This is a genomic window from Burkholderia sp. Bp9004 (assembly GCF_003858025.1).
Classification (GTDB): domain Bacteria; phylum Pseudomonadota; class Gammaproteobacteria; order Burkholderiales; family Burkholderiaceae; genus Burkholderia; species Burkholderia diffusa.
The window spans coordinates 1-57,671 of record NZ_QTQD01000014.1 but is presented as its reverse complement, the minus strand read 5'-3'; the positions used below and the strand labels follow the sequence as shown (position 1 = coordinate 57,671).

43 protein-coding genes, 1 tRNA gene, 1 pseudogene and 1 riboswitch (1 of these 46 running past the window's edge) are annotated in these 57,671 nt (G+C 62.9%); of the genes and pseudogenes, 27 read left to right on the top strand and 18 right to left on the bottom strand.

All coding sequences use genetic code 11. The features are described from left to right. A protein-coding gene (miaA, locus tag DIE08_RS17125; protein ID WP_124902642.1) for a tRNA (adenosine(37)-N6)-dimethylallyltransferase MiaA crosses the window boundary here: on the bottom strand, positions 1 to 381 show its beginning. Its footprint begins 597 nt before the window's first position; 381 of the gene's 978 nt are visible here — the first part of the coding sequence; the start codon lies at positions 379 to 381; the stop codon falls past the left edge of the window. After that, positions 378 to 2,366, bottom strand: a complete 1,989-nt coding sequence (mutL, locus tag DIE08_RS17120) for a DNA mismatch repair endonuclease MutL (protein WP_124902640.1) — start codon at positions 2,364 to 2,366, stop codon at positions 378 to 380. Before mutL ends, miaA begins: the two co-directional genes overlap by 4 nt. Before the next feature lie 171 nt (positions 2,367 to 2,537). On the opposite strand from mutL, the gene DIE08_RS17115 reads away from it, so the two are divergent. Then, entirely contained in the window at positions 2,538 to 3,221 is a 684-nt protein-coding gene (locus DIE08_RS17115; protein WP_059608350.1) for a DedA family protein, read from the top strand. Between the two features lie 166 nt (positions 3,222 to 3,387). Here DIE08_RS17115 and DIE08_RS17110 read toward each other — a convergent pair whose 3' ends face one another. Continuing rightward, positions 3,388 to 4,200 (bottom strand): mechanosensitive ion channel family protein, encoded by an 813-nt coding sequence (locus tag DIE08_RS17110; RefSeq protein WP_124902638.1) that lies wholly within the window; start codon positions 4,198 to 4,200, stop codon positions 3,388 to 3,390. A gap of 715 nt (positions 4,201 to 4,915) precedes the next feature. Between DIE08_RS17110 and DIE08_RS17105 the strand changes: the two genes are divergently transcribed. The 23 genes from DIE08_RS17105 (at position 4,916) to DIE08_RS16995 (ending at position 44,023) form a co-directional block, all read left to right on the top strand. Continuing rightward, positions 4,916 to 6,082, top strand: a complete 1,167-nt coding sequence (locus DIE08_RS17105; RefSeq protein ID WP_124624992.1) for a polysaccharide biosynthesis/export family protein — start codon at positions 4,916 to 4,918, stop codon at positions 6,080 to 6,082. A gap of 6 nt (positions 6,083 to 6,088) precedes the next feature. Further along, positions 6,089 to 6,904: an ABC transporter permease gene (locus DIE08_RS17100; protein WP_124902636.1), complete on the top strand. Its 816-nt coding sequence runs from the start codon at positions 6,089 to 6,091 to the stop codon at positions 6,902 to 6,904. Then, on the top strand, positions 6,901 to 7,563 hold the full coding sequence (locus DIE08_RS17095; RefSeq protein WP_124902634.1) for an ABC transporter ATP-binding protein: 663 nt from the start codon (positions 6,901 to 6,903) through the stop codon (positions 7,561 to 7,563). Before DIE08_RS17100 ends, DIE08_RS17095 begins: the two co-directional genes overlap by 4 nt. After that, positions 7,560 to 8,732 carry a chain-length determining protein gene (locus DIE08_RS17090; protein WP_260436538.1) on the top strand — a complete coding sequence of 391 codons (1,173 nt, stop codon included), beginning with the start codon at positions 7,560 to 7,562 and terminating at the stop codon, positions 8,730 to 8,732. The genes DIE08_RS17095 and DIE08_RS17090 overlap by 4 nt, the downstream gene beginning before the upstream one ends. Before the next feature lie 14 nt (positions 8,733 to 8,746). Then, the gene (gene wecB, locus DIE08_RS17085) at positions 8,747 to 9,865 is read left to right on the top strand and encodes a non-hydrolyzing UDP-N-acetylglucosamine 2-epimerase (RefSeq protein ID WP_124902632.1); all 1,119 of its coding nucleotides are present in this window, start codon (positions 8,747 to 8,749) and stop codon (positions 9,863 to 9,865) included. Further along, complete coding sequence (wecC, locus tag DIE08_RS17080) at positions 9,862 to 11,130, top strand: UDP-N-acetyl-D-mannosamine dehydrogenase (RefSeq protein WP_124902630.1); 1,269 nt, start codon at positions 9,862 to 9,864, stop codon at positions 11,128 to 11,130. Before wecB ends, wecC begins: the two co-directional genes overlap by 4 nt. Beyond that, positions 11,127 to 13,397, top strand: coding sequence for a hypothetical protein (locus DIE08_RS17075; protein ID WP_124902628.1), 2,271 nt, complete (start codon positions 11,127 to 11,129; stop codon positions 13,395 to 13,397). The genes wecC and DIE08_RS17075 overlap by 4 nt, the downstream gene beginning before the upstream one ends. Beyond that, positions 13,394 to 15,241: a BNR repeat-containing protein gene (locus DIE08_RS17070; protein ID WP_124902626.1), complete on the top strand. Its 1,848-nt coding sequence runs from the start codon at positions 13,394 to 13,396 to the stop codon at positions 15,239 to 15,241. The genes DIE08_RS17075 and DIE08_RS17070 overlap by 4 nt, the downstream gene beginning before the upstream one ends. A 5-nt stretch (positions 15,242 to 15,246) precedes the next feature. Continuing rightward, positions 15,247 to 20,667 carry a glycoside hydrolase family 99-like domain-containing protein gene (locus tag DIE08_RS17065; protein WP_124902624.1) on the top strand — a complete coding sequence of 1,807 codons (5,421 nt, stop codon included), beginning with the start codon at positions 15,247 to 15,249 and terminating at the stop codon, positions 20,665 to 20,667. Positions 20,668 to 20,772: 105 nt separating this feature from the next. Continuing rightward, positions 20,773 to 22,161, top strand: coding sequence for a BNR repeat-containing protein (locus DIE08_RS17060; RefSeq protein ID WP_124902622.1), 1,389 nt, complete (start codon positions 20,773 to 20,775; stop codon positions 22,159 to 22,161). A gap of 160 nt (positions 22,162 to 22,321) precedes the next feature. Continuing rightward, positions 22,322 to 23,491 (top strand): nucleotide sugar dehydrogenase, encoded by a 1,170-nt coding sequence (locus DIE08_RS17055; RefSeq protein ID WP_124902620.1) that lies wholly within the window; start codon positions 22,322 to 22,324, stop codon positions 23,489 to 23,491. Next, positions 23,488 to 24,594: a glycosyltransferase gene (locus DIE08_RS17050; protein ID WP_124902618.1), complete on the top strand. Its 1,107-nt coding sequence runs from the start codon at positions 23,488 to 23,490 to the stop codon at positions 24,592 to 24,594. The genes DIE08_RS17055 and DIE08_RS17050 overlap by 4 nt, the downstream gene beginning before the upstream one ends. Further along, positions 24,591 to 25,142, top strand: coding sequence for a hypothetical protein (locus DIE08_RS17045; RefSeq protein WP_124902616.1), 552 nt, complete (start codon positions 24,591 to 24,593; stop codon positions 25,140 to 25,142). The genes DIE08_RS17050 and DIE08_RS17045 overlap by 4 nt, the downstream gene beginning before the upstream one ends. Before the next feature lie 2 nt (positions 25,143 to 25,144). Beyond that, positions 25,145 to 26,119, top strand: coding sequence for a polysaccharide deacetylase family protein (locus DIE08_RS17040; RefSeq protein WP_124625028.1), 975 nt, complete (start codon positions 25,145 to 25,147; stop codon positions 26,117 to 26,119). Further along, positions 26,116 to 27,456 (top strand): glycosyltransferase, encoded by a 1,341-nt coding sequence (locus DIE08_RS17035; RefSeq protein ID WP_311768947.1) that lies wholly within the window; start codon positions 26,116 to 26,118, stop codon positions 27,454 to 27,456. The genes DIE08_RS17040 and DIE08_RS17035 overlap by 4 nt, the downstream gene beginning before the upstream one ends. After that, positions 27,437 to 28,522 (top strand): glycosyltransferase, encoded by a 1,086-nt coding sequence (locus DIE08_RS17030; RefSeq protein ID WP_124902614.1) that lies wholly within the window; start codon positions 27,437 to 27,439, stop codon positions 28,520 to 28,522. The genes DIE08_RS17035 and DIE08_RS17030 overlap by 20 nt, the downstream gene beginning before the upstream one ends. 16 nt (positions 28,523 to 28,538) lie before the next feature. Beyond that, positions 28,539 to 30,014 (top strand): glycosyltransferase, encoded by a 1,476-nt coding sequence (locus tag DIE08_RS17025; RefSeq protein ID WP_124902612.1) that lies wholly within the window; start codon positions 28,539 to 28,541, stop codon positions 30,012 to 30,014. 1,074 nt (positions 30,015 to 31,088) lie between these two features. Continuing rightward, positions 31,089 to 31,910 carry an SDR family oxidoreductase gene (locus DIE08_RS17020; RefSeq protein WP_239007367.1) on the top strand — a complete coding sequence of 274 codons (822 nt, stop codon included), beginning with the start codon at positions 31,089 to 31,091 and terminating at the stop codon, positions 31,908 to 31,910. 1 nt (position 31,911) lies between these two features. Continuing rightward, positions 31,912 to 33,444 carry an LTA synthase family protein gene (locus tag DIE08_RS17015; protein ID WP_260436537.1) on the top strand — a complete coding sequence of 511 codons (1,533 nt, stop codon included), beginning with the start codon at positions 31,912 to 31,914 and terminating at the stop codon, positions 33,442 to 33,444. Positions 33,445 to 33,446: 2 nt separating this feature from the next. Continuing rightward, on the top strand, positions 33,447 to 41,069 hold the full coding sequence (locus tag DIE08_RS17010) for a type I polyketide synthase (protein ID WP_124902608.1): 7,623 nt from the start codon (positions 33,447 to 33,449) through the stop codon (positions 41,067 to 41,069). After that, entirely contained in the window at positions 41,066 to 41,980 is a 915-nt protein-coding gene (locus tag DIE08_RS17005) for a UDP-3-O-acyl N-acetylglycosamine deacetylase (protein ID WP_124625043.1), read from the top strand. The genes DIE08_RS17010 and DIE08_RS17005 overlap by 4 nt, the downstream gene beginning before the upstream one ends. A 37-nt stretch (positions 41,981 to 42,017) precedes the next feature. Continuing rightward, entirely contained in the window at positions 42,018 to 43,346 is a 1,329-nt protein-coding gene (locus DIE08_RS17000) for an aminotransferase class I/II-fold pyridoxal phosphate-dependent enzyme (RefSeq protein WP_124902606.1), read from the top strand. Next, positions 43,346 to 44,023, top strand: coding sequence for an N-acetyltransferase (locus DIE08_RS16995; protein ID WP_124902722.1), 678 nt, complete (start codon positions 43,346 to 43,348; stop codon positions 44,021 to 44,023). The genes DIE08_RS17000 and DIE08_RS16995 overlap by 1 nt, the downstream gene beginning before the upstream one ends. Before the next feature lie 9 nt (positions 44,024 to 44,032). On the opposite strand, the gene rfbD is transcribed toward DIE08_RS16995, so the two are convergent. The 4 genes from rfbD to rfbB are packed head-to-tail and all read right to left on the bottom strand — an operon-like array spanning position 44,033 to position 47,464. Then, the gene (gene rfbD / locus DIE08_RS16990; protein ID WP_124902604.1) at positions 44,033 to 44,953 is read right to left on the bottom strand and encodes a dTDP-4-dehydrorhamnose reductase; all 921 of its coding nucleotides are present in this window, start codon (positions 44,951 to 44,953) and stop codon (positions 44,033 to 44,035) included. 8 nt (positions 44,954 to 44,961) lie between these two features. Beyond that, entirely contained in the window at positions 44,962 to 45,513 is a 552-nt protein-coding gene (gene rfbC / locus DIE08_RS16985; protein WP_059608325.1) for a dTDP-4-dehydrorhamnose 3,5-epimerase, read from the bottom strand. Beyond that, positions 45,498 to 46,391, bottom strand: coding sequence for a glucose-1-phosphate thymidylyltransferase RfbA (rfbA, locus tag DIE08_RS16980; protein ID WP_059608326.1), 894 nt, complete (start codon positions 46,389 to 46,391; stop codon positions 45,498 to 45,500). Before rfbA ends, rfbC begins: the two co-directional genes overlap by 16 nt. Positions 46,392 to 46,402: 11 nt before the next feature. Next, positions 46,403 to 47,464: a dTDP-glucose 4,6-dehydratase gene (gene rfbB / locus DIE08_RS16975; RefSeq protein WP_124625086.1), complete on the bottom strand. Its 1,062-nt coding sequence runs from the start codon at positions 47,462 to 47,464 to the stop codon at positions 46,403 to 46,405. 386 nt (positions 47,465 to 47,850) lie between these two features. On the opposite strand from rfbB, the gene DIE08_RS35680 reads away from it, so the two are divergent. Continuing rightward, the gene (locus DIE08_RS35680; RefSeq protein WP_185715872.1) at positions 47,851 to 48,027 is read left to right on the top strand and encodes a hypothetical protein; all 177 of its coding nucleotides are present in this window, start codon (positions 47,851 to 47,853) and stop codon (positions 48,025 to 48,027) included. 20 nt (positions 48,028 to 48,047) lie between these two features. Here DIE08_RS35680 and DIE08_RS16970 read toward each other — a convergent pair whose 3' ends face one another. Both DIE08_RS16970 and DIE08_RS16965 read right to left on the bottom strand, forming a co-directional pair. Next, complete coding sequence (locus DIE08_RS16970) at positions 48,048 to 48,881, bottom strand: class II glutamine amidotransferase (protein ID WP_124625056.1); 834 nt, start codon at positions 48,879 to 48,881, stop codon at positions 48,048 to 48,050. Between the two features lie 150 nt (positions 48,882 to 49,031). Next, on the bottom strand, positions 49,032 to 49,361 hold the full coding sequence (locus tag DIE08_RS16965) for a carboxymuconolactone decarboxylase family protein (RefSeq protein ID WP_006484989.1): 330 nt from the start codon (positions 49,359 to 49,361) through the stop codon (positions 49,032 to 49,034). 129 nt (positions 49,362 to 49,490) lie between these two features. Between DIE08_RS16965 and DIE08_RS16960 the strand changes: the two genes are divergently transcribed. Next, positions 49,491 to 50,438: an AraC family transcriptional regulator gene (locus DIE08_RS16960; protein WP_124902603.1), complete on the top strand. Its 948-nt coding sequence runs from the start codon at positions 49,491 to 49,493 to the stop codon at positions 50,436 to 50,438. A gap of 151 nt (positions 50,439 to 50,589) precedes the next feature. Here DIE08_RS16960 and DIE08_RS16955 read toward each other — a convergent pair. The 9 genes from DIE08_RS16955 to DIE08_RS16915 all read right to left on the bottom strand — a co-directional run bounded on the left by DIE08_RS16955 (position 50,590) and on the right by DIE08_RS16915 (position 57,107). Then, a tRNA-Lys gene (locus DIE08_RS16955) sits at positions 50,590 to 50,665 on the bottom strand. A gap of 58 nt (positions 50,666 to 50,723) precedes the next feature. After that, positions 50,724 to 51,473: a tol-pal system protein YbgF gene (ybgF, locus tag DIE08_RS16950; RefSeq protein WP_059608330.1), complete on the bottom strand. Its 750-nt coding sequence runs from the start codon at positions 51,471 to 51,473 to the stop codon at positions 50,724 to 50,726. Positions 51,474 to 51,492: 19 nt separating this feature from the next. Beyond that, positions 51,493 to 52,002 (bottom strand): peptidoglycan-associated lipoprotein Pal, encoded by a 510-nt coding sequence (pal, locus tag DIE08_RS16945; RefSeq protein WP_059465490.1) that lies wholly within the window; start codon positions 52,000 to 52,002, stop codon positions 51,493 to 51,495. A 17-nt stretch (positions 52,003 to 52,019) separates the two neighbouring features. Then, the gene (gene tolB, locus DIE08_RS16940) at positions 52,020 to 53,315 is read right to left on the bottom strand and encodes a Tol-Pal system beta propeller repeat protein TolB (RefSeq protein ID WP_124625062.1); all 1,296 of its coding nucleotides are present in this window, start codon (positions 53,313 to 53,315) and stop codon (positions 52,020 to 52,022) included. 109 nt (positions 53,316 to 53,424) lie between these two features. Continuing rightward, positions 53,425 to 54,492, bottom strand: a complete 1,068-nt coding sequence (gene tolA, locus DIE08_RS16935; RefSeq protein ID WP_124902602.1) for a cell envelope integrity protein TolA — start codon at positions 54,490 to 54,492, stop codon at positions 53,425 to 53,427. Beyond that, complete coding sequence (gene tolR / locus DIE08_RS16930) at positions 54,489 to 54,938, bottom strand: protein TolR (RefSeq protein WP_006484943.1); 450 nt, start codon at positions 54,936 to 54,938, stop codon at positions 54,489 to 54,491. The genes tolA and tolR overlap by 4 nt, the downstream gene beginning before the upstream one ends. Positions 54,939 to 54,948: 10 nt before the next feature. Beyond that, positions 54,949 to 55,626 carry a protein TolQ gene (tolQ, locus tag DIE08_RS16925; RefSeq protein ID WP_059608333.1) on the bottom strand — a complete coding sequence of 226 codons (678 nt, stop codon included), beginning with the start codon at positions 55,624 to 55,626 and terminating at the stop codon, positions 54,949 to 54,951. Positions 55,627 to 55,770: 144 nt separating this feature from the next. Then, positions 55,771 to 56,256, bottom strand: a complete 486-nt coding sequence (ybgC, locus tag DIE08_RS16920) for a tol-pal system-associated acyl-CoA thioesterase (protein WP_059608334.1) — start codon at positions 56,254 to 56,256, stop codon at positions 55,771 to 55,773. A gap of 104 nt (positions 56,257 to 56,360) precedes the next feature. Further along, entirely contained in the window at positions 56,361 to 57,107 is a 747-nt protein-coding gene (locus DIE08_RS16915; RefSeq protein ID WP_124902601.1) for an SDR family NAD(P)-dependent oxidoreductase, read from the bottom strand. A gap of 180 nt (positions 57,108 to 57,287) precedes the next feature. Then, positions 57,288 to 57,388: riboswitch (ZMP/ZTP riboswitch) on the top strand. 137 nt (positions 57,389 to 57,525) lie between these two features. On the opposite strand from DIE08_RS16915, the pseudogene glyA reads away from it, so the two are divergent. After that, positions 57,526 to 57,671: pseudogene (glyA, locus tag DIE08_RS16905) on the top strand (serine hydroxymethyltransferase); the annotation flags it as partial.

Sequence of the window (57,671 nt, the reverse complement as noted above, 5' to 3'; positions counted from 1 at the left end):
CGGATCGGCCGTCGGCAGGTCGTTGAGGCCCTGCGTCAGCGCCTTGTAGTACAGCATCGTGCCGCCCGCGAGCAGCGGCGTGCGGCCGCGCGCGACGATCTCGCCGATCACGCGCAGTGCGTCCGCGCGGAATTCGGCCGCCGAATAGGCGTCGGCCGGGTCGATGATGTCGATCAGGTGGTGCGGCACGCTCGCGCGCTCGTCGCGCGTCGGTTTCGCGGTGCCGATATCCATGTCGCGGTAGACGAGCGCCGAATCGACGCTGACGATCTCGATCGGACGGCGCGCGGCGAGCGCCAGCGCCGCGGCCGTCTTGCCCGAAGCAGTGGGGCCGAGCAGGCAGGCGATCGTCGTTGGGCGAGACTGCGGTGAAGCGCTCATTGGCCGCGCATGAAGAGACGGTCGAGATCGTTCAGCGTGAGCTGATACCACGTCGGCCGGCCGTGATTGCACTGGTCCGCGCGTTCGGTCGCCTCCATCTGGCGCAGCAGCGCGTTCATCTCGTCGAGCGTCAGGCGCCGGTTCGCGCGCACCGCATGGTGACACGCGAGCGTGCCGAGCAGCTCGTGCTGGCGCTCGGTGAGCACGCGTGAACCGCCGAACGCATGCAGGTCGGCGAGCACCGCGCGCGCGAGCGACTGCAAATCAGCGTCCTTCAGCAGCGCGGGCACCGCGCGGACCGCGAGCGTCGTCGGCGACAGCACCGCGAGGTCGAAGCCGAGCGATTCGAGCGTGTCGCGTTCTTCCTCGACCGTGCCGATCTCGACCGGCGTCGCCGTCATCGATATCGGCAGCAGCAGCGACTGCACCGCGACCGTGCGGTCGGCGAGCGCGTTCTTGAACTGTTCGTAGAGAATCCGTTCGTGCGCCGCGTGCATGTCGACGATCACGAGGCCGTGCGCATTCTGCGCGAGCACGTAGATCCCATGAATCTGGCCGAGTGCGAAGCCGAGCGGCTGCTCGCCGTGTACGGTGGCGGCAAGAGGTGACGCGGCGAAGCCCGGCAGCGGCGCGACTGGCGCATCGACCGCATCCGCCGAATCGCGCGCGATGATCGTCGTGCCGTCCGGTGTGCCCGCACCCGTGTCCTTGCGGCCGAACAGCGCGTCGTAGAGCGCGAGCGGTTGCGCGACCGGCAGTGTGCCCTGCGTCATGCGTGCCTGGCGCATCCACGTGTTGCCCGACGACGATGACGGCGACGAGAAGCCGCTGCCGCCCGTGCCGGTGGCCGCGCCCTGGCCGAGTGGCGTATTCAGGAACGACGCGGGGCCGCTCGGCGCCGGAGAGAGTTGCGCGGCATGGCCACCTGCGGTGGTTTCCGGCGACGCGCCCGCGTGGCGCGCGAGTGCGCGCTGCACCGCGTGGAACACGTACTGGTGGATCGAACGCGAATCGCGGAACCGCACCTCGATCTTCGATGGGTGCACGTTCACATCGACCGCTTCCGGCGGCAGGTCGAGGAACAGCACGTACGACGGGTAGCGGTCGCCGTGGAGGACGTCCTCGTACGCCGCGCGCACCGCATGCGTGAGCAGCTTGTCGCGCACGAAGCGGCCGTTGACGAAGAAGTATTGCTGGTCGGCGCGGCCGCGGCTCGCGGTCGGCAGGCCCGCGCAGCCGTAGACGGCGAGCGGCCCGGCCTGCTCGTCGAGCGGCAGGTGCGCGGTGGCGAAGCCGTCGCCGAGAATCTTCGCGACACGCTGCGCGGGCTCGGTCGCGTTCCAGTGCTCGACGGCCTTGCCATTGTGCAGCACCGAGATCGCGACGTCCGGCCGCGCGAGTGCCGCGCGGCGGATCATTTCGAGGCAGTGGCCGAATTCGGTCTGCTCGCTTTTCAGGAACTTGCGGCGCGCGGGCGTGTTGAAGTACAGCTCGCGCACCTCGATCGTCGTGCCGACCGCGCCAGCGGCCGGCGACAGCGCGCCCGTGGTCGCGTCGATCTTCGTCGCATGTGCGACGTCGGCCGTGCGGCTCGTGATCGACATCTCGGCGACCGACGCGATCGACGCGAGGGCTTCGCCGCGAAAACCCAGCGTCGCGACCGCCTCCAGCTCCTCGAGCGAGCGGATCTTGCTCGTCGCGTGACGCATCAGCGCGAGCGGCAGTTCGGCGGGCGGGATTCCGCAGCCGTCGTCGGTGATCGAGATGCGCTTGACGCCGCCTTCCTCGAGCACGATGCGCAGCGTCGTCGCACCGGCGTCCATCGCGTTCTCGAGCAATTCCTTGACGACCGACGCCGGGCGTTCGACGACCTCGCCGGCAGCGATCTGGCTGATCAACTGGTCGGGCAGGGGCTGGATCGCGCGCAGCGGGCGCGGAGCAGGGGCGGGCGCGGCGCCCGCGGCCGTTTCGGTGATTTCGGACATGGCCGAATTATAGCGAGGCGGCGGTGGCGTGCCGGGGTGGTGCCGGTTACGTTTTTTCACGGAGCCTTAAGGTAGTTTCGGTATGATGGTTCCGTTCCGCGCGCCGCCTTGTCCGGCGGGCACTTCCGCTTTTTCGGCCGTTCCGGCCCTTTCGCCTTCGAGGAATCGCATTTGGATACGCTGCTTCATTTCGTCAACCTGGTCCTGCATATCGACGCGTTCCTCGGCGACTTCATCCGGCAGTACGGTGCGTGGGTGTATCTGGTGCTGTTCCTGATCGTGTTCTGCGAGACCGGGCTCGTCGTGCTGCCGTTCCTGCCGGGCGACTCGCTGCTGTTCATCGGCGGCGCGTTCGCGGCGACGGGCGACATGAACGTTGGTGCGCTGATCGTGCTGCTGCTGGTCGCGGCGATTGCCGGCAATACCGTGAACTACCTGATCGGCCGCTGGATCGGGCCGAAGGTGTTCAATACGCATATTCCGGTGCTCGAGCGCTTCCTCGATCGCGCGGCGCTGCAGAAGACCCACACGTTCTACGACAAGCACGGCGGCAAGACGATCGTGCTCGCGCGCTTCATCCCGGTCGTGCGCACGTTCGCGCCGTTCGTCGCCGGCGCGTCGTCGATGAGCGTCACGCGCTTCCAGCTGTTCAACGTGATCGGCGCGCTGGTCTGGGTGCTGCTGCTGGTGCTGCTCGGCTACTTCTTCGGCAATATTCCGTTCATCCGCCAGTATCTGAACGTGATCGTGCTGGCGGGGATCGGTGCGGCGATCGTGCCGGTTGCGCTGGGCGCGCTGTGGAAGCTGGTGCGCGGGCGGCGATCGGGCAGTACGCCGAACACCGGCGGTCACTGAGCCGCACGTGTTCCCTTCGGCGCAATAAAAAAGCGTGGCGGCTGCCACGCTTTTTTTTCGTCCGTGCGGTCCGACCGATTGCCGATTTGCGGTATCGGCCGACCCGGCTGCTCGACGCCGGCTGCTTCAGTCAGAATTCCGCGGACCGACGGGCGACACCGTTACGTCAGGTCGTGCGATGCAAGATCGGTGTTTCGGGCGTCGGGTATTGCGCGTCGCGGAACGTCTCGAGAATCACGCGGTTGGTATCGCAGTACACCTGCCAGTAGTTCTCCGGCTGCGTCGACGGACGCACGAACAGCAGCGGGCCTTCCGGCGTGAACTGCAGCACGCCGACGTCCGGCGCCGGATCGGGCAGCACGTTCGGGATCTGCTGGATCCGTGACTTCAGGCGGTTGATTGCATCGACCGCGTCCACGCTGTTCGCAATCTTGGCGGTCAGGTCGACGCGGCGATGCGGCGTCGCGCTGTAGTTCGCGATGTTGTCCGAGAAGATCTTGTTGTTGCCGACGATCGTCACGATGTTGTCGGCGGTGACGATCGTCGTGCCGAACAGACCGAGTTCCTTCACCGTGCCGGTGACGCCGCCCGCGCTGATCACGTCGCCGATCTTGAACGGACGCAGCACCTGCATGAACACGCCGGCGGCGAAGTGGGCGAGCAGGCCGCCCCAGGCGGTGCCGATCGCGAGGCCGAGGCCGGCGAGCAGCGCGGCGAACGACGTGGTCTGCACGCCGAAGATCTGCAGGATCGCGAGGATCAGCAGGATCGTCAGCAGCACGCCGACCACGGAGGTCAGGTAGTCGGTGAGCGTCGGGTCGACCTTGCCGCTACGGCGCACGACCTTGCCGAGCAGGCGCGTGGCGATGCGGATCGCCCAGCGACCGACGAACCACAACACGATCGCCGCGAGGAGATTCAGGCCAAAGTCGAGGCCGCGGGTCATCAGGAATTGCTGGGCGGATTCCAGGTTCAGCATCAGGGCTCCAAGGCGGGTTTAAAGAATGGCGTGCGGCCGATATTCGTCGCACGGTTATAACCGACCTGTGACGCCGAGACAACCACCGCGCCTGCTTGGACGCCAGTATCGAGCACGTTTCAATCGGCGCGACGCATGCCGTTTGCCGCGACACGAACATTGTTAAATCCGGAGTTCAATCCGAGTCGATTACCGCTTATTACCACGGGATCGCGGATGCGGACTGATCCTGTAGTTTTCGGACTGAATTCGGACGCGTCCGACTTCCATGCGATAATGCCGGCGTTTAGGAGACCTCGCGCTGTAAGTTGAGAGAACCTAAGCAGACAGTGCGATTGATTGAGAAGGATCGATCACCCCGATAACAGGCGCAGACAGCCGGCTGGCAAGGCCGGACGCGTTTTTCAGGCGCGCCGTTGTTTTGGTTATTTCCCGTGGTTTTCTGAAGTTCGTTTGCCATCGAGCCTGTATCCGTGGCGGAAATTGACATGCAGTCACAATTTCGTCTGCTGTCACAGAGAGGGGATTTGTTGCTTTTTCGGTCGCCAATGGCCGAAAGAATGCAAATTTAAGTGAAGAATTTTTGAGAGGTCGATGGCCTGATCGAGCTAATCGACTGATGAAAGAGCGACCGGGTGTTCGGGGGATGCGTTGATTGAGCGCCCGGGAAATGACGCTGGCAAATCAATAGTAAAAAGTCTTGGCCTCAAGATCCATGAAAAAGAGTTTATTGGCAATTTCCGTTCTTGCCGCCTTGGCGCTTTCGGGGTGTGGGACATTCCCGGACTGGATTCCCGCGTCCGGCGCGTCTCGCCAGAAAGTGCAGGAAGTGCCCGAGACAGGCGGGCGGATCGAAGGTATTCAACTGGTGGACGTCAACGATACGTTGGCGAGGAAACTTGCCGACAGCAAGAAGCTCGGCCAATTCGCGGACATCTTTCAGAGTGAGGTTACCAACAATTATCTGATCGGCCCGGGCGACGTCATCGAAGTGACGATCTGGGAGGCACCGCCGGCGATGCTGTTCAGTACGCTGGCGCCCGCGCAGCCGATGACGACGAGCACGTCCAATAGCGTCACGCTGCCCAACCAGATGGTGGCTTCGGATGGCACGATCACCATTCCGTTCGCGGGGCGGATCCTGGTCAAAGGGCGCACGACAGCGCAGATCGAGGCGAGCATCGTCAGCCATCTCAAGGGCAAGGCGAACCTGCCGCAGGTGCTCGTCAGCGTTACCAAGAACAATGCGTCGAACATCACGGTCGTAGGCGAAGTCAACACGAGCGCGCTGATGCCGCTGACCCCGAAGGGCGAGCGTCTGCTCGATGCGCTGGCATTTGCCGGCGGCGTGAAGCAGTCGGTCAACCGCATGGCCGTGCAGCTCTCGCGAGGCAGTGTCACCGCGACGATGCCGCTCGATTCGGTCATTCGCGATCCGCACCAGAACGTCGTGCTCAAGCCGGGCGATGTCGTGACGGCGCTCTTCCAGTCGCAGAGCTTCTCGGTGTTGGGCGCAACGGGCAAGAACGACGAGATTCCGTTCGAAGCACAAGGCATTTCGCTGGCCCAGGCGCTCGCACGTTCGGGCGGGCTCAACGACAGCCGTGCGGATGCGCGCGGCGTGTTCGTGTTCCGGTTCGAAGACGCGAAGCTGGTCGATGCGAAGGACAAGACGGTCAGGGCCATCAATGGCACCGTGCCCGTGGTCTACGAGATCAACCTGCGGGATCCCGCCGCATTCTTCGTGACGCAGAACTTCCCGATTCAGAATCGCGACGTGATTTACGTCTCGAACTCGCCCGAGGTTGAATTCAAGAAGTTCCTTACGCTCGTCGTGATGGTGGCCAGCCCGGCGGCGACGCTCAATCGGGAACTGGAGTAAGGCGCCATGTCGGGAAAGGTGCGTACTCCGTTCGAGGTCACGGTCTCCGTCTGGAGAGCCATGTTCCTGCGCGAGGCACTGGATCGGTTGTTCGAGGCGCGTGCGGCGTGGTTGTGGTTGTTGATGGAGCCCGTGATTTATATCGCGATACACGCGTTCGGATATACGACCTTCCGGATTCACGAGGTCGGCGGGATCGCGATAACCATGTGGATTATCGCGGGATTCATTGGTTTCCTGCTCTGGCGCCGCACGTGGATCCAGGTGTTGCACGGGATCGATTGCAACTACGCGTTCTTTGTTTACCGGCAGGTAAAGCCTTTTGATGCGGCGATCGTGAGGGCGGTGCTGGAGCTGTTTCTGATGGTTCCGATCTCGATCATCATCATCGCGGCGGCACTTGCTGCGGGGCGCGTGATAACGCCTGATCTGCTTAATCCGGTCTTGCTTCCGGCGGATCCACTATTGGCAATCGCGAGCCTTCTGGGGCTGTGGCTGTTTGGTCTGGGACTTGGATTGGTCACGTCGGTGGCGATGAATTTCGTTCCCGAGGTGGATCACGTCTTCAAGTTGTTTTATTTGCCGCTTTATTACATCTCCGGTGCCTTGTTTCCGATTATGTCGATACCCAATCCATATCGGGACATTCTATTGGTCAACCCGGTCGTGCATGGCCTTGAGTTGGTACGGACTGGCTTTTTACCTTCGTATCACACGGCACCCAGCGTCAGTCTGACTTATCTCTACGGGTGGGCTCTTGGCTCCATGTTGCTGGGTCTGGCGCTGTACCGTCGCTTTTCTAATAAATTGGTGACGCGATGATCTGTATTGAGGACGTCCATAAGCGTTACATGACCGAACACGGTGTCGGGAAGTGGGTGCTGCGCGGGATCGACATGACGATACCGCCAAAGCAAAGCGTCGCGCTGATCGGAGTGAATGGCGCCGGGAAGTCGACGTTGTTGCGCATCATCGGTGGCGTCGACCATCCCACCAAGGGGCGTGTCGAGCGGTTGTGCCGTGTGTCGTGGCCGATGGGAGCGGGAGGGCTCGAGGGAACGCTGACCGGACGCCAGAACGCAAAATTTGTCTGCCGAATTCACGGTCGGCAGGACGAACTCAGGGATCGGCTCGCCTTTATTCAGGATTTCGCCGAGTTGGGCGAGGCTTTCGACAGACCGGTTCAAACCTATTCGTCGGGGATGAGGTCGCGTCTGCAATTTGCATTGTCGCTCGCATTCGACTTCGACGTATATATATCCGACGAGGTCACGGCCGCGGGCGATGCGAAATTCAGAAAGAAAGCTGCTGATGCATTCAAGGGAAAAACAAGCCAGGCGAGTGTGATCATGGTTTCTCATGACGAAAGCACGCTTCGGCAGTTCTGTCAGTCGGGAATCTGGATTAATGATGGTCGCGCTTCCTGGTTCGATGATCTCGACGAGGCATTGCGGGCATACAAGGAAAATATTTTTGCATGAACAAGCAGCTATCCATCGGGAAAGGGGGCGTCATCGCTCGGCTGGTGGCCATTTTTAGAAAGGCCAAGGATGTCGTGTGCTCTGTCCGGATCTTTCGCCTGATTATCAAGGTGATTTTTATTTACGCAGTGCTATCCATTCCGTACTGGTTGCTGATCGCGTCTGATCGTTACGTGTCGGAGGCCAACGTCATCATCCAGACAACCGATCAAATCAGCAATCCGGGGGTGGATGTATCGTCAATCGTACCGGGTGCCGGCGGACCGAACCGTGCCGATCAGTTGCTGCTGCGCGAATATCTGTTGTCGCTCGACATGCTCAAGAAGCTTGATGCTTCTCTGGATTTGCGCTCGCATTTCAGCAATTGGCGCCGTGATCCCATTTCGCGGATGTGGCTCAAAAACGCGCCGACCGAATGGTTCTATCAGTATTGGCTGTCGCGCGTTGATGTTCAATACGATGACTATAGCGGGGTATTGCATATTCGAGCGCAGGCATACGATCCCGACATGGCACAGGCGATTGTCAAGCTGATGGTTCATGAGGGCGAGGCTCACATGAACCAGATCGGGCATAAGCTGGCGCAATCGCAAGTCGATTTCCTGGCGACGCAAGTGAGAGCGGCGCACGACCGGCTTCTGGATGCAACGCATACCGTAATCGACTTTCAGAATCGCAAAGGCCTCGTCGCTCCGCAGGCAACGGTGGAGAGTCTGAACGCGATCATCGACAAGCTCGAAGCGCAAAAAACCGATGTTCAGACCCAACTGTCGGCCCTGCCTGCGTCCCTGAGTCCGAATCAGCCTACGGTCGTGATGCTCAGGAACACGCTCAATGCACTCGAGCAACAGATTGTCCAGAAGCGCGCCGAACTCGCCTCGCCGTCGCGGAATACGCTCAACTACACCGTCGAGGAGTTCCAGCGTCTGCAAATGCAGGTTGGATTCGCTCAGGATCTGTACAAGACAGCCCTGGCGGCCTTGGAGAAGGGGCGGATGGATGCTGCGCGGACCTTGAAAATGGTCTCGATCATTCAGACGCCAACCAAGCCCGGCTATCCGACGGAGCCGGGACGGCTCTACAACGCATTTGTCACGTTGCTGGTTGCGGCTGCGCTGGCCGGCGTGGTGAAGCTGCTGGAAAGCATCATCATGGATCACGTGGATTGAGATCGGGGATGGCAATGAGAACCCTGATCGTGCTCGGAACGCGACCGGAAGCCATCAAGATGGCGCCGTTGGTCAACGTGCTGAAGAAGGATCCGGAGATCGACACGAAAGTCTGCGTGACTGCGCAACATCGGCAGATGCTCGACTCGATGCTCGGGTTCTTCCGTGTTCGTCCCGACTACGATCTGGACGTCATGGCCCCGGATCAATCCCTTCTGGGCATGACGAGCAGGGCATTGGCAGGCCTTGATTCCGTGTTGAGCGATGCTCGTCCGGATCTGGTGCTGGTACAGGGCGACACGTCGACAACGCTCGCCGCGGCGCTATCGGCACACTATCGGCAAATCAGTGTGGGTCACGTGGAGGCAGGCCTTCGCACCGGGAATATGTCGGCTCCGTGGCCTGAAGAAGCGAATCGCCGCCTGACGAGCGTGCTGGCGACGTATCACTTCGCTCCGACATCGCATGCGCGTGACAATCTCCTGCGAGAAGGTGTTTCGGAAGATCGCATCCACATTACGGGCAATACGGTCGTCGATGCCCTGTTGGAAACCGTGGCCGGCATGCACGAGGATGCTGTGCAGCGCAAGGCACTGGATACCCGATTCGCTTTCCTCAATTCGGAAAAGCGTTTGATTCTTGTTACCGGCCATCGCCGGGAAAATCTGGGCGAAGGGCACGAGGCCGTCTGTCTCGCGCTGCTGGAAATCGCGCAGCGGGGTGACGTCGAAATCGTTTTCCCGGTGCATCTCAATCCCGGGGTCAAGCGGCCGGTTCATCGTCTTCTCGCAAATATTCCTGGCGTGTTCCTGATCGAACCGCAGGATTACTTGCCATTCGTCTACTTGATGAATCGGGCCGCACTAATCATCACGGATTCCGGTGGCATTCAAGAAGAGGCGCCAGCCCTGGGCAAGCCCGTGCTTGTGACACGCGAGACGACGGAGCGACCGGAAGCTGTTGCGGCCGGTACGGCAAAGGTTGTTGGAACCGATCAGGCCGTGATCGTTGCGGAGGCAACCAGGCTGCTTGACGATCCGGCGAGCTATGCCGCGATGGCGCGAGCGGCGAATCCGTACGGCGATGGCAAGGCTGCGCAACGCATCCGCGATATTCTAGTGAGCACACGTTGAATACCATTTCAATCATCGGTCTTGGCTACATCGGCTTGCCGACCGCAACGCTATTTGCTTCCCGCAAGCGGCGGGTCATTGGTATCGATGTATCGCCGTATGTCGTCGATACGATCAACCGTGGTGATATCCACATTGTCGAGCCTGAACTGGACATCCTGGTCCAGGCGGCGGTGGGCGCCGGCTATCTGAGAGCGGCGACGCAGGCCGAGCCGGCGGATGCATTCGTCATTGCCGTACCGACACCTCTGACGCCGGATCACCGGCCCGATTTGAGCTGCATCGAATCGGCTGCCAAGTCGATCGCTCCCGTGCTTTCCAAAGGCAACCTCGTCATTCTCGAATCGACGTCACCGGTAGGCACGACGGAAATGCTGGCAAATTGGCTGGCCGAGATGCGTCCCGACCTCAGTTTTCCGCAGCAGGCGGGCGACGTGTCGGATATTCGTATCGCCTACTGTCCCGAGCGGGTTCTCCCCGGGCGCATCGTTCACGAGTTGGTTGTCAATGATCGTGTGATCGGCGGCATGACGCGCGCGTGTTCCGACGCAGCCGTCGCACTCTACAAGTCATTTGTGCAAGGTGATTGCATTGTCACGGACGTGCGCACTGCGGAGATGTGCAAGCTGACCGAGAACAGTTTTCGTGATGTCAACATCGCCTTTGCCAACGAGCTTTCGATGATCTGCGACAAGCAGGGCATCGATGTCTGGGAACTCATCAAGCTGGCAAATCGGCATCCGCGCGTGAATATCCTGCAGCCCAGTTGCGGCGTGGGCGGGCACTGCATCGCCGTCGATCCCTGGTTCATCGTGGACAGCGCGCCGGACGAGTCGACGTTGATCCGGGCCGCTCGTCATGTCAATGATGCCAAGCCGCAGTGGGTTATTCGCAAGGTGAGCGAGGCCATTGTCGAGATGACGAGGTCTGGCGCTACGCGCGGCGATGTCCGCATCGCGTGCCTTGGCATTACATACAAGGCGGATATCGACGATTTGCGTGAAAGTCCGGCGCTGCAAATTGCCGAAATTCTGGCCCGAAACCATCCCGGCAAGGTCATGGTAGTAGAGCCGAATCTCGCAGAGATGCCGGAACGCTTGGCGAGTTCGGGATTGGTTCTGGCAACGCTAGACGACGCAATCTCGCGAGCCGACATATTGGTCTTGCTGGTTGATCACGCTGAGTTCAAAAGCGTGAAACCTGGCTGGAGCGACCGAAAGGTGCTCATCGATACTCGCGGTATTTGGAAGGGCATAAAACAATGATCGAACAAGAAAATTCGACCACCGGGGTCAATGTTGAATCTCGCCTCAAGGAAATGAAAGAGGAAAACGAGATTCTGCTACTGCAACTTCACCAGGTTCAGGAAGAGCTCGAACACCACTATCAGCAGAAGAGAGCTGCGGAAGAAGGTTGGTCGAGCGGGGCGTTGGGAAATGTCGTGCCGGTCGCGGGCAGGATCGATGACGAGTTGCACAATGCCTTGGCCGAAAATCAGCGCTTGCGTGCGCTGGTGAACGCGCAGCGAAAGGTTCACCGGCTTGAAAGGGAAAACGCCCTGAATATCAAGCTCGGGAATCTCTTGATTCAAAGCGTCGATTCGCCGAAGACGTTGTTCTCCGTACCCGGCGCGCTCGGGAAGATCTGGCGCAGCTATCGTCGCCAATCGCCTCCCGAAGTGCTGGGCGGGAAGGCGTTTACGAAGGTCATTGCCGCATACGGCGAGGGTGGCTTCGAGGCGGTGGAAAAGCTGATGGCCGGCAACTCCATTTCACCGGTCGCGCGCGCGAATGGCTATACGACGCTCGGGCGTCATTTGATGAATAGCGATCGCGCTGGCGCGGCAGAGGCAGCGCGACGCGCATACTCGCTGGAGCCGAAGCCGTTTCGACTGAAGTGGCTCGCCTTCCGGCTTCATGAGGCTGGCAGCCTTGCCGAAGCGGAGGCATTGCTGGACATCCTGCCGTCGGATACGAAATTCAGCGATTCGGAGGCTCGCCAAGCGAGCGAGTTGCGCTATGAGGCCAAGCACGCTCGTCAACGCGAAGCGAAGCAGCGTGCCAGATTCGCTGAACACTGGGACGAGATCGAGAAGCAACTGGACGGCCTTGCTCGAGCGCGTGACGAGAGCGCGCAATTGCTTGCCGAACGTAACCGAGAAGTTGAGGCGCTGACGCGGATCAATGCTCAGTTGACGCAGGAAAAGTCAGCATTGGCAACGCACCCGGAAAAGGCGTTGGAGCATTCCAGCGTCCGAGACCAGGAAGTCGATGCGCTTAAACAGGCCAACGCGCGCCTTGAACGAGAAAAATCTAATCTGGAACGAGAAAGAGCAGACCTCGAACAACAAAAATCTGGCCTCGAGCGAGAAAAGTCCGAGCTTATTGCTCGCCACGAAAATGCTGTCAGACAGATGACCGAGCGTACGCAGGAAGTTGAAGCCCTGAGGCAGGTCGAAGTGCGATTCGGGCTGGAGCGCTCCAGGCTCATCGAACAGCATGAGAGAAACGTCGAGCATGTCGGCGAACTCTGTCAGGACGTTAGCGACCTGACGGAGGCTAAAACGCAACTGGAAGAAGAACTGCTTGCCTCGATTGCCATGCATGAGGAAGTGATCGAGCAACTGATGGCGTGTAGCCTGGAAGTCGAGACCATGAAGCAGGCCTGGGCTCAGCTGGAACAGGAAAAACTGTCTGCATTGGCGCAACACGACGAGATCAGCGCGCAGGTGGTTGCGCGAACAAGGCAGGTCGAAGCGCTGGAACGGGTCGCGATGCGGCTCGAACAGGAGAAGACGGCGCTGGAGAGGCGGCACCAGGCGACGCTCCGGCAGACGACCGAGCAGGCGCGGCACGTCGCGAATCTCGAGCAGATGGCTACGCGACTGGAGCAGGAAATAAGTGCGCTGACTGCACAGCATCAGGCGGAGATTGCGGCGCAGGTGGCCGAACGGGCGCGAGAAGTCGATGTCCTTGCACAGGATCGGGCCCGTCTCGAACGCGAAAATCTGGCGTTGGCCGCGCGGTACGAAGACGTCTTCAAACACATGGGCGAGCGCGATCGTGAAATTGAACTGCTGACGCAGGTCAAAGCAGCTCTGGAACAACAAACCTCGTCACTGACGACCCAGCTCCAAGATGCCAGCGAGCGTGCGGCCGAGCGTTCGCGCGAACTCGAGGCGCTCAAGCAAGCCAATATCGTGTCCGAGCGTGAGCGGCAGACGTTGGCGGAGCGGCATGAACATACCGTCAAGCAGGAGGTCGAGCGCAATCGGGAGATCGAACTTCTGCAGGTGGCCAAGAACCAGCTGGAAGATGAAAAATCGACCTTGATGAGTCAGCACGGCGAGTCCTCTCGACTGGTGGCGGAGCACGTCGAGCGAATCAACGCGTTACAACAGCAACTCGACAATCAGCAGGAGAGCGATGCGGAGTTGAAGGCGCGTCAGAGGCTGGTGCAGGAAGAGATGATTCGAGCGGAAGCGCAGCTTGAGCTGATCAAGGACATCCTGCTTCGAGAGCCAGAGCTATGAGAAAGAAGTCGGTGAACGTGCGCTACAAGGCACTGGCACAGCAACGTGCGCGGCCGGCCGAAATTGTCGAGGTTCGGCCCGAGCAAACCGTCATGCCTTACGACGAGAACTTGCTAGAACGAGCCCGTACCCAGTGGCAGTTTGGCGATTGGCAAAGCCTCGCCAGGCTGGAGCGCGCCACCCTGCAACACCATCCCGAGCGAGCCAAGCTGGCGTTGCTCGCGGCATCGGGGCGTCTGCAACTCGGGAGGTTCGCCGAGGCCAAGCTGTATGTTCGGCTGGCTCGGGACTGGGGCGTCAGCGAGCGTCATCTTTGTCAGATTCTCGTCGCGGGTGTCCATAACAGCCTGGGGCGTGCCGCTGTCGTCGCAGGGAGTTTCCCCCGGGCATTGAAACATTTCGAATCGTCTATCAGGGTCGGTGCGCCTGGGTCGGACAAGGTGCTGCTGACTAAAGCGCGAGTCAGTCAACAATGCCAGGAGCTTGGCATGAGTTCCGCCTATCTCGACGGTGACGCAAGCGGTGCACTGCGCGGACTTCCTCATGCGAATTCCGCGTTCGAGGTCGTCACGCTGTCCAAGCGCCATCTCGGTGAGGCGTGGGCGGGTAACACCATCAATACCGTCATTTTCCGGCATCACGGAATCCTGACCCATCTGGACTGGCAGATTACTGCGTTCTATGTCGATTCACGCACGCTGCGCATTGTTCAGCGCAATCTGAAGACGGAAGCGATCGAGAGCCATGATGTCGAAGGTGCGTACGACCTGAATGACGCACACAACAGTATTAGCCTTGGCGTCGACCGGAGTGGTCATATCCACCTGTGTTACGGGCATCACGCTACGCGATTGCGCTATCGCCGAAGCATCCGGGCCAACGATATCAGCGGATGGACGGACGAGCTTCCGATGACGGGGACGTCCGAGGAACGGGTGACATATCCGACCTTCGTTGAGCCGCATCACGGGTTTCCGCTCGTCTTGCTTTATCGTGACGGCGTGCACGATAGCGGAGACGCTCGCCTCAAGGTCTATGACGAAGAGACCGAGAGTTGGTCGGATCGCCCCTTGCCGATTCTGAGCGGCAGGGAGTCGAAGCCATGGACGAGCAACGCTTACTGGAACCATCCTGCCATCGGCAGCGACGGAAGCCTGCATCTCAGCTTCGTATGGCGCACGCATACGCTCGGTGAGGAAAACCTCATCAACAACGTGAATATCGGATACGCATGTTCATTCGATAACGGCGTCACCTGGCAGACTTCAAAGGGGCGAGTCTATGAACTTCCGATCACTCAGGTAAATGCTGAAATCATTTATCCGATCTCGCCTGGAAGTAATCTGATCAACCAGTGCAGCATGGCACTGGACAGCCGAAATCGTCCGCACATTGTTTTCTACGCGGACGATTCGGGCGGAATTCCGCAGTATCAGCATTTGTACTTCGATGGTGCGCAATGGCGACATCAGATCATATCCGCGCGCACTCAGCCTTTTGCATTGCGAGGGAAGGGGACGCTGCAAATTCCGATAAGTCGCCCAGAAGTCGTTGTCGATCGATTCGACAACGTATACGTCATCACTCGCGGAGATCATAGTCGCGGTCGAATGGCGGTGACTTTTCTAGCGGCACCCGACTACCTTTGGTCGGAAAAAAACACACGATTCATTCTGAATGAGGATCTCGGCTTTGCCGAGCCAATCATCGATCGAACTCGCTGGGAAAATGAGAGTGTTCTCAGCCTGTTGTTGCAGCGTAACGAGCAGCCGGCACACGACCTTGACTGTCAGGTTGTGAACTCTGCAGTCACGTTGTTGGACATCAAATTCACGAATAACTAAATGCGATGAACAAGAATATGAAGACGCCGCTCGCACTTGGCAATGAATACATGCGCTCGGGGAAGTACGAAGAAGCCATTCGGAAATATACCGAGGTGTTGATCACCACGCCGGGGCTTGCCCGGATTGCGTCGGCGAACCTCGGGCTTGCGAAGCAAAGATATCGAACGAGTCGCGATGAGGCCGACAGACCGCGAGTGGGTGTCTGCAGCTGGGAGCTTGCACATAATTCGGCTGGGCGAGCCTATACATTGGCGATGCTGTATGAGCGATTCGCCGACGTCGAGATCATCGGCAGCCTCTATCCGAAGTTCGGGCGAGAGATCTGGGGGCCGATACAAGAAACCGAAATCGCGAAGCACGCCATCCTGGTCGAGGACGAGGCGCGATTTGTCGAGCAAGCCATCGAACTGGTCGTTGCGCATCCCTACGATATCGTGCATCTCTCGAAGCCGCGCGGCCCCAATGTCCTGTTTGGCGCGCTCTACAAGCTGATCTGGGGTGCGAAGGTACTGATGGACGTAGACGACGAGGAGTTGGCGTTTGTCCAGGCTGAGTCGCCTATCAGCATCGCTGAGTATCTGGCCAAGCATCAGCAGCTTCCCAAGGTGAACCTGACCGGACAGGACTGGACGCGAATTGCCGTCGGCATGGTGAATCTGTTCGACGGGGTTACCGTTTCAAACCCTGCATTGCAGAATCGATACGGAGGCCAGATCGTTCGTCACGCTCGCGACGAAAATGCCTTTGTTCCTTCGCCTGAGTTGAAGGCCAGGAGCCGGAAAAAATACGGGCTCCCCGCGGACAAGAAAATCGTCCTGTTCTTCGGCACGCCTCGGCCGCACAAGGGGCTGGTTGAGACCGCCGAAGCAATTGCTGCGCTCGGGCGGAATGATGTCCTGTTCGCAATCGTCGGAGACTTCCCGGATCAGTCACTGAAGGAGACGCTCAAGCAGGTCCGTGGTTGCCAGACAGCATTCATCGCCAACAAGTCTTTCGCCGAAATTCCCGCAGTCGTCTCGATGGCTGACGTTTGCGTCTTTCTGCACGACGGTGGGTTGGCCGCGCAGTTTCAGGTTCCGGCGAAGCTCACCGATGCCGTTGGGATGGGCGTCCCCGTCCTTGCGTGCGACTCGCCGGCAATGGCCGATCTGTTCGAGTATGACGACGTTTCGAAGGTTTCGATCGACAAGCTGACGCAGGCGCTGGGAGCGGTGTTGAGTGCCGCCGACGGAAACCGGCCGCAGGACAGCCGCCGGAGCGCGCTGTTTCATGACGTCCTGTCGGTGGGGGCGAACGCTGTCGAGCTCCGCAATTGGGTGACGGATCTTCGCTGTTCGGACGATGCTGAAATCGTTCGGCTCTTCGGCCATTTGATCAATCAAGGGCGCGAGCGAGAAACAACCGTCGATACGATTCGGCCGGACCGAGGGGGCAACGACGTCGTTACGAAGTCGAACGTTACCCATCGGAACAATCAGCCGCAGTTCAGGTTGGGAAAGGACGCGTTCATGTTGCGCGGACTGCGTCCCATGGCCTCGATCGCCGTCGTGGCAAATGCGATGAACGACGAAGCATGGGAGCGTGTGAGACGGACGCTTCCGGCCATCGGCCAGCGACACGATTTGTTTGTGCTCGGGTTCTCCGACGTTGAGCACGTCAATTTCGGCAACCTGACGGCATCCGTGACGATCGTGGGTGACGGCGATGGTGACGGGAACGCCCAGCAATTTCTTCGACTGGCCGGATCGAACGTATTCGACGACTACGCGGCCGTTCTGTGGCTGGCGCCCGGCGAGGGCGACGACGAACTTTCGGACGTCGCGAGCCGGGCGGCCGAATTTATCGCGGATTCAGACTGGGGCATGCGCGCGAAGCGGTTCGTCTCGCTTTCCAAGGAGGGCGGCAATCAACGCGTGATCGACGGCGTGAAGATCGCGCTGTCGCGCATCGGGCTGAGCCTTTCCGATGAGACGATCACGGTGCCGGTTGGAGCCGAAGTATGGCTCAAACCTTTGCTGCTGAGAGGGCTGGCTTCCGCACTCTGGCCGAGTGAACTGGTTGGCGACAAGAACGCTGCCAACGGGTTTCCCGGACGTCCGACGGTTCTCGGTGTGTTGTCCGTGCTGGCAAGACTCGGGAATCTGGTTGTCCAGCCCGAAGCGGGCAGAGGCGTCCAGCCCGTTCAACCCGCTCGTCCTCGGACGTTGAAGACGATCGCGTTCTATCTCCCGCAGTTTCACCCGATCCCGGAAAATGATTTGTGGTGGGGGAAAGGGTTCACGGAGTGGACTAACGTCACACGCGCTCGGCAGTTGTTCAGAGGCCATTATCAGCCACGCGTGCCGACCGAACTCGGATACTACGATCTGCGTCTCGAGGAGACACAGGTTGCGCAGGCCAAACTGGCCAGCGAATTCGGCATTCACGGGTTCTGCTATTACTACTACTGGTTCGATGGCAAGAAGCTGCTGAATCATCCGATCGAGCAGATGGCCCGATCCAAGAATATCGACACGGGTTTCTGCGTTTGCTGGGCCAACGAGAACTGGTCACGGAACTGGGACGGCCAGAACCGCCACGTGCTGATGGAGCAGACCTATACGCTCGAGAGCAATGTCGCGTTGATTCGGGAATTGATCCCGATGATGAAGGATCCACGCTGGATTCGTTACGACGGCAAGCCGGTCATGATGGTGTATCGAATTTCGATTATCCCGAACTGGCTGGAAACCGCCGCCGCGTGGCGAGAGGAGTGCCGCAAGGCGGGTCTGGGCGAGATTCACCTGTGCGCCGTTCGATTCGGGCTGGAAACGTTGCAAGGTTCTCCTGAGGATTACCGGCTCGATAGCTATGTGCTGTTTCCGCCTCACGAAGCGGAACGCGTGGACCTGCGCGACAAGGTACTCGACCTGCACAAGAATTTTGGCGGTCAGATCTTCGATTACTCGGCAGTGGTCGAGGGCGATGTCGCGAAATTTGGCGACGGTTATTCGTGGCCGGTGCACCGAGGAACCATGCTGGGCTGGGACAATACCGCTCGCCGACTGACCGATGCGCGCGTGTTCCACGGAGCGACGCCATATGGCTTCCGTCGCTGGATGAAGAGCATTCTTGAGCAGGAGCAGCGTTTCAATCAAGGCAACGAGTCGCTCGTCTTCGTCAACGCGTGGAACGAGTGGGCGGAGGGCACGTATCTTGAACCCGACCAGCGTTGGGGACGCGCCTATCTGAAGGCCTTTGCTTCGGCCGCCGAATCCGTCGCGGGCATTACGCCCCAGGTATTGCCTGCAGGGATCGCTGCTTATCCGAGAGAAACGGATGTACCGGTGCTGCCGGGAAATGCGCTTTCGGATTCCAAGGACGCCATCACGGATGGGAAGCCGCTGCCTTCGGTTGTCTGGCATGAAGGGCAGCGGCGACCGAATCCTGATTGGCCGACCGTGATGCTCTGCGCGCACATCTCGGGCCATCATCTGTTCGGCGGCGAGCGGAGTCTCCTGGATGTGCTGAGCGCGTTCGCCGAGCAATCCGTCAATGTCGTGATGACGCTGCCGTCTGGCGGAAACAAGGTTTATATCCGCGAAATATGCGAGCGCAGCCTCGGCGTATATTGCTTCCCCTATCCGCAGTGGAAGAACAACCGGGACAGCAAGGCTTGGTTGACGGTGACCTTTGCAGACATCATCGCGCGTCACGCGGTCGACGTCGTGCATGCGAACACCATCGTGCTACTTGAGCCGCTGGAGGCCGCGACGCGCATGGGCAGGACGCGGGTCGTTCATTCGCGCGAGCTGATTTCGCTTGACGATCCGTTGCGTGAACAACTTGGCCTGACGATCAGCGAGATCATCGGGCGTGTATTCGAACGTTCGGACTGGGTGATTGGAAATAGTCGTGCCACGAGTCAATTGTTTTCGCGTCCGGAAAAGACGCTTTACGTACCCAATGCGGTGACGCTGAGCGATTTCGAACTCGGGAACAAGTTCGGCAACACGATCAAGTTTGGCATCGTCAGTTCGAATATCCCGAAGAAGGGCGTGGAGGATTTCGTCGAGGTGGCGCGGCGAGCCGCGGCACGGACGCCGCGAGCACGCTTTGTGGTGGTCGGGCCGGTGAATGCCCAGGTCAAAAAGTGGCAGGAAGAGGTCGAGTCTGGTGCGCGTCCCGATAACCTGATCATTGCCGGCTATGCCGAACATCCGCGCAAGGCGATGTCGGAACTGAACGTTCTTCTCAATCTTTCGCACTTTGCCGAGAGCTTCGGTCGTACAGTCGCCGAGGGAATGGCTGCTCGCCGCCCGGTTATCGCCTACGACTGGGGTGCGTTGGGCGAACTGGTGCAGCACGGAAAAACGGGCTTTCTCGTGCCTTACCGCGATATCGACGGCGTCGTGGACGCTGTGGTGCGTTTCTGCGAAAACGACACGCTCGTTTCCGAAATGGGGCAGGCTGGTCGATTGTTTGTCGAGCAGCATTTCACTCAAGACAATTTGAAGGCCGCGCTTTCGGACGGCTATGCAAAGATCTTCGGTCGGGAAGGGTTGCTTCCGAGTGACAACAAGACCCCTGCCGTTGTCGCGGCACGAGCGATCGGTTATGCGCGACCGACGACCGTGGTCGTACCCGTCTATAACGCAGTCACCGCAGTTCGCGACTGCCTGCAATCGGTGCTGAAGCATACCGATCTGACCCGGGATCGGCTGATCGTGATCGACGACGGCAGCCCTGATCCGGGCATCACACCGATGCTGGAAGAGTTCGAGGGTGTGCCGGGTGTCCTCATCCTCAAGAATGACGTGAATATCGGTTATACCAAGACGGTAAATCGCGGGATTCGCGAGGCGGGCGACAATGACGTCGTGTTGCTGAACTCGGATACGGTTGTAACGCCGCGCTGGCTCGAGGGGTTGCGAGCTGCCGCCTATAGTCGCGAGAAGGTGGCAACCGTTACCGCGATGAGTGATAACGCAGGAGCGTTTTCATTCCCGAAGTTCAACGAATACTGTCCGCGTCCGGCGCATCTGAGTCATGACGAATATGCGCTCATCGTGACACAGGCAACACAGGCATGTGTTCCGCCGGAGGTGCCGACCGGGTCGGGATTCTGCATGTACATTCGCCGAGCGCTGATTGACGAGTGCGGGGCGTTTGACGAAGAGGGTTTCCCGCGGGGCTACGGAGAGGAAAACGACTTCTGCATGCGTGCCTACAAGGCTGGGTGGCGCAACCTGATTTCTCCCTGGTCGTTCGTCTATCACATTCGAACGGCCAGCTTCAAGGGAGAAAAGACGGCCTTGGTCAAGGCGGGTGTGGATGTCGTGACCCGGCGATATCCCGAATACGCCGGACTCGTGAAAGCAGCCTTTGCGGGCGCCGAGATGGGACGCGTTCGCGAAGCGGCCGGATCGGTGGTGAACGGCTGAGTCTGCGGCGGCGACCGCCGGCGAAACCAGTGGTGAGGTGTGGTCGCCGCCTTGGGTGAGTTCCGGGTACGGCGCGATTTGGGATGATTCGGAGAGGAGGTACCCTTGGAAACGAAGAACGTTGCTGTTCGATTGCTGGTCTTGCTGAGTGTCGCGGCATCTTCGGTATCGTGGGCGGCTGATGCAACGGATGCGAAGTGCGCGGGGATTTCCCCGGATCTGAAGATCGATCGAGTGTGGGGCGCTTCGCGTGTCAAATTCGATGCGCTGGAAGATAAGAAATTTGTTTATGTTTCGTACTACGACGCGGATCGATGGCTGTCGGTTGCACAGATAAACAAGTGCACTGGTGAGGTTGAGAAGACGCGGGTGGCATCGCGCTTTGTCGGGTGGGATGCCCACAACTCGATCGTTCTTGCGCTCGACAGGTCGAATCGACTTCATGTTTCCGGGAATATGCACGCCTCTCCGCTCGTATATGCACGAATGGACGCTCCGGACAAACTGGCGGGACTGGAAGCCGTGCGTCCGATGATCGGATCGGACGAAGCCCAGGCGACGTATCCTTATTTCTTCCGGTTCATGGATGGTGCGCTCGGGTTTTCGTACCGTTCCGGACATAGCGGCGACGGCGAGGAATTCGTCAACCGTCTCGAAAACTCCGGGTGGGTCCGCTGGACAAATCGTCCGATTTTCGCCCCCACATCCGAGAAGAAACCCGTGAATGCGTACCACACGAATTACGTTCGCGGGCCGGACGGGTTCTTCCATGTTGCGTGGGTCTGGCGGGAAAACTACTTCGTCGAGACGAACTTCAACGTGAATTACGCGAAGAGTCGTGACCTTAAGACGTGGCAAAACAGTGCGGGTGACGTCATTCCTTTGCCGATTACACCCAAGTCGGCTGAAGTCGTGGATGAGATCCCGGAAAGGAGCGGCCTGCTGAACAATATCCGGCTGGGGTTCGATGAAGCCGGGCGACCGGTTATTTCTTACTTGAAATTCGATTCAAAGGGGGCTACGCAGCTGTTTCATGCTCGCCTTGAAAACGGAATCTGGAAAACGGCGCCGGCAACGCAATGGACCTATCGTTGGGACCCGAGAGGTGGCGGCACCATAAAGGGCGAAATCAATTTCTCGGGTGTGAAGGCGAGTGGCGGCCACCTGATCGAGCAGGTGAGTCAGCCGGAAATCGGTGCGAAGACACTCGTCTACGACGACAAGTCGATGAAGGTGGCGGAGGCGCTCTCTCCCGGTGTATGGAGTCCGTCACCGGCCATAAGGAAGGTTCAGGCACCTAAAGGTGCGGTGCCTAACGTCCAGATGGTGAGATTCGAGAATATGGCGGCCAATGAGTCGAAGCAGCGGCATGCCGTTACGTGGTTTAGCTTGCCTGCGGATAACAGGGACAAGCCGCGCAACTGCGACAACTCGGCTGTTCCATGTGATTTCACTTCAGATTTGATCTTGCATACGGACCGCGAGTCGCCCTGATGCTGGAACCTTGACCTGTCACGGGTTTCGCAGCGGTGGGCGTTCGCTCGGTCCGGGGTTCGGGATCAGATATTTTTAGTTGCTTCACCGTAAGCAGTCGATGAAAGTAAAGGTAGATATAAGAGATGAATGTTCCTGTGTTTGCCTGTGAGAAATACGCATGAAAATCGCTATCGCCGGCACAGGCTACGTCGGCCTGTCCAACGCCGTCCTGCTGTCGCAGCACAATGAAGTCGTGGCGCTCGACATCGTCCCCGAGAAGGTGGCGATGCTCAATCGCAAGGAGTCGCCGATCGAGGATGCCGAGATCGAGGACTACCTGCGCCACAAGCGCCTGAACTTCCGCGCGACGCTGGACAAGGAAGACGCGTACGCCGGCGCCGACTACGTGGTGATCGCCACGCCGACCGACTACGATCCGGACACGAACTACTTCAACACCCGCTCGATCGAGGTCGTCATCCGCGACGTGATGGCGGTCAACCCGCGGGCGGTGATGGTGATCAAGTCGACCATTCCGGTCGGCTACACCGAGCGTACGCGCGCGGCACTCGGCACCGACAACCTGATCTTCTCGCCCGAATTCCTTCGCGAAGGCCGGGCGCTGTACGACAACCTGCACCCTTCGCGGATCGTGATCGGCGAACGTTCCGAGCGAGCCGAAGCGTTTGCCGGCCTGCTGAAGCAGGGGGCGATCAAGCAGGATATTCCGACGCTGTTCACGGGCAGCACGGAAGCCGAGGCGATCAAGCTCTTCGCGAATACGTACCTTGCGATGCGTGTGGCCTATTTCAACGAACTGGACACTTACGCTGCGCAGCACGGTCTCGATACGCATCAGATCGTCGACGGCGTCTGCCTCGATCCACGCATCGGCGCGCACTACAACAACCCGAGCTTTGGCTACGGCGGCTACTGTCTGCCCAAGGACACGAAGCAACTGCTCGCCAACTATCGCGACGTGCCGCAGAACCTGATCCGCGCGATCGTCGAGTCGAACAGCACGCGCAAGGACTTCATCGCCGAGAGCATTCTCAAGCGCAAGCCGAAGGTCGTCGGCATTTACCGCCTCGTGATGAAGGCGGGGTCCGACAATTTCCGCGCGTCGAGCATCCAGGGCGTCATGAAACGCATCAAGGCCAAGGGCGTCGAGGTCATCGTGTACGAGCCGGCATTGCACGAATCGACGTTCTTCAACTCGTCGGTCGTTCACGATCTGGCCGAGTTCAAGCGCTCCGCCGACGTGATCGTTGCAAACCGCCTGACCGACGATCTGACCGACGTCGCAGGCAAAGTTTACACGCGCGACTTGTTCGGCGGCGACGCATGATCGACCCGAAGTCCGGTCACGCGGCGCGCGCGGCGAGCGCATTGCCGCGCATCCTGTTCTTCAACGTGAACGGCTCGGGCATGGGTCATCTGAACCGTTGCCTCGCGTACGCGCGTCGCCTGAGGGGCCGCGCGCGCCCGTTTTTCTTTTCGCTGGCGTCGGCGATCGAGATCATCGAGGAGATGGGATTCGAAGCGGACTACTTCGTTTCGCATTACTGGTCGTCGAGTTCGACGTTCGGCTGGAACAGCGAACTGGCCGTGCGGCTGGGCTTGATGCTGGAGCGGGTTCGCCCGGATGCGGTCGTATTCGACGGAACGTGGCCGTTCAAGGGTTTGCTGACGGCCTGCGAGATGTATGGATCGCCCGTCCTCGTGTGGTCCAATCGCGGGCTGCTCAAGGCCGATACCAAGACGGTGCCGGTGGACGAAGCATTGTTCGATCTCGTGATCCAGCCTGGTGAACTGGGTGCGACCGAGGCGCGCGGGTCCCTGACGAACGGCGGCACGCGGCTGACGGTTCCGCCGGTCTGCCTGCTGGAGGACGACGAGTTGCTCGACCGTGCAGCGGCGAGAGACGCGCTTGGCCTGCCGCAGGCCGGTCGCTTCGTCCTCTTTTCGCTTGGCCCGGGCAACCTGAAGGATGTCGCCGGCATCGGGCACGGACTGATCGCCGCGTTCGAGGCGGCCGGATTTCAGGTGGTGTGGGCGCGGGCGCCCATCTCGGTGCGTGACGTCGAATTGCCGGCCGGCGTGTTGCCGGTCTCGGTCTATCCGTTGGCGCGCTATCTGCGCGCGTTCGATGCATTTGTCGGCGCAGCGGGCTACAACACCTGCTGCGAACTGGTGCAGTCGGGTGTTCCTGCGTTGCTGGTGCCCAACGCGCAACTGGTGGACGATCAGGTTCGCCGCGCGCGGATGGTCGCCGACGTGATGCCGGCCGTCGTTTCGGCGTGCGAGACCGAACCGGAGCGCAAGGCCGCCGTCGACGCGCTGCTGGGCATGTTGCCCGTTGCGGCGCGGCGCGCGGTGCCGATGAACGGTGCGTCGCTCGCGGCGGACGAGATCCTCGCCAGGATTGCTGACAAGAGGCGAACGCATTGAGCATCATCGACCAAACCCGGACCTTGAGGCGCGAGTTGCGCGCGCTGGCGGCGAAGCCCGACTGGACGTTGCTGACGCGCCATGACCTGCTCGCCGGAAAGCCGCCGGCCACGCTGAAGGATCGCGCGTGGCGCGGTGCCAAGCGCGTGCTGGCCACGTTGCGCGTGATTCCGCCTCACGTGACGAAATATCCGTGGCTGCCGACCCTGAAGCATGCACCGGTTTCGGCCGAAGCGAACACGCTGCTGATCTGGGCGCCGGGTACGGAGCGCGATGCACTGCGCCGTGCGTGCGAAGGCTTTTCCGCGCGGCTGAAAGGCAACGATACGCTGGCGCCGGTACTGGTGACCGACGTAGCCGATTTCGCCTTCTATTCACGGCTGGGCTGGCTGGTGGAATACCTGCCGGAATTGAGTGGCGACGATCGTTCGTATCACGAAAGAAAGCGCGCGTATCTCGCGTGGCGCTATCGCGGGGCGCGGATCGTGCCGCCGGCCGCGGCGCAGGCCAGCGACGCAGACTGGAAGGCATTGGTGGAAGTGAACTGAACATGATGGATAGAAATCGCTATGCCATATTGACGGTGGATACCGAGGCGCTGCCCAAGCGCGCCACGGAAGATCACGTCAAGCGGCTGATGTGGGGTGTGCACGAGAAGGGGCGGGCCGGGGTCGCGGAAATGGCTTCCATCGGCGACGAGTTCGGCGTCAAGCACGTGTTCTTCGTGGACCAGTGCGGCGCGTATGCGTACCTCGACGAAACGAAGGAGGTCGTGCGTCGGCTGGATGCGGCGGGGCAGGACGTTCAATTGCATACGCATCCGGAATACCTGCCGGACTCGTTCTGGGCCGAGCACGGCCTTGCGCGGCGGCCGCAATACATGAATCAATACACGGACGATGCGCGTGCGGAGTTCGTGATTCGCCACTTCGGCGAGCTGATTGCGGCGGAAACGGGCAAGCCGGTGCTGGCGCATCGTGCCGGTTCATTTCGCTGGAATGCGTCGACGATCCGGGCGCTGAAGTCCACCGGCGTACGACTGTCGTTCAATAATTCCCTGTGCGCGGTCCATGCCGGGCAGTGCAACTACAGCGAGCCCACGAATCTGCCGTTCCAGTGGTCGAACGGCGTGATCGAGGTGCCGATGACGGAGAAGAAGATCCTGCCGAAGGTCGGCAAGGACGAATGGTGGGCGCGCCTGACTTACCCTGAATCGCCGTATTTCCGGTTTCGTCCGTGGTGGGGCAAGCTGCTGCTCGACGCGTTCAGCGGCAGTCCGACGTTCTCGATTTTTCTGCTCCATTCGTGGTCGCTGCTGTATTGGGACGAGAACGGGCACGCGACGTACCGGGACGACCAGCGCGTCGAAGGCTACCGGAAACTCCTGTCGCGTCTCACGAAGGACTACGACGTGATCACGACGTCGGAATTCCTGGACCTGCAGTCCCGCGGCAAGATCCGGACTACGCATACGACCGATCTCTCCCTTGCCGAACTGAAGGCGGCCGGGGCGGCAAAAGCATGAGCACGATGCTCGATTCGTTGCAGACGGCATTGACCGAGCCCCTGCTCGCGATGAGCCGTCGACTGACGGCGCATGTGCTCGAGCGCAAATTGAAGCAGCGTTCGCGCGGCGTGCCGTTCGTCGGCGATCCGGACAGCATGCTGTACGTGGCGGCGAGCGCATTGCCGTATCACACGAGCGGCTATACGACGCGCACGCACGAAGTCGTTCGCGCATTGGCAGCTGCGGGCGGTCGCGTGCATCCGCTGACGCGGCCCGGCTATCCCGGCGATCGCGTGGATCGCCTGGCGGATGTCGCCGGAAGCGAGACGCTGGTGAGCGAGGTCCGGTATCTGCATGCGAGCGCGCCGTTCAACAACCGGCCGGTGCTGATGTATGCGTTGCAGGCGGCGCCCGTCATCGCGCGCGTGGCCATGCAGCATCGCGCGGCGGTGATTCATGCCGCGTCGAATCACGTGAACGCGCTGCCGGCTCTGCTGGCGGCGCGGCAACTGGGCATTCCGTTCCAATACGAGATGCGCGGGTTGTGGGAGCTGACGCGCATCTCGCGCATGCCCGAATACGAAGGGCGGCAGGGGTTCGTGCAGGGGCTGCAGCTGGAGGGTCTGGTGGCCCGGCATGCGGACAAGCTGTTCGTGATCTCGGCGCAACTGGGGCGGTTTGCGCGCGACCGATGGGGGATTGCCGGCGAGCGGATGCATCTGCTGCCGAATTGCGTGGACCCCGAACGGTTTGCGCCCTCGGCGCCAGAGGAGATCGACGCCGACACGATCGGATATGCGGGCTCGTTGATCGGCTATGAAGGACTCGATACGTTGATCGATGCGGTCGGCCGGTTGAACGGGCAAGGGCGCGCGGTGCGGGTCGAGATCGTCGGAGAGGGCGAGGCGCGGCCGGCGCTGGAAGCGCAGGTCCACCGCCTCGGATTGTCGGAGCAGATTCGTTTTCTGGGCCGGACCTCGCCCGAGCAGGCGCGCAGGACGCTCGGCCGTTGCGCACTGGTGTGCATCCCGCGCAAGCCGTTCAAGGTTTGCGAGATCGTGCCGCCGATCAAGCTCGTGGAAGCGCTCGCGATGGGCAAGCCAGTGATCGTGCCGGATCTGCCGGTGTTTCGCGACGAAATGGGTCCGAGTCCGGCCGGCTGGTTTTTCAAGGCCGGCGATGCGGTCGACCTGGCACGGGTGATCGATGCGGCGCTGTCCGATCGCGGTACGCTCGCGGCGTTCGGTGACCAGGCGAGAGAATACGCGGCCACACAGCGCCGCTGGCGCGAATTTGTCATGAATGCACTGCCAATGTCGCAGGGTGAGGGGTTAAATGGTCGGCAGGGTCATTAGAAAACTGGGTTCGTTGGTCTACGACTATCCGACGGTTGCAGAGGATGTGGAGCAGGCCGGACGCTTCGGGCGTCTGAAGATTGCGCTCGTTACCGATTACTTCACGGCGGACTGCCTGTCGGCGGAGTGTCGCGTGCGCACCATGACGCCTGCCAACTACGCGGACGTGATCGGCAACTGGAAACCCGATCTCGTGCTCGTCGAATCGGCGTTTCACGGCGTGGACGGGAGCTGGCGCTACGAGCTGGCGCGGCAATCGCCGCTGATGCGGCTGAGCAAGCCGACGGCGATCTTTCGCCTGGTCGACTTCGCGAGGCGCGCGGGTGTTCCGACCGTATTCTGGAACAAGGACGACGGTGCTTTTTTCGACACGTTCATCGATGTGGCGAAGGTGTTCGACTACGTGTTCACGACCGACGAGGAGTGTCTCGACCGATATCGGCAGCAGGTGCCCGCGCACGTGCCGGTGAACACGCTGGTGATGCCGTATCAACCAGCGTCGCATAATTTCTCGGGCTTCAATTTCGTCCGCAACGAGGCGTGCTTCACGGGCAGCTACTACCGGCGCATCCTGAACGAACGCCGCCGCTTTCTCGACATGGTGTTCGACACCTGCGAGCAGAGCAATTTGCAGCTCAACGTGTTCGATCGCAATCACGATCGCCTGTCGCGCTTCTTCGAGTTCCGCTATCCGAAGAGGAACGGGCTGCGCGTGCACGGCAAGGTGCCGCATCGGGAAACCGCGCACGTGTACAAGTCTCATGCGATCTCGATCAATGTGAATTCGGTGACGGGCTCCGAGACGATGTTCTCGCGGCGCCTGCTCGAGATTCTCGCGTGCGGCGGCATCGCGGTGACCAACGCGAGCCGCGCGGTCGATCGGTATTTCCGCGAGTTCTGCCATGTGATCGATACGCATGACGAGGCGCGGGAGTTGTTTTCGCGGCTTCGGCATGGCCCGTCGCAGGATGATCTGGACCGAGCCGAGGCAGGCGCGCGCTACGTAAGGCGGAACCATACGTGGGCGCACCGGCTGGAAGAAATCTGCGCCGTCGTGAAGATCTGAGGGGGAAGCGGTCACGATGCTCGCGCTGCTTTCCTACGCTGCCCAGTTGGTTTTCCTGCTGGTGGTGCTCTATTTCGCGCTGTACGTGCTGCTCGAATTGCGCGTGCTGCTGATTTCCCGCAAGGTCGAACGGCGCAAGCTGACCGATCTGGCGCAGCCCGTCGGGATCTCCGAAGACGGGTTTCATCCCCGGGTCAGCGTGCTGCTGCCGATCCGCAACGAGTCCGAGATGGTCGAGCGGCTGATCGACGCGGCCTGCCGCCTGACCTATCCGCCCGACGAGATCGAGATCCTGGTGCTCGACGATTCGTCGGATGCGACGACGAAGCTCGCGCGGGCGAAAGTCGATCGCTACGCCGCCGACGGAATCGACATCCGGCTCATCAAGCGTGAGTCGCGAACGGGCTACAAGGCCGGCAACCTGGTAAACGGCATCCAGCAGTCGTCCGGCGAGTTCTTTGCGATCTTCGATGCGGACTTCGTGCCGCCCGCCGACTTCCTGCTGAAGACCATCCCGTGCTTCACCGATCCGAAGCTCGGCTTCCTTCAGACCGGCATCGGCTACGAGAATCGCGACGCGTCGTTCCTGACACGCTTCCAGGCCATGGAAATGGGCCACCAGCAGTACGTGACGGTGGGGCTGAGCGAGGACGGCGACATGGCTTCGCTGAGCGGCAGCTCGTGTGTGTGGCGCAAGGAGTGCGTCGATGCGCTGGGCGGCTGGAATGCGTCGACCGTCACCGAAGACGTGGACCTGGGCTATCGCGCGCAGTTCGGCGAATGGAAATACGCGTATATGCGAGAAGTCGTTTCCATGTCGGTGCTGCCGGAGACCATCAGCGCGTTTCGCATTCAACGGGAACGCTGGGGGCGCGGCCTGATCCACAGCGGGTTCAAGCATGTCGGACAGATGCTGTCGCAAAGCATGCCGCTGATGAAGCGGATGCACGCGATCTCGGTGATGTTCTCGTCCGTGCTGCTGGCTTCGATCTACGTGCTGATTCTGCTCAGCATGCCGTTGACTTGCCTGGTGCATTTCGACGGCGAGGGGATTCATCTCGGCGCATTCGTCTTTTTCGTTCTGGTGGCGGTCTGGGCGCTTGCGAATGCGTTCGGTTCGCGCAAGGGCGCGAGATTCGACGACAAGCCGAGTGTTCTGAAAGCGGTATGGGAGACCTACCTTTATATCGCGATGTTTTTGCCGATGGCCTGGTATTACTTCGCGGGGGGCGTGCGAGCGGTTTTCGGCGTGTATAGCGGTTTTCATCGCACGCCAAAAGGCAGGGAAGCCTATCGCTCGACGATGCCGCGCATCAATGCAGTTCTGCTGGCCGGGGAAATCGCCACGTTCGCCTATTCACTCATGACGGTTTTGCTGGCGATTCAGAAAAAGAACTATATTCTGATTCCGCTCAACGTAACGGTTTGCGTCGGCTTCGGAATGGTTCTCTATTGGTCGTGGCAAGAGCATCGTGTCCGTGTGCAATCGTGATTTCAGCGTGAGCGCCGTCCAATCGACCCGAATGACGGGCACGGAATGCCGATTCGTTGAGGGCGCCTCCCTTTCTCGCATACGATCCGCGTAAAGCGATTGTCAGCATCGAAAGAAACACGGATGTTTGCACGATGAGGGAGCGCAAACTAACGAACGATTTCGTACGACGAATGCCGCAGGCCCTCGAGCATTACCCGGCTGGGTTCGCTCGATCGAATCGGGGCAGTGCGTTCATTTTTTGCCGATGGCGTGGCCGCCTGGCTTCGCTCGCTTCCCCGGTCTGGTACCGATCTGGAGGCGCCCCTGACGATCTGCATACATGACTCGGCGAATCAAGCGAGTCGAAGGATCATCAAGATTTGCAAAGAACATTCGAGGAATTCTGTACGTCCCAATTGGACGGGGCAGAATGCCACCAGACAGTCTCTCATCGAACCCGCCAAGTCGGAGATTCATGTCTGACAAGTAACCGGGAAACTTTAACAACGGCTTGCAGGGTTGCCGCATGAAGTCGGTCAGGCGGTGATGCAAGCATCGGTAATCGATGCGACTGAAACGTCGTGTGTATGGACCGGTGCCGGACAGCCGCGTGCATGATCCGGCAGTTTTTCCCGATTCTCGCACTTCGCGGATCGGCGTGAGACCGGCATCTGACGATTGCAAACAATGCGAGTTTCGTCTTTTGCATGGTCCCGATCGCCGAGAGTATGTGTTGTGTAAGCGATCGTAACGTGCAAGGTATTACGCGGATATTAATATTGATGTATGATCCCGTCGGCGTGTTGTAAGTTTGTGGCCAGCAACCTTTCGCGCCGCGCAAATTTCCATGCGGTGTCGTTCCGCTGCATGGCCCGCACACTTTTTCGCAACCCTGATTCGGGTGGTCGTACATCGTTACGTCGATGTGCCATGCCAATGCGTCGCGTGTTGCGGGCGTGGTCAAATCATACGAAATAATCGAACGCAATAAATCGAAAATGTTGCCTGCTGCTTGATCGAAATATCAGGCAGCGCTTGGCGCTTGAAGATCGATAACCAGACATCGCTGAAAAACAAAGTCTGTTTAAAACGATGGCAAGCAGCAATATTCGCAACCGGGGAGGGCAGGTGAGCGCAAGCGGGCCGCGAGCAATCGTGATAACCGGCAGCAGTGCCGGGCTTGGACGTGCGCTGGCATTGAGTTATGCCGCGCCCGATACCACGCTGGGGTTGATCGGCAGAAATTCGGCGCGGCTGGAATCCGTCGCCGCGGAATGCCGTGCGCGCGGCGCCCGCGTCGTGATCGGCTGCATGGACGTGCGCGACTCGGCCGCCGTCCAGGACTGGATGATCGATTTCGATACGCGGTATCCAATCGAATTGATGATTGCGAATGCGGGCGTGGCCAGCACGCTGCAGTCCGCCGACGACTGGGAGCATATGGCGCGCACCGCCGACGTCGTCGATACCAACTTGTACGGCGCGTTGCATGCGGTGCTGCCGGCCATCGACCGGATGCGCATGCGCCGGTGCGGGCAGATCGCGGTCGTCAGTTCGCTCGCCGCATTGCGGGGCATGGCCATCTCGCCCGCCTACTGCGCGAGCAAGGCGGCGCTGGTCGCCTACTGCGATTCCGTGCGCCCGATCCTCGCACGCGAGGGCATCGGCCTGTCGGTCGTGATGCCGGGCTTTGTCCGCACGGCGATGAGCGACGTCTTCCCGGGCAGCAAACCGTTCATGTGGAGTGCGGACAAGGCTGCCGGGTACATCAAGAAGCGCCTCGCGCGACGCCGCGTGGAAATTGCCTTTCCGTTCAGTCTTGCCCTCGGCATCAAGTTGCTGCGCCTGCTGCCGGCCACGCTGGCGGATGCCATTCTCGGTCGTCTGTCCTATCTCCCGCGCGGGAAGGCGTGACGTGCTGCCCGGATTCGCGTTCGCGGCTGCCGCAGCCGCACTCTCGTTTCTCGTAGAGGTCATCGCGTATCCGCGCGCGTCGCTCACCCGTTCGCCGGCGGCGATCGCACTGCATGTCTGCGCGTTCGCGATCGTGGCGAGCGCGACTTTCGCCGTGACGGCCCGGCCGCTTTTCTCGGCATCCGTCGCCCTCGTGCTGATCGCGTTGCTGGCCGTCATCAGCAACGCAAAATACGAATCCCTGCGCGAGCCCTTCGTCTTTACGGACTTGAGCCTGTTCAGCCAGGTTTTCGCCCATCCGCGTCTTTATCTGCCGTTTCTGAGTGCGGGCAAGGTGCTAGGCATCGTTGCCGCCGTGGCGGTCGCGACGATCGGTTTTCTGCTCGAACAACCAGCCGGCATGCTGGCGCGTGGCGCCGCCGCATTGGCCGCGGTCGCTTGCGTGCCGGTCTGTGTCGCGCTGTCGCGTCGCATGCCGCTGACGCTCGACCCGATGGCGGACCAGCGTCGGACGGGTTTCTTCGCGGCATTCGTCGCTTATCTCGTCAACGGGCTGCGGCGTGCGGAGCGCAGTGCGTTCTTTCGCGCGGTCGACGCCGGGCCATTCTCCCGCGGCCGTCCGGACAGCACGCCGGACGTGATCGTCATCCAGAGCGAATCCTATTTCGACGCGCGTCGTCTTGGCGCATGCGTTTCGTCGGAGCCGTACGCAAATCTCGACCGCGCCCGCCGCGAGGCATTCACGCAGGGCAGCCTGGACGTTCCCGCCTGGGGCGCCAACACGATGCGCAGCGAATTCGCAATGCTGACGGGATTGCCGTCGGCATCGCTCGGCTATTCGCGCTTTTACCCGTACATGTATGTGCGCCGCGCATGCGCGTCGCTGGCGGGCTGGTTCAAGCGAGGCGGATATCGCACGCTCGCGATTCATCCTTACCACGCCGATTTCTTCGGGCGCAACCGGGCATTCCGGTTCATGCATTTCGACCGCTTTCTCGACATTCGGGACTTCGGCGGTGCGGCGCGAATCGGGCCGTATGTCGGAGACGGCCCGGTGGCCGATGCGATCATCGCGGCCCTCCAGGAGCACGGCGACGCGCCGGTGTTCGCGTTTGCGATCACGATGGAAAACCACGGTCCGCTGCATCTCGAACCGGTCGGACCGGGCGAATCCGAATCGCGGCATACGCTCGGCGACGACGCGCGCTGGCGCGACCTGACCGCCTATCTTCGACACGTCGAGAATGCCGACCGCATGATCGGCAAGCTGACTGATTATCTCCGCAAGCGGGAGCGGCCGACCGTGCTGTGCTTTTACGGCGACCATGTTCCTGCTCTGACTTCGGTGTTCGACGCGCTCGAAACCGAACCGACCAATAGCGATTACTTTATTTGGCGCAACTTCGCGAACGATTTCGGCGAGCACCGAAACGTTCGCGTCGAGAGTCTCGGTGCCGCGATACAGCGCGCGATGGTGCACGTCGATTGCACACGCGCCGCTTCGCCGACCGGGATGCTGCAGACGCCGGCGTGATGATGGAAAAGAAAATTGCAATAGTTGGGATGGCTTGCCGCTTTCCCGGTGGGGTTGAGGGACCCGACGACTTCTGGAACCTGCTGCGTGACGAACGCGATGCCGTGACCGCCATTCCGCCGGATCGATTCGGCACGGCGTTCTACCAGCACCCGTCGAAACGGGAGCCGGGAAAGAGCTACACGTTCGCCGCGGGCGTCGTCGACAACGTCGCGGGCTTCGACGCCGAATTCTTCGGCATCTCGCCGCGCGAGGCGGCGCAAATGGATCCGCAGCAGCGGCTGCTGCTCGAACTCGCGTGGGAGGCGTTCGAAGACGCCGGCGTGCGTCCGGCCGCGATGCGCGGCCGCGACTGCGGCGTGTTTGTCGGCGTGGCGGGCATGGATTACGGCAACCGCAATATGGACGACATGAACACGATCGATCCGTATTCGGCAACCGGCAACACGCTCAGCATCGCGTCGAACCGCGTGTCCTACCTGTTCGACCTGCGCGGCCCGAGCATGTCGGTCGACACCGCATGCTCGTCCTCGCTCGTCGCGCTTCATCAGGCGATCCGCGCGCTGCAGTCCGGCGAGACGGCGATGGCGCTTGCCGGCGGGGTCAACCTGCTGCTGCATCCGTTCGGATTCGTCAGTTTCTCGAAGGCATCGATGCTGTCGCCGCGCGGCCGCTGCCGCGCGTTCGACGCGACCGGCGACGGCTACGTGCGCGCCGAAGGCGGTGCGTTCGTGCTGCTCAAGACGCTCGACCAGGCGTTGGCCGACGGCGATACGATCCACGCGGTCATCGCAGGATCGGGCGTGAATTCGGATGGTCATTCGCACGGCGGCATCAACGTGCCGGCAGCAGCGACGCAAGCGGACCTGCTGCGCGCCGTGTACCGGCGCGCAGGCATCGATCCGCGCACGCTCGCGTATCTCGAGGCGCACGGCACGGGCACGGCGGTCGGCGATCCGATCGAGGCGCGTGCGTTGATCGATGCAGTGTCGGGCGGCCGGCCGGAATCCGATCCGCTGCTGATCGGTTCGGTCAAGACCAATATCGGACACCTCGAAACGGCATCGGGCATGGCCGGTCTGCTGAAGGCCGTGCTGTGCCTGAAGCACCGCGCGGTGCCGCGTTCGCTGCATTTCGACACGCCCAACCCCAATATCGATTTCGAAGGCGGCCGCTTGCGGGTGGTCGATCGGTTCACGCCGCTCGAGCGCGGCGATGCACCGCTGACCATCGGCATCAATTCGTTCGGCTTTGGCGGCACGAATGCACACGTCGTCGTCACCGAAGCGGCGGCGCCGGCGCCGGCGCCAGTCGCGCAGTCGGCGGCAAGGATCGATGCTGCGTTACCGCCGCTCGTCCTCACCGCACGGTCGCCGGCCGCGCTGGCAGCCGTTGCCGCACGCCATCTCGCGCGCCTGCAGTCGGGTGCCGACTGGGCCGCACTCGCGGCCGCCGCCGCACGGCGTCGTCAATGGCTCGAGCATCGCGCGGTCGTCGCGCCGGCGGATCACGAAGAAGGCTTGGCTGCGCTGGCCGCACTCGCGGAGCCGTCGGAGCGCGGGCTGCCGGCATGCGCCGTGCAGGGGCAGGCCATCGAAGGCGATGCGCCCGTCGCGTTCGTCTACGCGGGCAACGGCTGTCAATGGGCCGGGATGGGCAAGCGGCTCTATGCCGAGGATGCGGTGTTTCGCGCGGCGCTCGACGAAGTCGATGCGCTGTGGCGCGCGGACGGCAACGCGTCGCTCGTCGAAGTCATGTGCGAGGGTGTCGACGCCGAATGGCTCGCCGCGACCGAGAACGCGCAGCCGCTGCTGTTCGCGATGCAGGTCGGCATCACGCGTGTGCTGACCGCGCGCGGCATCCGCTTCGACGCGGCGGTCGGCCACAGTGTCGGCGAGATCGCGGCGGCCTGGGTGTCGGGCGCGCTGACGCTCGCCGAGGCCGTGCGCGTGATCAGGATTCGCAGCGGTGCCCAGGGCCTGACGCGCGGCGCGGGCAGGATGGCGGCGGCCGGCATCGGCGAAGCCGCGGCGCGCGACTGGATCGCGCGTCTCGATCTCGCTGCGGCCATTGAAATCGCGGGCACCAACAGCCCCGACTCGGTGACGCTCGCAGGTTCGCAAGCCGCGCTCGAAACAATCGGTGCGGCGCTCGCGGACGCAGGCCATTTCTATCAGATGCTCGGCCTCGACTATGCGTTCCACAGCAGCCGCATGGATGTAATCGAGCCGGTCGTGCGCGACGGGCTGGCCGATCTCGCGCCGCGCGATACGCATACGCGATTCGTGTCGACGGTCACCGGCGACACGTTGCCGGGTACCGCGCTCGACGCGGATTACTGGTGGCGCAACATTCGCGAGCCGGTCCGTTTCGGCGATGCAATTGCTCGCCTGGCCGACGATCGCGTGCGCGTGTTCGTCGAGATCGCCCCGCATTCGATCCTGCGCACTTACGTGAAGCAGACGCTTGCCGCACGCGTCGCGCCGGGCGTCGTCGTGCCGACGCTCAAGCGTCAGCACGATAGTGCGGAAATGCTCGCCCATTCGTTCCTGTCGGCGGTCGCGCAGGGGGCGCGTGTCGATCTCGACCGTCTCGTTCCCGATGTCCCGCACGCCGCGCTGCCGACTTATCCGTGGCAGCGCGAGCGTTACTGGCTCGTGCCGAGTGTCGAGGGCTACGGGCTCGTGAATCGTCGCGTCGATCATCCGCTGCTCGGCTATCGTCTGCACGAGCATGCGTTCGCCTGGGAGAATCAGCTCGATCCGCAGCGCGTGCCGATGCTCGCCGATCACGTGGTCGACGGTGGCATCGCGTTTCCGGGCGCCGGTTACGTCGAGATGGCACTCGCGGCGGCGCGCACGTTCTTCGGCACACCGGATGTGGCCATCGAGAACGTCGAGATCCGCATGCCGGTCGTGTTCCAGCCGCAGCATGCGAAGCTGTTCCGGTTCGCGATCGACGTGCGCACCGCGTCGTTCACGATCGAAACTCGCGACCGGATGTCGGACGGCCCATGGAACCTGAACGTGACGGGGCGCCTGCTCGAAAGCGGCAATACGCTCGATGCGTACAGCACGCCGGATGCGTCCGTCGTCACCCGTCTGCAGTCGCGTCCGGCGCTGTCCGGCGATGCACTGTATGCGGGCACGATGGCAATCGGCCTGAGCTACGGGCCGGCGTTCCGGTGGGTGCGGTCGCTGCGCGTGTCGGGCGACGACGCGCTTGCCGAGCTCGATGTGCCGTCGGTCCTTGCCGATGCGCGTGCGCGGTCGGACTATCTGCTGCATCCCGCCCTGATGGACAGCGGCTTCCATCCGCTGTTCGCGGTGCTGGCGCAGGCCGGTGCCACGCCGAACGATGCGCAGTCGGCGTTTGTCCCCGTGCAGATCGGTCGTGTCGATTTCCTGAGCGGCGAAGCGATTCGTCGCGTGCTGGCGCGCATTCATCGCCGCAGCCCGCATTCCATCCTCGCGTCGTTCGAATTCATCGATGCAAACGGCAAGATCGTCGCGCGCCTTTCCGCGTGCCGCTTCCGCCGCGTCGATCTCGCCGGGCGCTGTCACGGCGCGCCCGCGCGCTTTGCCTACGTGCTCGAAGCGCGGCCGCTGCCGGCCGGTTACACGGCCGACGCGTTGCCGCCGCCGGGCGTGCTCGTCGAGCGTGCGAATGCGCACGTCGCGGCGCGTGAGGACCTCGAGCGCCGCACGAAGCATCTGACCGAAATGCTGCCGCTGCTCGACGTGCTTGCCGGTCTGCATGCGCTCGGTGCGCTGGATGCGCTCGGCGCGTTCGCCCAGCCGGCGCTGCTGACGAACACGCATCCGCAACAGGTCGCGCGACTGGCGGAAATCGTCGTCGAGGACGGGCTGGCGCGCTTCGAAGGCGATCGTCTGGTTCGCGATGACGAAGCCTGCGCGGCGATGCCCGCGCGTGACGCGCTGTGGCGCGACGTGCTGGCGGCATCGCCGGCCCATGTCGCCGAACTGACGTTGCTGGCACACGTCGGCGCGGCGCTGCCGCGCGTGCTGCGCGATGCGTCGCCCGGGGGCGCGCTGCTGTCGTCGACCGGGCGCAGTCTGGTCGAACAGTTCTTCGATGCATCGCCGACCTGGGCGCATGCGCGCGCGCTGCTCGCCGCCTGCGTGACGCAGTCCGTCGCGGCGTGGCCGGACGCACGCCGCTTGCGTGTACTGGAGTTCGGTGCCGCGAGCGGCGACGTGCTGCAACCGCTCGACGTGGACGTGCCGGCCGATCGCTGCGAATACCTGCTGGCGGGTACGCCGCAGCAGCTCGCCGGATTCGATGCGCAAGCGCACGCGCACGTGCGGACGCTGGCGTTCGCGACCGACGCGCCGCTGTTCTCGCAATGCCGCGATACGACGCCGTTCGACGTCGTGATCGTCAACCGGATGCTGGGCGATCATCCGGATCCGCTCGCCGCGCTGACGGCGATCGCCGGACGGCTCGCGCCCGGCGGGCTCGTCGTCATTGCCGATGCGCGCCGCAGTCGATTCTCCGACATCGTGTTCGGCACGGCCAGTGGCGCGGGCGCCGCCGGCGCGTGCGGTGCGCTGGCGCCAGCCGCGATCGAGTCGATGTGCGAACGCGCCGGGCTGGTCGACGTGGTGCGTGATACCGAACAAGGCCTCGATCTCGAGGGCACGCCGACGTTCGTCGTCGCGCGCAAGCCCGCTGCCCGCGAGCAAGCGGCCGGCGCATCGCGGGACGAGGATCGAGCGCGTCGCATGGCGCAGAGTGACGGCGCGCACTGGCTGATCGTGCAGGACGATGTCGACGCGTTCGGCATCGCCCTGTCGGGCGAGCTCGAGCGGCTGGGTTGCCGTGTCGAGTCGGCAGCGGTGCGTGACGCCGCGGCATGGTCGGCGTGTCAGCCGGCCGGGCATCCGGCGCATGTCGTGTTCGTGGCGCCGCTTGCATCGCTCGACACCGCCGACGGTGCGGCCATGATGCGCGCGCAGCGCGGTGGCGCGCTCGCGCTGGCATCGATCGTGCGCGATCTCGATGCAGCCGGCGCGACGGAGCGCGGGCGACTGTGTGCCGTGACGCGTGGTGGTGCGCCGTTTGCCGCAGGCACGTCGTCACACCCCGAGCATGGAACGTTGTGGGGTCTCGGCCGCGTGATCGCGAACGAGTATCCGACGCTGCCGCTCCGGTTGATCGACGTCGATCGCACCGTCGAACAACCGGCATCGCAGCTTGCGATGGCGCTGCTTGGTGACGATGGCGAGGAGGAAGTGCTGCTGGCGCCGCAGGGCCGCTACGTGTCGCGCATGTTGCCGGCCACGCAGGCGGCCGAGCGTGACGGCGCGCTGTCAAGCGCATCGGGCCGGTCGGGCGCGCGGCTCGCATTCGACATGCCGGGTTCGTTGCGCAACCTCGAATGGTTCGCGATGCCGGCACGCGATCTCGCCGCCGGCGAGGTCGAGATCGAGCCGATGGCGACGGGGCTCAATTTCCGCGACGTGATGTACGCGATGGGGCTGCTGTCCGACGAAGCCGTCGAGACGGGCTTCGCGGGCGCGACGATCGGCATGGAAATGTCGGGACGTGTCGCGCGGGTCGGCGCCGACGTCGAAGGGTTTGCACCGGGCGACGCGGTGCTGGGTTTCGCGCCGGCATCGTTCGCGACACGCGTCGTCACGCGCGCGACCGCGATCGCACACAAGCCCGACACGATGTCGTTCGAGGAGGCCGCCACGGTTCCGACGACGTTCTTCACCGCGTACTACGCGTTGTGCGAACTGGCGCGACTGCGACGCGGAGAGCGCGTGCTCGTGCACGGTGGCGCGGGTGGGGTCGGCATCGCGGCGATCCAGATCGCGCGCCATCTCGGCGCGGAAGTCTTCGCCACTGCCGGCAGCGACGAGAAGCGCGAATTCATTCGCCTGCTCGGCGTCGACCGCGTGTTCGATTCGCGCAGCCTCGCGTTCGCCGACGAGATCCGTGCGCGCACGCACGGCGAAGGCGTCGACATCGTGCTCAACTCGCTCGCGGGCGAAGCGATGGTGCGTAGCATCGATACGCTGCGTCCGTTCGGCCGCTTCCTCGAACTCGGCAAGCGCGACTTCTACGAGAATAGCCAGATCGGCCTGCGGCCGTTCCGCAACAACATCAGCTATTTCGGCATCGACGCGGATCAACTGATGGGCGTGCTGCCGTCGCTGACGGCACGACTGTTTGAGGATGTGATGAACCTGTTCTCCGCGGGCGTGCTGCATCCGTTGCCATACCGCGCATTCCCGGCCGCACGTGCGGAGGAAGCATTCCGCTACATGCAGCAGGCACGCCAGATCGGCAAGGTGCTGGTCACCTATCCGTCAGGCACTCCGGCGCCGACGCGTGGTGTTGCGGTGCCGGCGCTGCGATTCGACCCGCACGCGGCGTACCTGATCGTCGGTGGCACCGGCGGGCTCGGCTTCGCGACCGCGCGCTGGATGATCGAGCGCGGCGCGCGGCACTTGACGCTCGCGAGTCGCGGCGGCGCGCTGGGCGCGGCAATGCAGGCGGAAGCCGACCGCTGGCGGGACATGCTCGGCGCTGACGTGTCGGTCGCGCGATGCGACGTGACCGACGCCACGGCGCTCGACGGCCTCGTCGACAAGATCGAGCGTCGCGGAACGCCGCTCAAGGGCGTGCTGCATTCGGCGATGCAGATCGACGACGGGCTGCTGCGCAACGTCGACGACGCGCGCTTCGCGGCCGTGCTCGAACCGAAGGTGGCGGGCGCATGGAACCTGCATCGCGCGACGCAGCGGTGCACGCTCGATTTCTTCGTCGTGTATTCGTCGGCGACGACCTTTCTCGGCAACCCGGGGCAGGGTGCGTACGTCGCCGCCAACGGCTTCCTCGAGGCGCTGGTCGCGCATCGTCGCGCGGCCGGCCAGCCGGCCATGTTCATGGCGTGGGGGCCGATCGAGGACGTCGGCTTCCTGGCGCGCAACGCCGGCACGCGCGAGGCGTTGCAGTCGCGGATCGGCGGTGCGTCGATCACGTCGGACGAAGCGATGGCCGCGCTCGAACGCGCGCTTGCCCAAGGGACCGCCGGCGAAGCCGTCGTGCGCCTCGACTGGGGTGCCATTTCGCGCGGCATGCCGGCCGCGCACGCTCAGCGTTACACGGCGTTGCACACGGGTGGCACGGCCGAAACGTCGAGCGACGATCGCGTGCTGCTGGAGCAATTGCGTACGTTGCCGCCGGCCGAGGCAGTCGCGCTCGTCGAGACCGTGCTGCGCGGCCAGATCGCGCGGATTCTGCATATGTCGCCGGAGCGCGTCGATGCAGGCCGGTCGGTCCTCGATCTCGGGATGGACTCGCTGATGGGCATGGAGCTCGGCATGGCCGTCGAGGAGACCTTCGGCGTCAAGCTGTCGATCATGGCGATCGCGGAAGGCGCGACGGTGCATACGCTGGCCAAGCGCATCGTCGAGTTGCTCGGTGAGCGTAGCGGCGACCAGAAGGCCGCGGCCGTGGACGAACTGGCGCAAGTGCTGGTCGCGCGGCATGCATTGGGCGATGAGGCGCGGGCGACGCTCGCACGTCGTCAGGATCACGAAAAAAACCAGGGGGCAGCAACATGCAAGTCGACGCCGGTTCATGCCGGGTGAAAGCACCGCAGGGATGGCAGGCCAACGAAGGCACGGTCGCCCGGCCGGTGACGATGACCGGACATGGTCTGCACACCGGACGCCGGGTCCAGGTGCGGATCCTGCCCGCGACGCCGTCGGACGAACGGCACGGGATCGTGTTTCGCCGCATGCGCGGCGATCATCAACTGGGGATGCTTGCCGCCGGTCCGGCGGTGCGTCGCGCGCAGCCGCTCTGCACGATGCTGCGTGCCGACGACGGCATGGGCGTGCGTACGGTCGAGCACCTGCTTGCATCGCTGCTGACCTGCGAGATCGATCACGCGATCGTCGAACTCGATGCGGAAGAAGTGCCGATTCTCGATGGTAGTGCGCGGCCGTGGATCGACGCGATCACGGCCGGCGGCCGTGCCGAATTGCAGCGTTCGAAGCGCTTTCTCCGGGTGCTGAAGCCGGTGAGCGTGGCCGACGGCGAGGGCGCGTCACGGCGCGAATTGCGCGTCGAGCCCGCCGAGCGATACGAATTCAGCGTGCGCGACGATCTCAAGGGGTTCGGCGACATGCAGTGGGACGGCGAGCTCACGCCGGGGACGTTCGCCAGCGAGATTTCGTCGTCGCGTTCGTACGGGCGGATCAAGTGGGCCGTGCCGGCGATCGCGGTCGGCTACCTGACGGGCACGCCGATCCTGCGCGGCGCGAGGCCGTCCTGCACGGCGTCGATCATCGGCAATCACGTGATCGGCGGACTGCGCGCGCCCGACGAATTCGTGCGTCACCGCGTGCTCGATCTCGTCGGCGATCTGGCGCTCGCGGGCTCACCGCTGCTCGGGCGCGTCATCGCGCATCGCCCTACCCACGAAATGAACTACCGACTTCTCAGCGCGTTGCTCGGTACGCCCGACGCGTACGAATGGGTCGACGTATCCGCGTAACGCGGACACAACGGACGGACTGCCCGGAACCAAAGACATGGCACTCGGAGAACACCTTCGCCAGCAACTGGCGGCGAAAGCGCTGAAGCGGCAACTTGAGCGCGCAACGGAAGCTGCCGCGGCGCCCGGCGTGCCCGGTACGCCGGCGGCGCAGGCCGCGTCGGCGCGCAGCCGTTTCGAATCGATGCCGCAGTATCAGCAAGTCAGGATCATGCGCGAGATGGGCGAGAAGCTGCGCGTCGACTCGCCGTTCTTCCGCGTGCACGATGGCGTTGCCGGCGCGACCACCCAGATCGGCGGTCGCGAGTACGTGAACTTCGCGAACTACAACTACCTCGGTCTCGCCGGCGATCCGACCGTATCCGAACGTGCGAAGGCCGCGATTGACCGCTACGGCACGTCGGCGTCCGCGAGCCGCATGGTCGCGGGTGAGCGTCCCGTGCAGCGCGACCTCGAGCGGGCGCTGGCCGCGTTCTGCGAGACCGACGATTGCGTCGCGTTCGTGAGCGGCCACGCGACCAATGTGACCGTGATCGGCGCACTGTTCGGCCCAGGCGACCTGATCGTCCACGACGCGCTCGCGCACAACAGCATCGTGCAGGGTGCGCAGCTGAGCGGCGCGAAACGGCTGAGCTTCGCGCACAACGACTGGCAGGCGCTCGACGAACTGCTGTCGCGCGTGCGTCGCGAATACCGGCACGTGCTGATCGCGATCGAGGGGCTGTACAGCATGGATGGCGATTTCCCGGACCTGCAGCGTTTCGTCGACGTGAAGACGCGCCACGGTGCGTTCCTTATGGTCGACGAAGCGCATTCGCTCGGCGTGCTCGGCGCGACGGGCAAGGGCATCCGTGAACATTGCGCGGTCGCGCCCGACCAGGTCGACGTGTGGATGGGCACGATGAGCAAGACGCTGGCCGGTTGCGGCGGCTTCATCGCCGGCTGTCAGCCGCTCGTGGACATGCTGCGCCATCTGGCGCCGGGCTTTCTCTATAGCGTCGGACTCGCGCCGACGCTCGCCGAAGCGTCGCTGGCCGCGCTCGAACGCCTGCAGGCCGAACCGGAGCGGGTTGCGCAACTGCAGGCGCGCGGGCAGCAATTCCTGACCGAGGCACGCGCGGCGGGGCTGAACACCGGCACGAGCGCCGGGTATGCGGTCGTGCCGGTGATCACCGGAAGTTCGCTGAAAGCCGCGCAGTGGGCCAACGCGATGTTCGACGAAGGGATCAACGTGCAGCCGATCTTCTATCCGGCCGTCGAGGAGAAGGCCGCGCGCCTGCGGTTCTTCATCTGCTCGACGCACGAGCCGGGGCAGATCAGCCGGACGGTCGATGTGCTGGCCCGCCTGGCGGGGCGGGCGGCATGATGCCCGCCGCGGTGCTTGCGCCGTCGTTCGACGTGCCGCAAGCCGGCGCGTCGACGCCGTTTCGCGCCGCATGCGCGGACGATGCGGCGGCATGCGCACCGCTCGTGTTCGCCTCCGGCGTCGGCGAATTCGGTTTCTTCCTCGGTGAGAGCGACGCGCGCTGCATCGCGTTCCTGCAACAGGCGTTCCGGTCACGTCACGGCCGGTTCTCGTGGCGCAGGCATCGGGTCGCGCTCGGCGCCGACGGCACCGTGCATGCCGTGATGGCCATTCATGACGGGCGCCGGACGTTGTTCGACGACGTTCACGTCGTGTGGGCCCTGGCGCGCTTTTTCGGCGTGCGCCGCACGATCGGCCAGCTGCTGCGCGGGCTGGTGCTCGAAACGGAGATTCCGGCGCCCAAGCGTGGGCAGATCCTCATCGCGCATTGCGCGACGGACGAGCGGCGGCGCGGCACGGGCATCTTCACCGCACTGCTGCGCGACGCGCTCGAGACCGGTGCGTTGCCGGACGACGACAGCCGCGACATCGTGCTCGACGTGCTGACCCGCAATGAGCGCGCCCGCGCACTGTACGAGCGGCTCGGCTTTGTCGCGCTGACGCGGTCGCGTCAGCGCTCGCGACGGCTACCCGCCGAGCTTGATTCGGTACGCATGCGGCTCACGCGTCGCGGCTGACGGCGCGCATCAAATCTCTTTCATGCACAGTTCGAGCGCGGCTTCCCAATGCGGCGCGCACAAGCCGAAGTGCTCCGCCAGTTTTGCATTCGACATGCGGGAATTGGCCGGGCGCGATGCGGGTGTCGGATAAGCGCTGGCGGGAATGGGCGACAACGACGGCTTCTTCGACAGATTCGAGAGACGAAAGATCGCTTCGGCGAATCCATGCCACGAAGTCGAACCGGCCGCACACAGGTGATAGATACCCGAATGCGTGTTCCACCATTCGTGCTGTCCGTCCCGTTCGTTCAAGGAGGCGCCGATGGCCTGCGCAGCGACGTTCGCGCTAAGCGCAGCGATCGTTTTCGACCAGGTCGGAGCACCGATCTGGTCCGCGACGATCTTCAGTTCGTCACGCTCGGCGCCGAGGCGCAGCATGGTCAACAGGAAGTTCTTGCCGCGCGTTCCGTACACCCAGCTGGTACGGAAAATCAGGTGCGCGCATCCGGATGCCGCGATCGCCTGCTCGCCCTCGAGTTTGGTCGTGCCATACACGTTTTGCGGATCGACCGGATCGTCCTCGATGTACGGGCCGTTCTTCGTCCCGGCGAACACGTAATCCGTCGAGTAATGGATCAGCGCCGCGCCGATGCGCTTCGCTTCTTCGGCGAGCACGGCTGGCGCTTCCGCATTCAGGCGCGTGGCCAACGCGACGTCGTTTTGCGCCTGGTCCACGGCCGTATAGGCGGCCGGGTTGACGATGAGGTCCGGCCTGACGTGGCGCACGACGTCGCGCACCTGATCGAGGCGCGACAAGTCGAGCGCGCCGCGATCGAGTGCGACCACTTTGCCGAGACCCTGCAGGCTGCGCGCCAGCTCGAATCCCACCTGGCCATTGATGCCGGTGAGCAGGATGGTCCGTTGCTCGGGCCGTTTTTTCTGTTCCACGGCGCCGCTCACTTGTAGTACTCGGCTTCGGCGAGCCGCTTGCCAGCCGCATCCTTGGCCGCGAGCACGGGCTCGCCTTCGAGCGGCCAATCGATGCCGATCTCCGGATCGTTCCACAGCAAGCTGCGCTCGTGCTCAGGGAACCAGTAGTCGGTGGTCTTGTAGAGGAATTGCGCCGACTCCGACAGCACCACGAAACCGTGCGCGAAGCCGGGCGGCACCCAGAGCTGGCGATGGTTGTCGGCCGACAGTGTCACGCCGGCCCATTTGCCGAAATTCGGCGAACTGCGCCGGATGTCGACCGCGACGTCGAATACCTCGCCTTCGACCACGCGCACGAGCTTGCCCTGCGCGTGCTCGATCTGGTAGTGGAGCCCGCGCAGCACGCCCTTTACCGAACGCGAGTGGTTGTCCTGGACGAACTCGACGTCGGCCTCGACGAGCGCCGCGAATTCGCGTCCGTTGAAGCTCTCGTAGAAATAGCCGCGCGCGTCGCCGAATACCTTCGGCTCGACGATCTTGACTTCGGGGAGCGCCGTAGCAGTTACCGTGATGGCCATGCAACCTGATCCGTGAGAATGTTCAGCAAATATTTGCCGTAGCCGTTTTTCGACAGCGGCTGCGCGAGCTTCTGCACCTGCTCGGCATCGATCCACTGCCGGCGGTACGCGATCTCCTCGGGGCAGGCGACGACCAAGCCTTGCCGCTTCTGCAGCGTAGCGATGAAGCTCGCGGCCTCGATCAGCGAATCGTGGGTACCGGTGTCAAGCCATGCATAGCCGCGGCCCATGATCTCGACGTTCAACGCGCCGTCCGCGAGATAGCGGGAATTGACGTCGGTGATTTCGAGCTCGCCGCGCGGCGACGGCTCGATGTCGGCGGCGATGTCGCACACGCGGTTGTCGTAGAAGTAGAGACCGGTCACGGCGTAGTTCGAACGCGGCTTGGCTGGCTTCTCTTCGATCGATACGGCACGGAAGTCTTGATCGAATTCGACGACGCCGTAACGTTCCGGATCGTGCACGTGATAGGCGAACACCGTCGCGCCCGCGTCTTGCGCGTCTGCGTGCTCGAGCTGTTTCGCCAGGTCGTGACCATAGAAAATGTTGTCGCCGAGAATGAGCGCCGACGGATCGTTGCCCACGAATTCGCGACCGATGATGAACGCCTGCGCGAGGCCGTCGGGCGACGGCTGCACCGCATACTGGATGTTCATCCCCCACTGGCTGCCGTCGCCGAGCATGGCTTCGAAGCGTGGGGTGTCCTGCGGCGTGGAGATGATCAATACGTCGCGAATGCCCGCGACCATCAGCGTCGAGAGCGGGTAATAGATCATCGGCTTGTCGTAGACCGGAAGCAACTGCTTCGAGACCGCATGCGTGATCGGATAGAGCCGTGTGCCGGAACCGCCGGCGAGAATGATGCCCTTGCGCGCCATGTCCGTTCCCCTTACGCGCGGTGCGCGTAGTTCGTTGCGACCCACTTCCGGTAGTCGCCCGAAGCGACTTCGTCGACCCATTCCTGATGGTCCAGATACCAGCGCACCGTTTTCGCGAGACCGGTTTCGAACGTTTCGGCGGGCTTCCAGCCGAGCGCTCGCTCGAGCTTGCGTGCGTCGATCGCGTAGCGTCGATCATGGCCCGGCCGGTCGGTCACATAAGTGATCTGGTCGCGATACGAACCCGCCGATTTCGGTCGCAGTTCGTCCAGCAGGTCGCACAGCGTGTGCACGACCTCGAGATTCGTTTTCTCGTTCCAGCCGCCCACGTTGTACGTCTCGCCGGTCTGGCCGCGCGCGAGCACCTCGCGGATCGCACTGCAGTGGTCGCCGACGTACAGCCAGTCCCGTACGTTCTGGCCGTCGCCGTACACGGGCAACGGCTTGCCGGCGAGCGCGTTGGCGATCATCAGCGGAATGAGTTTCTCGGGGAACTGGTATGGGCCGTAGTTGTTCGAGCAGTTCGTGGTGAGCGTAGGCAGGCCGTACGTATGCTGGTAGGCGCGCACGAGATGATCGGAGCCGGCCTTCGTTGCCGAATAGGGGCTGTTCGGTGCGTACGGAGTCGTTTCGGAAAATTGCGGATCGGCAGGCGACAGCGAACCGAATACTTCGTCCGTGGAAACGTGCAGAAAGCGGAATGCGGCCTTGTCTGCCGCAGGCAGCGTATTCCAGTACTGGCGTGCAGCTTCAAGCAGCGTGAATGTTCCGACGACATTGGTCTGAACAAAATCCGCCGGCCCGTGAATCGAGCGATCGACGTGGCTTTCCGCGGCGAAATGCAGGACTGCGCGAGGCTTGTATTCTGCGAACAGCGCATCGAGCGCCGCACGGTCGCAAATATCGGCTTGCGCGAACACGTGCTTCGGGTTTCCGTGCACCGATTTTAATGTTCCGAGATTGCCCGCATAGGTCAATTTGTCGACGTTCAGAACCGATTCGTCGGATTGACGCAGCCAATCCAGCACAAAGTTGGCACCGATAAAGCCGGCGCCACCTGTAACCAATATCATGTAGCCTCTTTTTATGTTAACGGCAGTGAGTCCTGCCTTGCTCTCGTTCGTGCGCGTAGCCCTCGATTGACGCAGGACGAAGAATATCAAGAAACCGTGCTGCCCCGACGGATCTGGGGGTGCTGCGTTGCACGCATATTCTAGGGTATTCCTTCGAGGCGACGCATGTATCAACCGCACAGTCTGCGTTGAAAGACTATTAATTCTCTATACCGCGGGACTCGGATGATGCCGGTCGTGTGCGGTGTATCGCGATTCTCCGTACGCTTGCGCGGGATTCATCAGACGTGCTATCGCACGCAAACATTTGCGCAAAGCCGCGACAAGGAGAGTGCAAGCGGAAGTCGACGCCGAATGCGGTGATGGTTTTTCGATACTAAAAACCGATGAACTATATCATGCTCGATTTGGTCGGCGCGAATCAGCCGTTTTATATCGAGATTTGGAATCGCAATATTTTTACTTTACCGACATGGCGGGTGGCGTCGTGGCTGGTGACGTGCCTGTCGTATTTCTCGTTAAATCCGGTCCGATTCGGACTCATTTCACTTGGTGTGGCGTGAACGTTAAACGCCGCTTCAACCTATTTGTGCCGCGGATTGAACGGCCGCTGCTGCACATCCGCCCCATGCGCGACGATCACCGTGCTTTCGGGCACTTCCTCCCATGCGTCGCGCAGGTCGATGAGCGGCTCCGACACGACCATGAACGCGTCGTCACCCGCTTCGACGATGCGCGGATTGTGCGGGTAAAGTTCGTGCAGATGCCTGAACGACGTGCTGTGGAACAGCGAGCGCGATTGCCGTTCGCTCGAGTAGCGCACCGCGATGATCCGGTCGCCGTCCGTCGCGCAGATCGTCATGTTGAGCGGCTCGGCGACGCGGTATCGCGCGGCGGTTTCCTCGATCACGCCGACCATGCGTTCGAGCGCCGGCAGCGGCATCTGCTCGAGGCCGTAGGTCAACGCGAGACGGAACATCAGCTCGGAATCGGTCGAGCCTTCGAGCGTAGCGAACAGCGCCGGGTCGACCTTCATCGTCAGGTCGCGGCGCAGCTTGTGGAAATCGCGGATCAGCCCGTTGTGCGCGAACAGCCAGCGGCCGTGGCGGAACGGGTGACAGTTGGTTTCCTGCACGGGCGTATCGGTTGCCGCACGGATGTGCGCGATGAACATCCGCGAGCGGATCGCGCGCGCGGCTTCGCGCAGGTTGCGATCGTTCCACGCGGGATGCACCGAGCGGTAGCGGAACGGCAGTTCGTCGGGGTTGCCGTACCAGCCGATGCCGAACCCGTCGCCGTTGGTGGTCGTGGCGCCCAGTTCCGAATGCAGGCTCTGGTCGATCAGCGAATGCTTCGCGCGGAACAGTACGGTCTCGAGATGGATCGGATTACCCGTATAGGCGAGCCAGCGGCACATGGAGCGCTCCTTCGCGATGAATCCTCTCGCGCATGGTAGCCGACTTCGCGGCGCCGTTATACGCGGCTGCCGCACGCTCGCCGGTTGGCAGACTGCGCCGGTCGATCGTCGATGAAGGATGCGGCGGGTGCCGCATCCTTCGTGCACGCGTCAGTCGCCGAGCGCGTCCATCACGCGGGCGGAGTAGACGAGCGCCGCGCCCGCATTCAGCGCGATCGCGACGCCGAGCGCTTCCGCCACTTCCTCCTTGGTCGCGCCATGCTTCGCGGCTTCCGCCGTGTGCACGGCGATACAGCCGTCGCAGCGCGTGGTGACGGCCACCGCGAGCGCGATCAGCTCGCGCGTCTTTGCGTCGAGATGACCCGTCTTGGCGCCGGCGCCGGACAGCGCCTTGTAGCCGGCCAGCGTATCGGGCGACAGCTTGGCGATGTCGCCGATGCGCGTCGAGAGTTCCTTCCGGTATTCGTTCCAGTTCAGCATGATGCGTCCTTTCGAGAAGAGGTGAGGAGGGCGGCGGGCGCCGCGATCTCGGGCGATGCAGACCTATTCTGATCGTTCGCGCTGAGGGTTTCGATACGCTAGAGTGTTAATTTTTAGCGAGATCGTCTCATGGATGCCCTCAGTCAACTACTATCGCTGGGCCGCAGCCATGTCGAACTCGACGTGCGCTGCCTGCTCGATGGCCCGTTCGCGATGCCGCACGACCCGCTGCCGCCCGGCGAGGCCGCGTTTCACCTCGTGCTGGCCGGAACGTGCCGGATGCGTACCGCGGACGGGCGCACGCTGCAGCTCGCCGACGGCGATTTCGTACTGCTGCCCGCGGGTGGCGCGCACGACCTGCTCGACGCAGGGGCCGGCCGGTTGGGGCCGGTTGCAGCGCTGCGCGATCTGGGGACGGGCGGTGGCACGGTGCTGCCGGTCAAGTCGAATCTCGATCCGGCCGAACCGGGCGGCGCGAGCGTGGACCTGCTGTGTGGACGGTTCGTCTATGCGCGCGGTGCGGGTGAACTGCTGATGCGCACGCTGCCGCATGTACTGCATGTCGGGTTGCGCGAGGCGTCGGGGTTCGCGCCGCTGCAACTGCTGACGAGCGTGCTGCGCACCGAGGCGTCGAATGGCCAGCCGGGCGCTGGCGCGATCGTGAACGCGCTCGGCCAGGCGCTGCTCGCGTATGCGTTGCGCGCATACGGTCGTGGTTCGCGCGTGCCGTCCGGCTGGCTCGCGCTTGCGGCCGACGCGCGGCTCGGCCCGTCGGTTCAGGCCGTGCTGCAGGCGCCGGAGAAGCCGTGGACGGTCGAGTCGCTCGGCGATGCATCCGCGATGTCGCGCGCGACATATGCACGGCATTTCCGCGAGCGGGCCGGGATGAGTGTCGGCGCGTTCATCGCGCAGATCCGGATGATGCATGCGTGCGCGCTGCTGCAGGACACGCAGCGCGGGCAGGCGGACATCGGGCAGGCAGTCGGCTATCTGTCGGAGGCGGCGTTCGGCAAGGCGTTTCGCGCGGTGCTCGGCACGACGCCGGGGCGCTGGCGGCGCGCGCAGCGCGACACGTGAGGTTGCTGGAGGGGGCGTCGTGCTCGACGACGAACCGTTGGCGAAATCGAAGAGGGGAGAAGTGTCTGCGTGCAGCGGCGCACACCTGCACGCGAGGCAACAACAATGAAAAAGGGGCTTCCGGTTTCCCGGAAGCCCCTTCTTGACATCTTGGTAGGCCGTGCGTGACTCGAACACGCGACCAACGGATTAAAAGTCCGCTGCTCTACCAACTGAGCTAACGACCCAAAGAGCAAAAAATTATAGCGGCGGATCGCTGGTCTGTCAACAACCCGTCACCATAATTTATTTGATGCTTTCGATCTTGCCCTGTGCCGTCTGCGCAGCGTTCGATCCAGCGTATTGCGACACGACCTGCTCGAACGTCTTCTTTGCAGCCGCCTTCTGGCCCTGCTCGAGTTGGTTCGTGCCGATTGCCACGAGTGCGTCGGCCGCGCGCGGGTGCTGCGGGAACTTGCTCACAATCCCTTGCCACGTTGCAGTCGAACCGCGGTAGTCGCGCAGCGCGTATTGCGCATTGCCGTACCAGTACTGCGCGGTCGGCTGGTAGGGGCTCTGCGGATACTTCGCGATGAACGCGCGGAACGAAGCCGCCGCCGCCTTGAAGTTGCCGTTGCGGAACTGCTGTTGCGCCGCGTTGAGCGCATCCGTTTCACCCGGCTGCACGGTGCCTTCCACGCCGTCGATCGTCGCCTGTTGCGGCTCGAACTTCTTCAGCCGCGTGTCGAGATCCTGGTAGTACTCTTTCTGCTGCCGCTCGAGCGTCGTCAGCCGGTTCGTCAGGTCTTCGTTCTCGCCGCGCAGCGTCGCGACCTGCTGGTTCAGCTGGTCGATACGGCCGGATTGATCGAGGATCGTACGCTGGGCGGCCGACAACTGACTGGACAGGTTGTCGCTCTTGCTGCGCAGATCAAGCACGGCGCGGCGCGCCTCGTTGTCGTCGAACATGCCGGCGTGCGCCGGCGCGGCCGACCACGCCGCGCCGACGACGCAGAATGCTGCGGCCATCCGCAGCCAGGATACACGGTGCGTCATACGGCAACTCTTCCGTTACTTACTGTTGGTAGACGAGGTCGGCGCGGCGGTTCTGCGCCCACGATGCTTCGTCGTGACCCGATGCTTGCGGCTTTTCCTTGCCGAGGCTCACGGCTTCCATCTGCGAGTCGTTCACGCCGAGCAGTGCCATCGCGCGGCGGACAGCCTCCGCACGCTTCTGGCCCAGCGCAAGGTTGTACTCGCTCGTGCCGCGTTCGTCGGTGTTGCCCTGGATCAGCACATGGCGCTGCGGGTGGCTCTTCAGGTACTGAGCGTGCTGCTGCAGCAGCGGCTGGTATTCGTCCTTCACCGAATAGCTGTCGAAGTCGAAGTAAATGCTGCGCTTCGCAAGCGGGCTGTTCGGGTCATTCAGCGGATCGACGTTCACCTGCGCGACGTTGTCGGCGCTCGGCTGCGTGCTCATCGCGCCCGCGTTGGCCTTGTCGTCGAGCTTGACGCCCGACTTACACGCTGCGAGCGCGCTGATCATCATCACGGCCAGGGCCAGACGAGCTTTGTTCGACATCATGGTTACTCTCCTTGTGGTCATTGCATGAAGGGCCCCCACGACGGCTCACGAACGGAGCCGCCCTGGACGGACAGGATCTGCGGCGGCGCGCTGCCGTCGGAGGGCACTGCTGCCAGCACGTTGCGACCACCCGACTGGGTAGCGTAAAGAAGGTACTGGCCGTTTGCCGCGAAGCTCGGCGATTCGTCGCGATTGGTATTCGTGATGGCGTTCGCCGCGCCGGTTTGCAGATCCTGAACGTACAGCTTGAACCCCCCACCCGTGCGGGAGATGTAGGCGAGCAGTTTGCCGTCCGGGCTGATGCGCGGGCTGGTGTTGTAGCTGCCGGTGAAGGTCACGCGTTGCGCGGAGCCGGCGCTTTCGCCTTGCGCGGGCATCCGGTAGATCTGCGGCGCGCCGCCGCGATCGCTCGTGAAATAGATCCAGCGGCCGTCCGGCGAGTAGAACGGCTCGGTATCGATCGAGCTGCTCTGCGTGAGCCGGCGCAGACCGCCGCCGTTCGCATTGACCGTATAGATTTGCGTATTGCCCGTCAGCGACAGCGCAACGGCCAGCGTGTTGCTGTCCGGCGACCACGCCGGCGCACTGTTGTTGCCCTTCTGGTCGGAGACCATGTAGCGGCGGCCCGTCGGCAGGTCATGGATGTAGACGATCGGCTTCTTGCGCTCGAACGACACGTACGCGACCTTCGTCCCGCTCGGCGACCACGCCGGCGAGATGATCGGCTCGGTGCTCGAGAGCGCGATGCGTGCGTTCTGGCCGTCGGAGTCCGAGATCTGCAACTGGTACCGGTTGCCCGTCTTGATCACGTACGACAGACGCGTGGCGAACACGCCGCGCACGCCGAGCAACTTCTGGTAGATGTAGTCGGCGATCTTGTGGCCAGCCGTGCGCAGCGTGTTGTCGTTCGCCGTCAGCGACAGGCCGCCGAGGCTTTGCTGCTTCACGGTGTCGTACAGGATGAAGTTCACCTTGTACTGGCCGTTGGCGTCGCGGTTCACGCTGCCGGCGACGAACGCGTTCGCGCCCTTGGCCTTCCATGCGCCGAGATCGACCGATGCGGTTTCGGGCACGGGCGTGCTGCCCGCGTCGATATTGGTGAATTTGCCGCTGCGCGCGAGGTCGGCGCGGACGATCGACGTGACCTGCTGCGGCAGGTTCGCCTCGTTCACGAAATTCGCGGTGGCGATGGGGAACTGGGTCGAACCGACGCCGGTGATCAGCACGTTGACCTGCGCATTAGCGGCGCCGCCGGCCGCAATCAGACACGAGGCCACGAGTGCCCTGAAACCTAGTTTCGTCATCAAACTCATGCTTCTTGCTTCCCATGTGACTTGGATCGCTGCGCAACCGCAGAGACAGTAAAAATACCCGATTCGTTCCCGTCCGGCAGCGACGCACGGAGTGTAAGCGCATTTGCGATCACTCCGCTGCCTTGAAGGTAATCGTAATGTCGGACGGGGTACGACCGTTAGAATCGGGCGGCAATGGGACCGACGCCTGAATCGCATTGACCACGGCTTGATCCCACCCCGAATTTCCGCTCGAACGGCGGATCGAAACGCTCAGCACGTCGCCCGACGGCGTGCAGCGGATCGCGACGACCGTCGTCAGGCCCGCGCGCTCGCCGCCCCAGACGATGTTCGGCTTCACACGACGACGCACCTTGTCGGGATAGCCGGGCGACGCGGCATTGCCGCCGGAGCCCGTCCCGGTACCGCTTTTCGCGAGGCCTTCACCGCCGCCTTCGCCGGACCCGGACATGCCTTGCATCTGCGCGAGACGCGCGCTGCGCTCACGGTCGAGCTTCGCCTTCGCCGCCGCGTCGGCCTTCGCGCGCGCCGTCGCTTCGGCCTTCGCCTTTGCCTGGGCTTCCGCCTTCGCCTTCGCGGCCGCGTCGGCCTTGGCCTTCGCCGCCTGCTGCGCTTCCAGCTGCGCCTGCTTCTGTTGCTGCAGTTTCTGCTGCTGGAGTTTTTGCTGTTCGAGCTTCTGCTGCTCCACGAGCTGTTGTTGCTTGAGCTTGTCCGCCTGCTTCTGCTTTTCTCGCTCGGCGGCCTTCTGCGCGGCGAGGGCAGCAGCCTGCTGGGCCGCAAGCTGCTCGCGCCGGGCTTCTTCCTGCTGGGTCTTCAGTTGCTGCGCGCGGCGCTGCTGCTCGAGCAGCGCTTCGCGCGCGGCCGCTTCCTGTTGCCGTTTCTTCTGTTGCAGCGCGATGTCCGCCTGCTCGTCCCGGACCGGGGGAGGGGGCGGTGCGAGCTTCGCGGGCGGCGTGGGTGTGATGACGGGCCGCGGCGCGGGCACGTCGGGCACCTCGGTCCACAGTTCGGCTTCGGCGCCTGCCGGCGTGCTGTTCTGCCACTGCACGCCGTGATAGAGGAACAACGCGAGCAGCACGTGCATCAGCGCGGCGAGCGCGAACGCGCGCCAGGTGCCGCGCTCGCGAGGGGGCTGAGACGGATAGGCGTTGCCGCGCGTGGATTGCTGCCGGTTCATTGCGATTTGACGAGGAGGCCGACGCGCTTGACGCCGCGCGCCTTCAGGTCCGACATCACGGTCATGACGGCATCGTACTGCACGGTCTTGTCGGCCGCGATCACGACGGGCTGGTCGGGATGGTCGGCCTGCCGGGCCGAGATGAAGCTGTCGAGCTCGGCCTTGGTCATCGTGTCTTCCTGCGTCGCGCCGGAGTCGCCCTTGTACTTGACGCTCATCGTGCGGTCGGCCTTGATGTTGACGACGACTGGTGGCGTCTGTTCCTGGGGTGCGGCATTGCCGACGGTCGGCAGATTGATGATCGACGGGGCGACGAGCGGTGCCGTGACCATGAAGATCACGAGCAGCACCAGCATCACGTCGATGTACGGCACGACGTTGATGTCGGCCATCGCGCGGCGCGAGCGGCCGCCGCGCATGCTGGATCGAATGGGACTTCCTGCCATGGCGCGCTCCTTACTGGGCCTGACGCTGCAGGATGTTCGAGAACTCTTCGATGAAGGTCTCGAAGCGGATCGCGAGGCGGTCGATGTCGTGCGCGTAGCGGTTGTACGCGACAACCGCCGGAATCGCGGCGAACAGGCCGATCGCGGTGGCGACGAGCGCCTCGGCGATGCCCGGTGCGACGTTCGCGAGCGTCGCCTGCTGCACGTTCGCCAGGCCGCGGAACGAGTTCATGATCCCCCAGACGGTGCCGAACAGACCGATGTACGGACTGACCGAGCCGACCGACGCGAGGAACGCGAGGTTCGCTTCGAGCACGTCCATTTCGCGCTGGAACGACGCGCGCATCGCACGGCGCGCGCCGTCGAGCACGAGGCCCGGGTCGCTGATGCGCTTTTCCTTCCCCTTCAGGAACTCACGCATCCCCGATTCGAAAATCCGCTCGAGCGCGCCGATCGTGTGACGATTGTTGGCCGCGCTTTGATACAGCGCCTGCAGGTCGCCGCCCGACCAGAAATCCCTTTCGAAGCGTTCGGTCTGCGCGCGTGCGCGGCGGATCGCGAACCACTTGCGGAAGATGAAGGTCCACGACATCAGCGACAGCAGCAGCAGCAGCCCCATCACGGCCTGGGCCAGCACGCTCGCGTTGAGGACGAGGGAAATGATCGACAGGTCTTGAGAAGTGTTCATAGAGGTTTGAGTAACGTCCCTTCGGGGGTGTCCGGCGAGGGCGCACGGTATGCGTGTGGCGCGGCGCGCTGGCCTGGCCTGGCGCCGAACCTTGCTTAGTATCGATTCAGGAGGGCAAGTTCATAGGCTTTGTCTAAACGGTGCTCATCCGAGCTTCGTTGACAATACAGTCTGCCCGGCGTCGATGACGGGCCCGCGTTGCAGCGCGTCGAGCACGACCGGCGGGATTGCCGCGGGCCGGATGCCGGTTCGGTCGACGCAGCCGAGGCGGATGTGTCCGGCCACGAGCAGCGTGTCTCCGCACCAGGCTTCCTGCGTGAATTCCACCGATGCGCGGCCGATGCGCCCGGGCCGGCTCGTGATCGTCAGCGCGTCGTCGAGTCGCGCCGGCGCGCGGTAGTCGAGCGACGTGCTGCGAACGATGAAGATCGCGCCGGTATCGTCCGCGAGCCGACGCTGGTCGATGCCGCATGCGCGCAGCCACTCGGTGCGAGCGCGTTCGAAGAACTTCAGGTAGTTGGCATAGAAGACGATGCCGCCTGCGTCGGTGTCCTCGTAGTAAACGCGTACCGGCCAAGTGAAGCCGGAGTGCGCGTCCGGGGAGCGGGTAGGCTGAGTCATGGCGCGCATTTTACCGGAAGGCCGAGGCCGGATTCGTAACCGATTCGTAACGGAATGTAGTATGCCGTAGCACACTGCGGGCCGGCCCCGAGAGGGGGCGGGCCCGCGCGACTTCAGCCGCGGTGGACGGTCGGGCCGCCGGGCGCTTGCGCGACCGGCATCAGCTCGATCGTGTTGACGTTGACGTGTGCCGGGCGCGTCGCGATCCAGTAGATCGTGTCGGCGATGTCCTCGGGCATGAGCGGCTGGACATTGTTGTAGACGCTCGCCGCTTTTGCGTCGTCGCCGCGATAGCGGATGTTCGAGAACTCGGTGCCGCCGCACAGGCCCGGCTCGATGTCGGTGACGCGCAGTGGCGTGCCGAGCAGGTCGGCGCGCAGGTTCAGGCTGAATTGTCTGACGAAAGCCTTGGTCGCGCCGTAGACGTTGCCGCCCGCATAAGGGTACGAACCCGCGACCGAGCCGATATTGAAGATGTGACCGCGGCCGCGCTCGATCATGCCGGGCAGCAGCGCGTGCGTAACGGTGACGAGGCCCGTGCAGTTCGTGTCGATCATCGTGTGCCATTCGTCGAGGCTGGCCTTTTGGGCCGGCTCGACGCCGAGCGCGAGGCCGGCGTTGTTGACGAGGACGTCGAGTGCCGCGAATTCGGCGGGAAGGGCGGCCGGCGCGGCCTCGACGGCCGCGCGATCGCGTACGTCGAGCTCGAGCGGCAGCAGGGAATCGCCGAGTTCGGCGGCGAGCGCATCGAGACGATCCTTGCGGCGCGCGGTCGCGACGACGCGGTGGCCGCCCTTGACGAAGGCACGGGCGATGGCGGCGCCGAAGCCGGCGGACGCGCCTGTGACGAACACGATCATTGCTGCTCCTGGTCGGTAACAAAGTAGCGGATAGTATCCCGCAAGCCTACTGAGATTGCGGCACCGCGGCAAGGCGGCACAGCGTTCCGGTGCGGGCGCGTAGAGTCTGGCCCCAATTGCTTAGGGCGTTCCGCCGTGCGGTTGCCTATTCATGACGCATCCAATACACTAACGCGCTCATCACCCCTGCGTGACTGGCGATAGAACCCTTCGGGTTCAAGGTGGAGCATCCCACCGTGAAGCGCGGGGCGCCGTTTTTGCCGTTCGCCTGGGCAGCCGTTGTGCGCCGTCGCGTGCATCGCCGGTGGCTGTCCTGCCTCGCGTCATACGGATTCTTCCGCCACGTCGGGCTGGTTCCGCCAGCAGCGCAATGTACTCGGCCACTCCGGTCAACCTGTACACACTTAACGGAAACCGTATGTTTGACAGAGCCCAAAGCACCATCGCGAACGTCGATCCCGAAATCTTTGCAGCGATCGAGCAGGAAAACCGCCGCCAGGAAGAGCACATCGAGCTGATCGCGTCGGAAAACTACACGAGCCCGGCCGTGATGGCCGCACAGGG

Bases quoted from the DNA above. Each gene is read 5' to 3' on its own strand.
- mutL (WP_124902640.1), bottom strand. From the start codon at position 2,366: ATGTCCGAAATCACCGAAACGGCCGCGGGCGCCGCGCCCGCCCCTGCT.
- DIE08_RS17110 (WP_124902638.1), bottom strand. From the start codon at position 4,200: ATGCTGAACCTGGAATCCGCCCAGCAATTCCTGATGACCCGCGGCCTC.
- DIE08_RS17105 (WP_124624992.1), top strand. From the start codon at position 4,916: ATGAAAAAGAGTTTATTGGCAATTTCCGTTCTTGCCGCCTTGGCGCTT.
- DIE08_RS17100 (WP_124902636.1), top strand. From the start codon at position 6,089: ATGTCGGGAAAGGTGCGTACTCCGTTCGAGGTCACGGTCTCCGTCTGG.
- DIE08_RS17095 (WP_124902634.1), top strand. From the start codon at position 6,901: ATGATCTGTATTGAGGACGTCCATAAGCGTTACATGACCGAACACGGT.
- DIE08_RS17090 (WP_260436538.1), top strand. From the start codon at position 7,560: ATGAACAAGCAGCTATCCATCGGGAAAGGGGGCGTCATCGCTCGGCTG.
- wecB (WP_124902632.1), top strand. From the start codon at position 8,747: ATGAGAACCCTGATCGTGCTCGGAACGCGACCGGAAGCCATCAAGATG.
- DIE08_RS17075 (WP_124902628.1), top strand. From the start codon at position 11,127: ATGATCGAACAAGAAAATTCGACCACCGGGGTCAATGTTGAATCTCGC.
- DIE08_RS17070 (WP_124902626.1), top strand. From the start codon at position 13,394: ATGAGAAAGAAGTCGGTGAACGTGCGCTACAAGGCACTGGCACAGCAA.
- DIE08_RS17065 (WP_124902624.1), top strand. From the start codon at position 15,247: ATGAACAAGAATATGAAGACGCCGCTCGCACTTGGCAATGAATACATG.
- DIE08_RS17055 (WP_124902620.1), top strand. From the start codon at position 22,322: ATGAAAATCGCTATCGCCGGCACAGGCTACGTCGGCCTGTCCAACGCC.
- DIE08_RS17050 (WP_124902618.1), top strand. From the start codon at position 23,488: ATGATCGACCCGAAGTCCGGTCACGCGGCGCGCGCGGCGAGCGCATTG.
- DIE08_RS17040 (WP_124625028.1), top strand. From the start codon at position 25,145: ATGATGGATAGAAATCGCTATGCCATATTGACGGTGGATACCGAGGCG.
- DIE08_RS17035 (WP_311768947.1), top strand. From the start codon at position 26,116: ATGAGCACGATGCTCGATTCGTTGCAGACGGCATTGACCGAGCCCCTG.
- DIE08_RS17030 (WP_124902614.1), top strand. From the start codon at position 27,437: ATGGTCGGCAGGGTCATTAGAAAACTGGGTTCGTTGGTCTACGACTAT.
- DIE08_RS17025 (WP_124902612.1), top strand. From the start codon at position 28,539: ATGCTCGCGCTGCTTTCCTACGCTGCCCAGTTGGTTTTCCTGCTGGTG.
- DIE08_RS17020 (WP_239007367.1), top strand. From the start codon at position 31,089: ATGGCAAGCAGCAATATTCGCAACCGGGGAGGGCAGGTGAGCGCAAGC.
- DIE08_RS17010 (WP_124902608.1), top strand. From the start codon at position 33,447: ATGGAAAAGAAAATTGCAATAGTTGGGATGGCTTGCCGCTTTCCCGGT.
- DIE08_RS17000 (WP_124902606.1), top strand. From the start codon at position 42,018: ATGGCACTCGGAGAACACCTTCGCCAGCAACTGGCGGCGAAAGCGCTG.
- DIE08_RS16995 (WP_124902722.1), top strand. From the start codon at position 43,346: ATGCCCGCCGCGGTGCTTGCGCCGTCGTTCGACGTGCCGCAAGCCGGC.
- rfbC (WP_059608325.1), bottom strand. From the start codon at position 45,513: ATGGCCATCACGGTAACTGCTACGGCGCTCCCCGAAGTCAAGATCGTC.
- rfbA (WP_059608326.1), bottom strand. From the start codon at position 46,391: ATGGCGCGCAAGGGCATCATTCTCGCCGGCGGTTCCGGCACACGGCTC.
- rfbB (WP_124625086.1), bottom strand. From the start codon at position 47,464: ATGATATTGGTTACAGGTGGCGCCGGCTTTATCGGTGCCAACTTTGTG.
- DIE08_RS35680 (WP_185715872.1), top strand. From the start codon at position 47,851: ATGAACTATATCATGCTCGATTTGGTCGGCGCGAATCAGCCGTTTTAT.
- DIE08_RS16970 (WP_124625056.1), bottom strand. From the start codon at position 48,881: ATGTGCCGCTGGCTCGCCTATACGGGTAATCCGATCCATCTCGAGACC.
- DIE08_RS16965 (WP_006484989.1), bottom strand. From the start codon at position 49,361: ATGCTGAACTGGAACGAATACCGGAAGGAACTCTCGACGCGCATCGGC.
- DIE08_RS16960 (WP_124902603.1), top strand. From the start codon at position 49,491: ATGGATGCCCTCAGTCAACTACTATCGCTGGGCCGCAGCCATGTCGAA.
- ybgF (WP_059608330.1), bottom strand. From the start codon at position 51,473: ATGACGCACCGTGTATCCTGGCTGCGGATGGCCGCAGCATTCTGCGTC.
- pal (WP_059465490.1), bottom strand. From the start codon at position 52,002: ATGATGTCGAACAAAGCTCGTCTGGCCCTGGCCGTGATGATGATCAGC.
- tolB (WP_124625062.1), bottom strand. From the start codon at position 53,315: ATGAGTTTGATGACGAAACTAGGTTTCAGGGCACTCGTGGCCTCGTGT.
- tolA (WP_124902602.1), bottom strand. From the start codon at position 54,492: ATGAACCGGCAGCAATCCACGCGCGGCAACGCCTATCCGTCTCAGCCC.
- tolR (WP_006484943.1), bottom strand. From the start codon at position 54,938: ATGGCAGGAAGTCCCATTCGATCCAGCATGCGCGGCGGCCGCTCGCGC.
- tolQ (WP_059608333.1), bottom strand. From the start codon at position 55,626: ATGAACACTTCTCAAGACCTGTCGATCATTTCCCTCGTCCTCAACGCG.
- ybgC (WP_059608334.1), bottom strand. From the start codon at position 56,256: ATGCGCGCCATGACTCAGCCTACCCGCTCCCCGGACGCGCACTCCGGC.
- DIE08_RS16915 (WP_124902601.1), bottom strand. From the start codon at position 57,107: ATGATCGTGTTCGTCACAGGCGCGTCCGCCGGCTTCGGCGCCGCCATC.